A 57671-nucleotide genomic window follows, 5' to 3' on the forward strand; every position below is an offset into this window, starting at 1 on the left:
GAGAGCAATAAAACCAAAGGCAAAGAAATACCCCAATAAAAAGAAAGCCAGTCAGCTTAACTGACTGGCATTAGCCTCTGGGCGGCTTTTTTTATGTCATAATGTCGGCAGATAAACACGATTGAAACAGTACCTATTGCATGAAAACCATACACGACTACTTTTCTCAGCTTCTCGTTATTGCCACTCAGCGTAATCACCGTTTTGGTGTCGTTGTTCGTGGAAGCGATGAGTGGCAACAGCAATGTCTTGTCGAGGTTGCTAGCCAAGTTGATCCATCGGCTATCTATCAATTGGGTGGCGATGCTTCAGTAGAAGTCAGTCGGTTCGCTAAGTTCAATAAGGGTCAGCAGTTGTTGGGGCAAGAGTGCCAACTGCTGATCTGTGATTTTCGTGCTGGCTTTGATGCCAACAGTTTTACCGCCGCAACAGGCTGTGTTCGAGGCGGCGGTCTGATTGTTATCGTCACCGCCAAAGAAGACAGAGAGCGTCTTGACCAAATGTGGTTGGCGAACGCATTGGATGGACTGATTCAGCTCCATCAAGATCAATCGTTGCCCCAACTCCCTAGCGCTAAGGTCAGTGATTTCGAGCCTTATCGAGACCAACAACAAGCGATAGAGAAAATTATCAAAGTGGTGGAAGGTCACCGAAAGAGACCATTAGTGATGACCGCTGATCGTGGGCGCGGAAAAAGTAGTGCCCTAGGCATAGCAGCGGCTCAACTGATGCAATCTCGCACTCTACGCATCGTTGTTACCGCGCCAAGTATCGCAACCGTTCAACCTGTTTTTGAGCATGCCAGTCGTTTATTGAATGGCGTCAAGATGGACAACAACCAGCTGTGCTTTCAGCAGTCGATTCTTGATTTTGTTGCGCCGGATGAGTTATTACGCAACCAAACTGAGCTTGATTTTCTATTGGTTGATGAAGCCTCGGCGATTCCAATTCCTATGCTGCAAAGTATGGTAGAACGATACCATCGAGCCGTCTTTTCAACGACGATTCATGGCTATGAAGGTTGTGGTCGTGGCTTTAGCTTAAAGTTTCAAACTTGGCTTAAACAGCAACGCCCAGGAACGTCCTTTTATCATCTGCAACAGCCTATAAGATGGGCGACTGATGACCCGTTAGAAAAGTGGTTGTTCGATAGTTTTCTTCTCAATAGTGAGTTGATGGATCTTTCCAGCCAAGCTCAAGACCCTATCTTGCAGCGGGTAGACAAGCGTCAACTGATTTCTTCTCCTGAGATTCTTAACAACTGTTTCGCTTTGTTGGTCAACGCTCACTACCAAACTTCACCGAATGACCTGATGTTGTTACTCGCTGACGATGCGATTCACCTTTATACCGCATTCGATGGTGATATCTGCCTTGGATGTATTCTAGCGATTGAAGAGGGTAAGTTGCCGAGTGATCTGCTTGAGCAGATTTGTATGGGTAAGCGTCGACCAAAAGGGCATTTGGTTGCGACAACTTTGGCAAACCAGCTTGGCATCACTGAAGCGGCGCAACAATCGAGCTTACGTATCATGCGGATTGCTGTTCATCCTCAAGGTCAAAGAAAAAGGATTGGACAGCAATTGATTCGTCAATTGATACACAATAGCGACTATGACTTTTACTCCACCAGCTTTGGGGCGACGAGTGAATTGGTTCAATTTTGGCATCGCTGCGGTTTTGCGTCAGTTCGGCTGGGCAGCCAACGTGATCAAGCGAGTGGAACGCACTCTCTTGTGATGGTGAAAGGGAACGTCGATTGGCTTAATAGTGCGAGGGCGCAGTTTTTTCATGGCTTCGATTATTCATTGAGTACTCTGTTTGCCCAACTTGAGATTGAACTCGTCCGTAGTTTAATCGCAAATAAAGATGCTTCCGTTGATAAACCTAGCTTCAACCCACTGATCGAGCGGTATTGCTTAGGCGGGGCAAGTTACGAAAGCGTCGCTCCCCATCTCTATTCTTGGTGGCAAGATACCCCTTCATTGGCAGGCAAAGTCAGCGACTTTTTCATACGCCTCGTGGTACAACGAAACACTTGGTCATCTTGTATAGCTGAATTTGGTTTTGCTGGCAGGAAGCAGGCAGAGCAAGTTTTTCGTCAGCAGTTAAGTGAGTTACTCACTTAACTCTCTCTACTCGCACTAAATCTACAAAATTTACACTGTAAAAGCGGTTCTGTGTGGAGCCATTTACAGTGTAAACCGCGTTGGTGTTTACACTGTAAATCGAAAACGTTTCAGAGTTTTGCATGTCGTTTTTCGAACGGCATTGGATAAAATTGTGAAAATTTATCCAACTGTGCAAACTTATGTAATTGATTAATTCTTAAAGATAAAAGTTCTTATATCGTCTCTCTGCATCAAACTCTCACCCAAACTATCTAGTTTTACTTGCTTGCGCATTAATTATTCCTTCCTACACTCATCTTAAGCAACATGGTTAATATCGGCTAGGAATAATAATAAAGTGAAGGTTGAAAACATGGACTGTTTATTACCTGCGTCATTGGACATCTCGACAGTGCTCGATAGCGCCAATGACTATAAGGCTTGGCTTGCTCAAGATACCAATCAACTTCATATCGATGCTTCACAGGTCAATCGCGTTGATGCCGCGGGGTTACAGGCATTGACCGCGTTATTCTTATCCGCTAAATCCCATAAGATCGATATTCGACTAGTAAAACCTACTCCATTACTAATCGAGGGTATTAATACATTAGGACTGCACGATCAGTTTGATATCAATAGTGAAGTTGGAGAACCGCAACATGACTAAAATACTAGCTGTGGATGATTCTGTGTCTATTCGCCAAATGGTCAGTCACACATTACGTGACGCTGGCTATGACGTAGAGACTGCAAACGATGGGCGAGACGCTCTAAGCAAAGTGACTTCAGCGAAATTCGATGTGGTCATTTCGGATGTCAATATGCCAAATATGGGTGGATTTGAGCTGGTTAAAGCGTTACGCGAAAAACCGCAATACAAGTTTATTCCAATTTTAATGCTGACCACGGAAACCAGTGCCGACAAGAAACAAGAAGGTAAGTCGGCTGGAGCGACAGGTTGGTTAGTAAAACCGTTTAATCCAGACACACTCCTAAAAACATTAAAACGTGTGATTTAAACGACGCTTCTCTCACATAGCAACGTCAATTGGTGAGGTTATTATGGCTTTAGACATGGAACAGTTACGCAAGATGTTTTACGAGGAATGTCGTGAAAATCTTGAAGTGCTTGAAGATGTGTTGCTCAATTTGGATCCTACCCATGTAGAAGATGAGTCAATCAATACGATTTTTCGTGCTGCTCACTCAATCAAAGGGGGAGCAGGAACGTTTAATCTGCTCGACATCAGCGAGTTCACTCATAGCGTTGAAGCTTACCTCGATCTCGTCCGCAATCATCAACGTAGTCTCAGTGCCGAAACGATCGACCTGTTACTGAAAAGCGGTGATTGTATCCACAGCATGCTTGAAGGTCATGAACAGGGGAGTGAAGTGAATGACGCTCTCAAGCAAGAAATAAGTCTCAAGTTAGTTGCCTTATTGGATGAGAACTCAATAGAGCCTCAGTCAGCAAATGCTGGGCTAGCCGAAACGCAAAGCTCACCTTCCAACCAAAGCAACCAGCCTTGGCGAATCGTGTTCACCCCACATCAGGAGATGTTCTTTAGTGGTAACGATCCACTAAGGATTCTTCGTGAGCTGACTGAACTGGATGCGTCTTGTGTGATAGAAGTCGACACATCAAAACTTCCTGAGATTGAAGCCTTGGAGTCTGAACTTTGCTATCTCTCTTGGCATGCCACTATCAGCGGATTGGTTGAAGAGGATTTAATCCGAGAGATTTTCGAGTGGGTTGAAGATGAGTGTGACTTAACCGTTGAACGCATTGGTAGCAATGAATCGAATGATGCTAGTGAAGCGTTGTCTGACCTTGTCCAAACAGCACCTCAAGTTGAGGCCGTCGAAAAGAAAACAGAAACTGAAGCGAAATCGACAAAGGCGGCAAAATCAGATTCCAGCGTGAGTTCTATCCGTGTCGACATAGACAAAGTCGACAGCCTGATTAACTTAGTTGGCGAGTTGGTGATTACCCAGTCCATGCTCACCGAAATTGGCAATGACTTTACGATTGAGAAATTAGAGAAGCTCAAAACAGGCCTAGATCAACTGCTGCAAAACAGCAAAGACTTGCAAGAAAATGTACTCAATATTCGTATGTTACCGATGAGTTTTGCATTCAGCCGTTTCCCGCGTTTGGTGCGGGATCTATCGAGTCGTCTTGAGAAACTGGTGGATCTACAAATAAAAGGTGAGCAAACCGAACTCGATAAAACCGTCCTCGAGCGCATTGTCGATCCATTAGTCCACCTTGTTCGAAATGGTATTGATCATGGAATCGAACAACCATCGACGCGACTTGCAAGCGGAAAGCCGGAGGTCGGTGTCATTGAGTTGAATGCTTACCATCAGGGTGGCTCAATAGTGATTGAGATTAAAGATGATGGTGCAGGGCTGAACTGTGACAAGTTATGGGATAAAGCATTAGAAAAAGGTGTATTGGCTGTGGATTCTCGCCGCGACGAATATTCCGATAAACAGCTGATGAATCTGATTTTTGCGCCGGGTTTTTCAACCGCAGAACAAGTGTCCGATATTTCTGGACGAGGAGTCGGAATGGATGTTGTTCGCCGCAACATTGAGGAGCTCGGCGGACATATCGAGGTTGAATCTAAGCTGGGTGAAGGAAGTTGTTTCACGATTAGTTTACCTCTCACATTAGCCATTCTTGATGGCCAGTTAGTCAAAGTGGCGGGAGAGGTGTATGTGATACCTTTGCTGACGATTGTCGAATCAATTCAAATTGATCCTGCCTGTATCAAGATTGCTTCTGGTGGCATTGAACTCTATCGATTACGCGAAGAAAACATTCCTATTTTACGTCTCCAAGATGAGCTGGAGATGGGGGAGAGTGGAGCACTAGAACAACGCATTCTCTGCTTTGTAGAAGCCGCTGGAAATCGAGTGGGTTTGTTGCTTGATGAATTGCATGACCAACAGCAAGTGGTGATCAAGAGCCTTGAATCAAACTACAGCAAGGTAGCTGGTATCTCAGGTGCAACGATTTTAGGTGATGGCTCGGTCTCTTTGATTCTCGATATCCAAGGGTTAATCACGAACTTCCTCAATCGTTCTTCCGAAGTCACTCACAACGGTATTGCGGCGTAAGGAGACGATATGGATGCAGTAATCACAGACATGGACCGTTCCGTTGGAATGAATGATGTCGCGAAAAAAAATATTGCTGAACAAGCGGAAGCGCTACTCGACAGCATGGGTGATGAAGTAAGTGAAAGCGCGGATTTTTTGAGTTTCGAACTGGCGCATGAACTGTATGGCGTTGAAATCAAAGATGTTGAAGAGATCCGTGTTTGGGAAAGACCAACGCCTATCCCCAGGGCTCCCAAGTTTGTTCTTGGTGTGATCAACCTACGTGGAATGATTGTCCCTGTTATCGATTTACGCTCTCGCTTCTCGGTTGGCAAATGTGAATATCTACCAACCACAGTCGTGATTGTACTTCGTTACAGTGACAGTGAAAGAGATCGTTTGATGGGGTTGGTTGTTGATGCCGTGAGCGATGTCGTCAGTCGCGGACACAATGAACTCTATCCGGCAGTCGGTGAGTCAATGGTCACGCCCTACCTACAAGGTTTAATCAATGTTGGCGATCAGGTGATGTCACTGCTCAACACGGAAGAGTTACTCAATATTGAACGCATTCTGAGGGCCGAATCATGATCGCGACGCAAGAGTTTCTTAGTTTTGTACTTGAAGGTGAAGAGTACGGCGTACCGATTTTGGATGTGCGAGAAGTTCGCGGTTGGAACCCCGTCAGAGAGGTGCCAAATTCCCCGGCCTACATGAAAGGTGTGCTTGAGATCCGAGGAGAGTATGTACCGATTGTTGATTTACGAATGCGCTTTGGTTTAACGCCCGCAACAATAGGTGTCACAACGGTTGTGATTGTGCTGAATGATACCCAAAAACACCCACTTGGCATTATTGTCGACGGTGTTTCAGAAGTGTACCCGTTGACTGAAGAACAGATAAAACCATCACCACACGTATCCTCGGATGTTGATCATAGCTATGTCCGTGGCATCGCCTCGGTGAGCAATGGTCATTTAGTACTTATTAATTTAGACGCTTTGTTCGATCCGGCAGAGCTAGCAGTACCCAACCAAGCGGAAGAGAGTTGGGCTTAATGCCAATCTGAATGCGGTTTATTCGTTTTGGTAATACACGTCAGAAGAAGCAACCAGTGAGAGGTAACTCATGGCATTTTGGAATAAACAACCAGGGCCTGCTGCTCAATTCGTAGCACCAACGCAGGACACGCTAACCGACGAGTTCCTGCCTGAAGAAGAGCAAGGAATATCGAAGGAGCAACTACTCTCGGCACTCAATACAGCTCAAACCGCTCTGATGATGATTGATCGTGATTTCAATATCACATATCTCAATCAGAAGTCCATTGATCTGCTCAAGATGCATGAGGCTCTGTTTCAATCGATTTGGCCTAATTTTAAAGCAACCGAAGAGTTCTTATTGGGCTATTGCATAGACTTGTTTCACACCAATCCGAGTCATCAACGACAGATGCTATCCAATCCATCTAACTTACCTTACACCACGACCATCACGGTCAAAGACGTTAAGATCGAACTGAACGTAGGGGCGATCATAGATGCAAGCGGTACGTATGTAGGTAACACATTAGAATGGTCTGACGTAACGGAAGCGCTTAAGCAGAAGAATGATATTGCCCGCTTACAAGCCGCGGTGAATCAGGCGCAAACCGCGATGGTCATGATCGACAGAGACCTGTTAATCACTTACGCCAATCAAGAAACCCTTAATCTGTTTAGCAAGCATGAAGCAACCATGCGTTCAGTATGGGCAGGGTTTACGGCCAGTGAAGAGTGGTTAATGGGGCGTTGTATTGACGAGTTCCACCGCAATCCGGCTCACCAAAGACAACTACTGTCTGATCCGAATAACTTGCCGTACAGCACTGACATTAGCATCAAAGATTTAAAGATTGAGTTAAATGTTGCTGCGATTAATGACGCTCAGGGCAACTATATTGGCAATACACTTGAGTGGCGTGATGTGACTGAAGAGCGAGCAAAAGAAGAAGAGGTTGGTCGATTGGCCTCTGCGGTTGCTGGCATGACAACCAATATTATGATGGCCAATAAAGAGGGCATCATTACGTATCTCAATCCTGCATTACACAATTTACTGCGCAGCCGAGAAAGTGATCTTCAGAAAGTTCTACCGGGATTTGATGCCAGTAGTCTGGTTGGAAAGAGCATCGACATCTTCCATAAGAATCCAGGCCACCAGCGCAACATCATTACCAATCCTGATCGCCTCCCTTTCTCCTCCAATATTGCGGTCGGCGGATTGGAATTTAACCTCACCTGTATTGCGATGCGAGATGGGCAGGGCAACTACATAGGGCCAGCTTTGCAATGGGTTGACATCACTGAACAGCAAGATGGTCAGCGTCAGGTCGAATCCTTGATTCAAAAAGCCATTGCCGGTGACTTGAGTGAACGTATTGATACCAGCGTTTATAACGGCTTTATGAAAGAGTTGGGCGATGGCATCAACAACTTACTCGATACCATGGTTGTTCCGTTAGGCCAGTGTATTGATGTCATGAGTCAGGTGGCCGAAGGTAATCTCAACACCACTATGCCCGAAGATAACACGGGTGAGTTTGCTCGTCTGTCCAATGCCGTGAACACCTCCATTCTTAACCTACGCAATATGGTTGACAAAATTACTCAGTCATCGGCTCGCGTTGCGACTGCCTCTACGGAGATTGCAGAAGGCAACAATGACTTGAGTCAGCGCGTCGAAGCTCAAGCCTCTAACTTAGAAGAGACTGCGGCGAGTATGGAGCAAATGACCGCAACAGTGCGCCAAAATGCGGATAACGCCAAAGGAGCCAACGAGCTATCGGATGATGCGGCTAAAAAAGCCAGTAAAGGGGGTGAAGTGGTTGGTCAGGCGGTGTCTGCAATGGCCGAGATTAATACCGCGAGTAAGAAAATTGCCGACATCATTGGCGTGATAGATGAGATTGCTTTCCAAACGAACTTATTGGCACTCAATGCCGCCGTGGAAGCCGCTCGTGCTGGTGAACAGGGTCGTGGTTTTGCTGTTGTTGCTGGTGAAGTCCGTAATCTCGCACAGCGCAGTGCGGCGGCGGCGAAAGAGATTAAAGGCCTAATCAAAGACAGTGTTGAAAAAGTCGACGAAGGTTCACGTCTGGTTGATGAATCGGGAGAAACGCTCAATGAGATTGTAGAGGCCGTAGAGAAGGTGACAGAGCTGATTGCACAGATTGCCTCTTCAAGTCAGGAGCAGTCTACGGGCATTGATGAAATCAATCGAGCGATAGCAACAATGGATGAGATGACACAGCAGAATGCGTCATTGGTTGAAGAAACCTCCGCGGCGAGTCAATCACTCAAAGACGAAGGCAAGCAGCTGCTGCATCTGATGAACTTCTTTGCGACGGACAACAATGTGACCACCTTTGAATCTAAGTCGTTGGACAAAGTGAGAGACAACAATGTTCGCGAAATTAGAACACCAAAGGTTGCCAATTCTAGCTTCAAGCTTGAAGAGGATGGGGACGAATGGGAAGAGTTCTAGCTCAGGCTGAAAACTCGGTGGCTGATAAGAGTGAGTTTGAACTGACGGATAAAGACTTCAAGTTTATTCAATGGTTCATGCATAAAAACGTCGGCATCTTCTTTTCAGATCGAAAGAGAACCATGGTTTATGGCCGGATTAGTCGCCAGCTACGGCGACTAGGCCTACGTCGTTTTCGCGATTACCGACCCATGATTGAGCAGGACCCGTCGGAGCAAGCTAACTTCATTAATTGCCTGACAACCAATAAAACGCAGTTCTTTCGCGAGTATCACCACTTTGAGTTTCTTGAAAAGGTACTTGTTAAAGAGTGGCGAGAACAAGGACTGAGCAAACTCAGAATTTGGTCCGCAGGTTGTTCAACCGGAGAGGAGCCGTACAGCTTTGTGGCTTCTCTCCATTGGGTACAGGCGTTCGACCAGTTTGAAGATATCAGACTGACTGCGACGGATTTGGATACCAAAGTATTGCAACATGCGCAGCGTGGAATCTATAGCGATGATGCGATTAAAACGATACCGAGTAAGTATCTTAAACCGAGTTTTGTCCGTGGTACTGGGGCACAGCAGGGCAACATTAAGTGTCGTATTGGATTGCAAAAATACATTCAGTTTCGTCAGTTGAACTTACTGGAGAATTGGGATTTTTCAGAGCCCTTTGATCTGATCTCATGTCGGAATGTGATGATCTATTTCGACAGACAGACCCAAGCAAAATTGATCAAACGTTTTTATCAACAACTCAAACCAAATGGCGTGCTCTTTATTGGTCATTCAGAGAGTGTCCCTGCGAACCTTGATCTGTTTCACCATGTTGGGCACACCATTTACGTAAAAAAATAGGCAATAACAATGATCAGTTCGAGGCTAGTAACACCAAAATATGAAAACAGTCACTTCAATCGCTTTTACCATCCAACCCAAGAAAAGCACATAGTGAAGTTGTTACCAGGAGGGATATATAGCACAAAAGCGCAAGACGAGTTGATCGCGACAGGGCTAGGGTCGTGTGTCGCTGCTTGTATGTGGGATGCCAATGAAGGGATTGGTGGAATGAATCACTTTTTGCTGCCATTTGACAGCAAGTCTCAGCTCAAATCATGGAATCCAGAGGAGGTCGTCTCTACTGCTTCTCGTTATGGGAGCTATGCGATGGAAATGTTGCTTAATGCCATGCTCGCTAGAGGCGCTAAGCGATCTTCCTTGCAGGTGAAGGTCTTCGGAGGGGCGCAAATGTTAGGGCGCAACTCGATGATAGGGGAAAAGAACGTCGCATTTATTCTTAATTACATTCAACAAGAAGGAATGAATGTGACAGCACAAGATCTAGGAGGTCTTGAACCTCGGAAAGTCATTTTTGACCCGATAAGTGGTAGGGCGTGGTTAAAGAGAATTCCGTTTACAGAAGTGCACCTCCTACAGCACCAAGAAGAAAAATATGCCAGTCAGTTGGATAGGGAAAGTCATCGCCCACATGACGATGACGTGGAGCTGTTTTAATGAGAAAAATTAAAGTACTTATTGTTGATGATTCGCCAGTCTTCAGAGCTTTGCTACAACAACTGATCAACTCAGATCCTGATTTAGAAGTGGTTGCCATGGCAGAAGACCCCTTTCAAGCACGAGAGTTGATCAAGCAACATAATCCCGATGTGCTGACACTCGACATCGAAATGCCAAAAATGAATGGTGTCCAGTTCTTAAAAAACTTGATGCGTCTAAGACCGATGCCTGTGGTGATGATTTCCACTCTTACTCAACATGGGGCAGGGCCGACACTGGCGGCATTAGAGCTTGGCGCGGTAGATTATTTCCCTAAACCAGCGGTAGAAAGTACGGCTGATATGGTGAACTATAAAGCGTTGGTTAACGAAAAAATCAAGATGGCGGCGGGAGCGAATGTTGCAACGTCGTCAGCACACAATTCGGCCGTTAAGCTCGCGGCCCCTAAGCATAATCACAAAGTAGAAGTGATTGCTATCGGCGCATCAACCGGTGGAACTGAAGCGGTAAAACAAGTGCTATCTACTTTGCCGTCTGGGTTACCCCCGATCATCATTACCCAACATATCAGTGCTATGTTCTCCTCTTCTTTTGCTGAACGTCTCAATGAACATAGTGATATCGAGGTTAAGGAGCTCACCGCTAATCGAGCCCCATTGACCAATGGCTGCGCCTATCTTGCTCCGGGTGACAAACATATCGTTGTTGTTCGACGTGGTACTCACCTCTACTGTCAGCTCGATGATCGTCCCGCCGTCAACCGACACAAGCCTTCCGTTGATGTCATGTTTGATGCAGTGGCAGAAACGGTAGGCAAAAAAGCCATAGGTGTGATCTTAACGGGGATGGGACAAGATGGAGCCAGAGGCATGCTTAGGATGAAAGAGCAGGGGGCGAAAACCATCGCTCAGGACCAAGCCTCTTCCGTCGTTTGGGGAATGCCTCGTGTCGCGGTAGAAATGGATGCAGCAATGTCAGTGGTTGACCTCAACAGCGTTGCTGAGCAGATATGCCACTACTTATCTAGCGATTCATAGTTTGGGCTTACAACATCAAGGAAGAACGATGAAAACAAAAATAAGCAAAATTAAAACCCGCTACTTCATCGCTGTTGGCTTACAAGTATTGCTCTTGTCGATTGCTGTGAGTATGTCCTCCTCTATCGCCCATGTTGCTTTGATGGTGTTGGCTGCGGCAATCCCATGGCTGGTCATGCCAAAGCAAATGAATAACAGTGAATCGAGTGCTCAAGCGGTGGCAACGCCAAGCCAAGTGAATACCACACCTAAGGAAGTCTATCCGTTACTTACGGTGCTTTCCCAGCAACTAAAAGAACCTTTAGATCATCAGAGAAGTGTGGTGGATGAGTCAGTGGAGACTCTCAACGAAAGCTACTTTGAACTACAAAAACTTGCGGAGGGGCAAAATCAGATCACCGCTGAATTGGTCGACAATCTGCTTGGCAGCCGTGATAGCGATAGCGACATTAGTCAGGTACTGCCTAAAACTGAGGCAATCATTCGTCAGTTTGTCGATACTCTTGTGGATGTCTCAGAGAAAAGTATCTCGGCGGTACATAGTATTCATGATATGTCGGATAAATTGGATGCCGTATTCCGCTTGCTGGAGCAAGTGAGAGGCCTGTCTGAGCAGACAAATTTGTTGGCGTTAAACGCAGCAATAGAAGCAGCTCGGGCTGGTGACGCTGGACGCGGATTCGCTGTTGTGGCTCAGGAGGTACGCAACTTATCGGTGAAAGCAGAAGAATTAAATACCCAGATTGAAGCTGAGATCAGTGTGGCTCAAAAAACGGTTAAAGAGGCGAACAAAACCGTTGGTGAAATGGCCTCTATTGATATGACCGAGGCCATTGAGTCGAAGGAAAAAGTCGATGACATGCTGCGAGGCGTACAGCAGGTAAATATATCTGTAGAGCAAGAGGTGCAGAAAATCCGTTCCAGTGGCGAGTTGTTGCACGCCCAAGTTGATAACGGAATTCGTGCTTTACAGTTTGCCGATATCATTGTCCAGCAAGGTGATTACGCCAAGCAAACCGTGGGCTATCTACAGCAGTTTGCTGAGCTCTGCCAACAGTGGACAACCAATGGTATCGATTTCAATGAATTCACATTGGCGTTAGTCGAATTACAGGAGCAAGTTGACAATCGTGGTGCTCCAGCGGCTTCTCAAGAAAGCATTGATGAAGGGGAGGTTGAACTGTTCTGAACTCTTGAGTTGTCTAACTATTTCACAAGGAGATAAGCATGTCAGTTGAAGCACAGGTAGACGCTGCGGCGAAACATATAACAATACTGATTGAGGGCGCTTTTGGGTTCAATTTGGTGCAGGACTTTAGGCGCTGTTATAACGACCGACAAGAGTTTCGTTTTACGATAGATCTAAGAAAAGTTGATTACATCGATAGTGCTGGATTAGGCATGTTGCTCAATATGCATAATTATTTAGGCCAAGACGATGGCATGATTAAAATAACCAACACGCTGCCACAAGTTAGAAAGATTTTGACCATTTCTCGATTCGACAAGAAGTTTGTCATCGAATGAAAAGCTGAGGAGGTCGTATGCATGTAATGATTGTTGATGATCATGCTACGAACAGAGAGCTATGCCGCTTTATGCTTAGCGATCTCTCTGACGTTGTAAGCACATTTGAAAATGGCGAAGGCGTGGTTCAGGCGATGTTGGAAATGGATGACTTGCCTGATGTCATCTTGCTTGACGTGATGATGCCTGTCAAAGATGGCATCACGACTGCAAGCGAGATTCGGCAGGCTTTTCCTGATGTCCATATACCGATCATTTTCCTCACAGTATTAGACGATCATGCATCTTTTGAACGTTGCCTGAAATATGGCGATGATTTTATTCTCAAGCCCGTCGAACGGAGTGTTTTGCTGGCAAAAGTTCAAGCGCACTATCGCATTGTTAAGATGCATAATGAAGTAATGGAACAGCGCGATGAACTCAGCCAGTTCCATGAACAGGTGCGATATGATTACGCGATCGCTGAGTCCATTTTCTCTAATCTGATGATAGAGATGAGTTCTCAGGTAAAAAGTATCTTTGGCATTAATTACCTCTCAACCCCATCTACCGTATTTAACGGTGACTTAATCGTTGTGGCAAATCGTCCTCATGGGGGTGTTTATGTCATGATCGCTGATGCGACTGGCCATGGCTTACCTGCCGCAATCTCTGCCATACCGGCTACACGTGCATTCTTTTCCATGGCATCAAAGGGGCTTTCTTTAGGAGAGATCGCTCGGGAGATTAATGAAGTTTTAGTCCGTTTCTTACCTATGGGCATGATGTTGGCGGCAAGTATCTTTGAGGTACGTGCCAATGGGTTTGAAGTCTCTTGGTGGGGGGGAGGGCTTCCTGATGGTTACTTGATTGAGCGAGATGGCTCAATCGTCCGTCGACTGACTTCCACTCACATGCCATTGGGGGTTCTAGAACCTCATGAGTTTGAATCGGACTTGGTGCATTTCAAATTGGAACCAGACCAACAGATCATCTGCTATACCGACGGTGTTATCGAAGCGATGAATGAGGAAGGTGAACAGTTTGGTCAGCAGCGTTTAGAGAAGGCTTTTTTGTCAAATCGAGCCATTATCCCAACCTTGTATGATTCCGTTCGTCAGTTTGCGAACAAGCCTGTTGGGGATGACTTATCCATTCTTGCCATGCGGTTTCCTATCTCCAACGGCAATGTTCAAGAACCACCGCCAAATAGCACGACGATCAATCAGATTCCCAGCCAATCTAAGCTGCGCTTAGATGGAGAAGTATTGCGCAATGTTTCCGTGATGATTGAAGTCCGTAAGTTCGTGGCAGGCATACTGCATGGTGGAGTGCATTTGGACTTGGTATGTTCTGTGCTCTCAGAGCTGTTTGCCAACGCGATTGAGCACGGGTTGTTAAGACTTGATTCTGCGATAAAAGAAGAGCCTGATGGTTTTTTCTTGTTCTATCAACTGCGGGAGGAAAAGCTAAAAGAGTTGGAAGACAGTGCTTGGACAGAACTCAGCATCAATTTTTTACCTAAAGAAGAAAAGTTGATCATGGAACTTGAGCATAATGGAGAAGGGTTTGATTATCAGAAAAATTATGGTTCAAGTCAGGAAAAACAGCCGCTCACCCACGGACGCGGTATTGTTCTTGCTTCGGAATTGTGTGATTCACTAGAGTATTCAAAGCAGGGGCGCAGTGTCACCGCAGTATATTCGTTAAAAGCGGCTCATCACTTTCCGAGCTCTAGCTAACGTTATTTACAGTGTAAAAACATCATCTAGTGATATATGCCTGAAATTGTCACTATTTTGATACAGTGATGAGGATTAATTTTATACACTCGGCCTAGAAGGAACTTAAAGGCAGAATGGCATGTGGGATAAGTTTGTTGCTTTTTCTGATGATAACAAACAAGTTATCGCGAAGTTGTTACCCGATATCACGGTTGATAAGAATTTTGACAGTCGCGGTTTGAGTGAAGCGTTGTCAGCAATTGGCGCTGGAGACTTATTTGTGCTTGAAGACGAAGTCACTCGTTTTATTCATTGCGCAAAAGAGATGAAAAGCGAAGCCTATGTTGGCATCACGGTTGCTGAGGTACGCAATGCTTGTGTCGAAGTCGTTCTTTCTGATCATGACATGCTTGCTAGTATGGTTGTCACTGGTGCCTATCGTGGGCAACCACTCAGAGGCCCACAAATCGTTCACGCTTTGGCTCAAATGCATGTGACTAAAGGGATCAATAAGCTCGCCTTGAAAAAAGTACTGGTCATGAGCCATCAGTTGAAACCTGGAGAGACGTTCACTCAAGCCGTCGCACAAGGCAAGCAACCTAAACAGGGTGTAGACACCAAATTTGTTCCTTTGGTCAAAGATCCCACCAAACAAGTTCTCGCGCCTAAAGAATCTTCCGTTGATGGTAAAGTCGATATGCTTAATTTGGGCGAGACGATCAATGTTTCACAAAATGACCCTTTAATGAAACGGGTTCCTGCTACTAAGGGGTTGCCTGGGATGACGGTGCTTGGCAAAGTCATTCCACCTAAGCCGGGTAAAGATGCGGTGTTTAAGGTCGGCAAGGGCACGATGATCTCCCCTGATAATCCCAATCTGTTAATTGCCTCCGTTTCGGGCATGCCGATTCTCAAAGAGCGTGGTGTTGAGGTTGAAGATGCACTATGCCTCCCTACCATTGGTGTGGCGACGGGGCATGTTAAATTCAAGGGCAATGTTGTCGTCCTCGGCAATGTCGAGTCAGATATGGTCGTGAGGGCGACGGGGAATCTCACGGTTGGTGGCTTTATTGAATCAGCCGATATCCAAGTTCAAGGTGATATCGAAGTGGCTAAAGGGATCATTGGCCATAACGTTTCTGAAGGTGAGAAGAAAAGCTGTATCGTAAAATCGGGTGGTTCTATTACCGCCAACTATGCGCAGTTCGCCGAACTACAGGCTGCAAATGACATTCACCTTAGTGTCCACTGTATGGGTAATGAAGTTCGTTGTGGACACAATCTCGTGGTTTGTGACGCCAACGAAAAGCAGGGCACTTTAAGTGGTGGCTCTGCTAAAGTGGGTGGCAAGGTGACGTGCGTAAATCTCGGTGTAGAAGGCGATACCGCTACCTACGTGCATGTTTTTGCTCGCTTTCAAATGTATAAAGAGCGTCAAGCTAAGCTCAAAGAACAATATACTCAAGCTCAAGAAGGGACTATGGGTATTATCCGCAAAGAGCTGGAATTCAAAAAAACGCCCAAGTCAGAGCGTACTCCCGAACAAGAACAGAAGTTAGAGGCAGACAAGCAGGAAGCCAATGCTCATCTCGAGAAGGTGAAACATGCTCGAGACACTAATGATCAAGAGTTAGAAGTCGCGTTGGCTGAGTGTACCTTAGAGGCTAAGAACAAAGTGTTTACTCACGTAACGGTTCAGTTTGGTGATGAAAAGGTGATCACCAAACGCGTCCGAGGCGCGAGTATTTTTAGTTTCAATCAATATGAAATCAAACGTTCATCGATGTTTGAGGAAGAAGACCTAGAGCAAGACGATTGATTCTTTAGACTTAGACGCTATTAATCATAATCAATGATGCTATCGCCCATATGGTTTGCCGATATACTTTAGTTGGACTTAAATGGGATGACACATGTCTAATTCAATCAATCTGATTGTGGCTTTGATCGCTTTTGCTGCGAACTCGTTTTTTTGTCGTTTTGCTCTGGCTGAAGAGGCGATAGATCCGGGGTCTTTTACCTTCATCCGATTGCTATCTGGTGCGATTACTTTAGCGGTGATTTTGATGATACGCCGCGAACTCAAGAGCCGGTTTTTGACCAGTAAGGTCAGTTGGGCGGGGGGGATTGCACTGTTCGGCTATGCGGTAAGTTTTTCATTTGCGTATTCGCAGCTTAGTACCGGAACTGGGGCATTGATTCTGTTTGGTATGGTTCAGCTCGCGTTAGTGGTGTTTCATGTGCTTTCCGGATATCGCTTGAACCGAATCGAAATCTTAGGCATTGCCGTGGCGATTGGGGGCTTTGTTACTTTGATGCTACCCTCTGCCCAAACACCTAGTTTGTCGGCCGCGATCTTGATGATGTTGTCCGGTATTTGTTGGGCTGCTTTTACGTTATTGGGACGCACGGCGGCGGCACCTTCACTCTCAATTACGCATGGTTTTGTACTGGCGAGCGTCATTGCTTTAGTGCTGAGTCCATGGCTTGTTCATACCGCAACCCTCACGCTGAGCGGGGTGGGATGGGCCTTGTTGTCGGGAATTTTCGCATCTGGATTTGGTTATATTCTTTGGTATCGAGTAGTGAAACAGATATCGATGTTGCAGGCCTCTGTCGCTCAACTTAGTGTGCCCGTTATTGCGTTTGCAGCGGGTAGTATTGGCCTTGGCGAGACGATTACAACGAGTTCCGTAATCGCAGCGTTACTTGTGTTAAGTGGTATTGCGGTGATTTTTGTTGCAAAAGAAAACGCTGACCCAGAGTGAGATGATCTGGGTCAGCAGCTTTTGATTAAACGCGATAATGTTCGATTTCATGGTGAAGCAGTTCGGTGAGCTCGGCTAACTCTTGTGTCGCCGCACTGCTTTGCTCCGCTCCCACCGCTGTTTGATTGGAAATTTCGCTGATACTCGATATGTTAGTGTTTATCTCTTCAGTCACTAGACTTTGTTGTTCTGCGGCAGTCGCAATTTGGACATTCATCGCCGTGATTTGATCGACACTCGACTTAATCAAATTGAGTGCATCGCCTGCTTCACGAGCTTTTTCAACCGTAGACAACGCATTTTGCGCGCCGATTTCTAAACGTTGAGTCGATTCACGGCTGCCATTTTGCAAACGCTGAATGGTCTCGAGTATCTCTTGCGTTGACTGTTGAGTTCGACTGGCGAGTGTTCGTACTTCGTCAGCCACCACCGCAAAACCTCGTCCTTGTTCTCCTGCCCGCGCCGCTTCGATAGCGGCGTTGAGTGCCAGCAAGTTAGTCTGTTCTGAAATCCCCTGAATCACATCGACCACACTGCCGATCTCTTCTGAGTGCTTCGCCAACTGGTGCATCGCGTTGACAGAGTCTTGCATTTCTCTCGATAGTCTTTCAATCAAGTCGATACTTTCCGTCACCACTTTCTGACCGCTTTCAGCGGCCTGATCCGCCTGTTCAGAAGCTTGTGCCGCTAATGAGGCGCTTTGTGCGACTTCATGAACCGTAGCGGTAAACTCATTGATGGCCGTTGCGATTTGCTCGGTTTGCGCTTGCTGCGTCAGGATATTTTGTTTGGTCTGTACTGCGACGGCTGAGCTCTCTTCGGCAGAGCGTGCTAATTGACTGATGGAATCACGGTTGGTCTGCACAACATGCTGAAAACTGCTCACAATATTGTTGACTGAGTCAGCAATACGAGCAAACTCATCGTTTCCACTCAGAGATAAACGCTGGGTCAGATCCCCTTGGGCAATTTGCCCTGAAGAGGTCTCTAGTTGGGTCACGGCAGCGTTAATGCGTTTTACTACTACGGTGGAAAGGCCAATGATCACGACCAGAGAAATCAGTGTGATACCGCTTACCGCAACGATAAAGTGACGGGTGTTTTCATTGGCCTGATTGAAACTGTTTTTACCTTCGTTTACCTGCATTGTGAAAAAGGTTTCTGCGAATTTGTAAGCCTCGTTAAACAACGGATTTATCTTACTCAGAAGGATGAGGTTGGAGCCGTTAAAGTCACCAGAATTCAATTTGGCGATGGCGGGTTCAAAACCTTGGTTGGTAATATCGTCAATGACTTTTGCTAGATTAGTGACAACGGTTTTTTCTTCTGCGCCAAGCTCGGACTTTAATAGTTCGTTATCAATAATATGATGCAAGGTTTTCAGAGAGGTCTGAATCTGATCAATATGGAACTGCAAAGGGTGGTCATGCATTGCTGCCGTGTCCGATGAAGGATCATGTTGAAATGAGAGTAGCAATGCGCTTCGGGCATTACTCAGTTCATCAATGACTCGACTGGTTCTTATAGTATGTTGCATCCCTTGGCTATACAGTTCTTCAATAAAACTGGCAGATGTCTGCATACCGGATATGCCTTTATAGCCTAAGACCAAGAAGGCAATGAAGGTCAGTAAGATCGCCAATTTTAGTTTGGTACTTACTTTAGCGAACAGCGAGGAGAAACCTTTGCGGGTGAGTTGTGTGTTTTCCGGACTCTGCTCTCGCGAAACTGATGTCATGACGTATCCTCAATTAGTATATTTGTTTTTCCTAATATTAGATAAATTGGATAAACTAATCCTCTCTTCAAATTGACTCAGATCATCAAAATAATTTTCTTGTTATGAGCTAGCCCTAAAATGTTAGGTCGCGCATGTTTTTAGAGTCCAAGATGAAATAGTCATTAGCGTGATGAATGGAAGCAAAAAGGCTTCCTTAAAGGAAGCCTTGTGATTTTGTGTGGCTCACTGAATGTGAGTCATGCGGTTTAGCGGTGATATTGGCAACGATCGTGCGTTTCACCATAGTATCCGCTCCGATGCTTTAAAGTGTTGTGATAACGTCTTCAATAGGCAAACGAGCTTTTGGCAGACCGTGGTTATAGTCTTCACCTTCTTTGTGGTAGCCCATTGCAAGTGCAAAATCACATACGTATCCGTCTAGCTCTTCTTTGAATACGTCACCGATTAGCTCTGCATCAACCCCTTCCATTGGTGTCGAAGCAATCCCCAAGCGTGCCAGTGTGTGTAAGGTATTACCTAGGGCAATGTAAGTTTGAGCTTTCGTCCAATTTCCGTTGTAGCCTGCCTCATCGGTATTCAGTTCAGCAAAACCGAATGCGCCATTTAGCATGTCGTTGTATCGCTCTGCTGGTAAATGACCTGATGTCACTTCAGCATCGACAACTTTTTTGTACTGCTCTTTGGTATAACGTGGGTTATGGGCAAACAAAATCGTATGTGATGCTTCTTTTGCGTGTGGTTGATTAAACGCAAACTTATTGGCAAACGTGTCGTGAAATCTTTGTTTTGCTTCATCACTCTCTAGCACGATAAATTTCCATGGTTGCGAGTTAATTGATGAAGCAGATAGGTGGATCGCTTGCTTGATGGTTTCGATATCCTGCGCTGAAATGCGTTTGGTCGCGTCATATTTTTTAGCGGTGTAGCGAGTTTCTAAATCTTTGATAATTGGATGAGTCATATGGGCTCCTAACTTTCTCTATATTGGCGCCAATTGCCGTCAGCGTCTCTTGATGAGGGTAATTTACGTCATGATAACTAACGGAAAAATAGCGATATTTGCCAATCACTATGGAACTTTTTGTCCATAATGCAGCGTGGCAAGGAGTCGGTTAGAAACGCATAAAAATTAAAAACGGGCCTCGCTATGAGACCCGTTGTCAACGTTGAGCGGAGCAACAAAGGGCTAGATAGGTACCACAAGGATATCAACGGGAGATGCATCGACTAAATGTTTGGAGTAAGAGACAATTTTGCTCCAAAAATCGTGGTGGTGACCACAAAGCAAGAGATCGACGTTATTATTTTCGATCGTATTCGCTAATTTATCGGCTAGGTCTCCCGAGCCAAGCAGGATGTGCTTAATAGGGAATGCGCTGTACGATTCAAATGCGCGGATTTGTTCAATGGTGTGCTCACCAAACGGCGGATGATTCGTCTCGGTTTGAAGGTCGACAACTTCTGGGTAAATCTCCCCGTGAGAGCCATCAATATGGATAAATGAAACCTCGGCATTCGTCAGTTTTGCCAAGTAGACCGCTTTATCGACTAACACTTTACTTTCGTCAGTAAGCTCAAGCGCAACAAGAATATGTTTGTAGTTCATAAACATGACCTTCTAGTGAATATCCTAATCTAAGCATAAACCTTGAGGTTGGATAAAGGTGCCGTCAAGATCTCGAAAATGCCAAAAGCTTACATAAAAAGGCCAACAAAATAGGAAATATAAATTAATTATCCCGACCTCATTTGTTTGGCTAGGCTAGGTCTACAATGGTGGGCAGATAAACGACGGACTAGGAACTGAACATGACCACATTCCCGACCAATTTTCTTTGGGGTGGCGCGATCGCTGCCAATCAGGTAGAAGGCGCTTTTAACTCTGATAACAAGGGGTTATCAACTTCTGATATGTTGCCAAATGGCATTTTAAGCCCGCATCAAAGTCGTGAACAACGTGGTGAAGGAATCAAGGATGTTGCGATCGATTTTTACCATCGTTATCCGCAGGATATTGAACTATTCGATGAGATGGGATTCAACTGCTTACGGCTTTCTATTGCGTGGACGCGTATCTATCCAAATGGCGATGAACTAGAGCCAAATGAGCAGGGGCTGGCATACTACGACAAGATTTTCGATCAACTGGCTAAGCATAATATTCAGCCGTTTGTGACCTTATCTCATTATGAGATGCCCTATGCGTTAGTCGAAAACTATGGCGGTTGGGCTAGCCGCGAATTGATCACCTTTTTTGAGCGTTATGCGCACACGGTATTTGAACGTTACAAAGACAAAGTCAAACTTTGGTTGACGTTCAACGAGATTAACATGTCGCTTCACGCGCCATTTACTGGCGTTGGCTTGGCTGAAGAGGCTAATCAACAGCAGATTTACCAAGCTATACACCACCAACTACTGGCTAACGCGAAAGCCGTTAATCTGTGTCACAAGGTGATTCCAGATGGCAAGATAGGCAATATGCTGCTTGGTGCGATTAACTACCCATTCACCTGTCATCCTGATGATGTGATTGCAGCGATGCATGAGAACAACAAGTGGTTATTCTTTGGTGATGTCCAAACGCGAGGTAAGTACCCAGGTTATATGTTGAGATATTTCCGTGAACAAGGCATCGAGATTGAGATGCAACCTGGAGATCTTGAGTTGTTAGCCAGTGCGAGTGTCGATTTTATCTCATTTAGTTATTACGCCAGCGGCTGCGCGAGTGCGGATCCTAAGCACAAAGAGGTGGGAAATATCGTTGACAGCGTTCCGAATCCTTACCTTGAAAAAAGTCAGTGGGGGTGGCTCATCGACCCGAAAGGGCTACGTATACTGCTTAACTTTTTGTACGACCGCTACCAAAAGCCATTATTTGTGGTGGAGAATGGTCTTGGAGCTCGCGATGAAATCGATGACAACGGCCAAATCAATGACGATTATCGAATCGCTTATCTCAATGATCATTTGGTTCAGGCTCACGAAGCGATGTTAGATGGCGTTGAGCTGATGGGATTCACCAGTTGGGGGCCCATTGATTTGGTGGCCAACTCAACCGCCGAGATGAGCAAGCGATACGGATTTATCTACGTTGATAGGCATGATGATGGACACGGTAGTTTAGAACGAAAACGCAAAAAGAGTTTTTTCTGGTACCAACAGGTGATTGCCACTCATGGTGCTAGCCTTACGCAGAAATAGCCAAACATTATTCCATACAAGTAAAAGGAGCCGTTATGAGGCTCCTTTTTATTCACACCGATGTTCGACAAATGCACTGAGAAAATGATCGCCTTTAGTTTTTTGTATTCTCACATAGTAAGAAATGTAGCATTATTTTGTTTATAAATTCCTACCAAGTAAGAATACAATTTGATCACTATCAATCGAAAACGCTACAACAATAGCGTGAACTCTATGAAACAGAATAGCGGACAGGTTAACGAAAAAGTTCTTCAACTATTAATGCAGGTGGCGGTCAATGATGAGCCGATCACAGCCAAACAGTTGAGTGAACAATTAGGCACACCGATCAGTAGTCTTTACCGTCATTTGAAGTTGCTAAAAGAGTGGAATCTGATCGAGGAAAGTCCAAATGACAAAACCTTGATCATCGGTCCAGCAGCACTGCTATTGATGCGCAGTTATGAAACGAGTCAACACGACTTAGATGTCGTTGACGCAGTGTTGAACCGATTACAGAAACAGACGGGTGAGATGGCGGCTTATATGGTGCCTGTTGGTTACAGAGCATTGTGTGTGAGTCGCAAAGAGAGCATGCAGGCGCTTCGTTGCAGCTACGTCCAGGGTCAAAGTCAACCCCTGTTACGAGGCGCCTCATCCAAAGTTATGTTGGCTTATATGCCAGCAACGCGATGTGAAAAAATCTTGCGCTATTTTGGGGAACAAGAACGCCACGAACAGTGGAAGCTGGAACTGGAGCAAATCCGCAATCAGGGATATGCCGTTAGTACCTCAGAAATTGACTCTGGTGTGTCTGGTATCAGCGCACCAGTAATGAAAGGCTCCAAACTGATCGGTGCAATTTCAGTAATGGCTCCTGCTCATCGAGTTCAATTAAATCAACAGAGGATCATTCTTCACGTACTTCAAGCAGCGAGGGCATTGCCCCCAGAAAGGTAATTCATATGTTTGGCCTATTTCGACGTAATAAAGATCAAAATCTCACAGGGATGTTGTCTCATCGTTTAGCTCTTCTCACGGTTAGTGAAAAGCTCAAGCCGATGAAGCTGGTGGATTTCGAAATGGCCGATCAAAGCTTGGAAGAGATTTATCAGTGGATTGAAGAGCTGGATGGTTTTAGCTGGTTAAATGGTGGGCACTACAACCTTACTGCTCAGCCAGTGACCAAATACCAGCATCAGTTGAGCCGTTACCTTGGCACTGAGACATTGCCAGTTGTGTTTACTAATAACAGTGAAACCTTGCTCCACTCGTTGCCTCTGTTGCACTCCTCTAGACAAGAGCTTGGCATTGTTCATATTGGTCGAGACTTTGAACTCAAGGCGTCACTAGAACCCGTTCAAGGCAGCGCATACCATTTTGCTCTTGCTCGCTACAATGAGTGTCGTCTGTTCTGCCTAGGGGTTGATATTAACCAGCATACAGAGCGTTTGTTAGAATACGCTGAAGACTTAGGTTGTGATTGGATGACGGGTGAAGAATGCAGCTTCAGTCATCGTTTTCAAGTCAAGAATCAGTTGGCGAGCTTTTTAGCGCACTGTAATGATGTGGTAGTTAACATCGACTTATCTTGCCTCTACCCAGTCTCGAGATTGGAGCAAGGAACGGCATTGGATGTGCAGATGGTCAATCGTATGATTCGTCAGTTACTGATTTCCGGAAAGGTGCGTCAGGTACAATTGGTGGGTTATAAAGATAAACATCTTTACTCAAAACAGACGCAAAGCATCATGCATGAGTTAACTCAGCTGTTTCCTTTCAGCCATAGAGCAGCCTAATTTTCATTGCGATAAAAACACAAAAGCTGGCGGTTAAGCCAGCTTAGTACGGTGGGTTAGCACATTAAGATGATTTGCTCGCGTCTTTGTTCGACTCTTTCCAGTATTGAATGCGTACGCGATGCAATTGTGCTTTTCTCATTTTCTTCATGATAATCCCTCACTTAAAAAACAAACATGCTCCTCAATGAGCTTATGTGAATGTAGTTCCTCATGAACAATCAACAATGTAGCTACCAAATCTGAAAAGATCTAGGTTTTTGATCACATTTTTTTGTACGTATTACACTATTTATCAGTCAAAAGTGAACCATAGCGCACTTTAATGAAGTTGAAATGTAAATTCACTCTTTGTGTCTATTTTTATTAATCAATATGAAACAATGGCTTAACTTGTTTGTCATGCTGACTATCTACGATCTGCGCCAAAGAGATAAAAACTACTCAAGCAAGGAGTCAGCAATGTGGGATCGTGACAGTCAGGATTCTCAATTCAGCCAAATGATCGACGCGTGTTTATCACGTCGTCGTTTTTTAGCTGGTACCGCAGCCGTTAGTGCAAGTGCATTTCTTTCACTAAACCCAATTACTAAAGCTTTTGCCGCTAACAACGACAGTTCACTGCTCAACTTTGAAGCGGTTCCTGCTTCGACGGCCGATGCGTTTATTGTACCTAAAGGGTACAAAGCAACGCCGCTGCTGTCGTGGGGAGACCCTATTTTCCCAGATGCCCCTGAGTTTGACCCGAGTGGTAAGCAAGGTTCTAAGGCTCAATTGCGTCAGTTTGGTGATAACACGGATGGGATGAGCCTATTTCCTATTAGCGAAGACCGAGCGGTTATCGCGGTAAATAATGAATACACCAATTACGATCTACTGTTTGATCATGGTGGTAAAGCCATGACTGCCGACGATGTGTTAAAAGCTCAGGCTGCACACGGTGTTACGGTATTTGAAATCATTCGAAAAGGCGGTGAGTGGAAGCTGGATAAAAATGGCATGCGAAACCGCAGAATTACAGCCAACACTGAAATGAAACTCACCGGGCCTGCGGCTGGTCATGATTTAATGAAAACTGAGCTGGATCCTTCGGGAATGAAGCCGCTGGGCACGTTTAATAACTGCGCGAATGGTCAAACGCCTTGGGGAACATACCTAACTTGTGAAGAGAACTTCAATGGCTACTTTGGTACTAGAGCGAGTGCTGATCTTAGCGCTGACCATAAACGCTACGGAGTAAAAGCCGCACCAAGTAAGTATCAATGGCACGATAGTGATGAGCGTTTTGATGTTGCCAAGCACCCGAATGAACCTCACCGTTTTGGTTGGGTAGTAGAAATTGATCCGAATGACCCTACATCAACCCCACTGAAGCGCACGGCTTTAGGCCGATTTAAACATGAAAATGCTGCATTATTGGTGGATGACAGCGGTCATGTTGTGGTGTACCTAGGCGATGATGAGCGTGGTGAGCACCTGTACAAATTTGTTTCTAAGAACACATACCAGCCGGGTAATGACCAAGCGAATCGCAATCTACTTGAAGAAGGCACATTGTATGTGGCGAAATTCGAGATGGATGATAAACAACTGCGCGGTAAAGGTCAGTGGATCGAGCTTACACATGGTAAAAATGGGCTAACAAAGCAGAATGGTTTTATGGATCAGGCTGAAGTGATGATCTTTGCTCGTCGTGCGGCAACGCAAGTGGGGGCAACAACCATGGATCGTCCTGAGTGGGTCGCGGTTCACCCAGATAACAAGCATGTATTCTGCACCTTAACCAACAACAAAAACCGTGGTGTTAAAGAGGGACAGCCTGTAGGTGGTCCTAACCCGCGTAAAGAAAACCACTATGGTCAGATTGTGCGTTGGATGCCGAAGAACGGATCTCACATCAGTGACAATTTTGAATGGGATCTCTACTTGATTGCCGGTAACCCACAAGTGCATCAGGGTAGCCTGTATGCAGGCAGTGACAACATTAATGCAGATAACATGTTCAACAGCCCTGATGGTATTGGTTTTGATAGCGCGGGTCGCTTGTGGATTCAAACCGACGGCAATTACTCGAACAAAGGAAATTTTGCGGGTCAAGGTAACAACCAAATGTTGTGTGGTGATCCTATGACGGGCGAAGTGCGTCGTTTCCTTACTGGCCCAGTTGCTTGTGAGATTACCGGTCTTACCTTTTCATCAGACTATAAAACCATGTTTGTTGGTGTTCAGCACCCAGGTGAAGATGGGGCACCTTCGAACTTCCCTGGCGGGGGTAGCACTAAACCGCGTTCAACTATTATGGCGATTACCCGAGAAGATGGTGGCGTGATTGGCGCATAAACACTCATAAACTGGGTTTTAAAACGGGGCTTTGTGCCCCGTTTTTGTGTTGCTACAGGCGAGTTTGCGATAATTATGCATGTGTAGGCATAAAATTTGTGATCATCTATTCATTCACCACTAAATATAGTTGCTTCACGTGTACGGTATCACTATATTGAAAAGGTATCTCAGTAACTTAAAGGTGTAGAGAATCGAGTAAACTCCCAAAGTAAATACGAATAAACTGAACCCAAATCGACACACAGGGCTTAACGAACCCATCGTTAAGAGTGAATCGACAAACGTAATAGAACTAAGTATTTCCGTAGGCCTTTTGCTTTATCTTTCTCAAAAAGTCACATCTTCAAGTTATCGATACTTTGTTGATAACCACGGAGGAGGTTTGGTTATGCTATCACTTGGTCTTGTCGCTTTAGGCGTATTCGTATTCTTTTGCAGTTGGATAGTTCAACATGGTGTCCCCGTGTTGGGAATGAAACTCGATGAAGACGATTTGTTGCTGATCTCCGAGATGTCTGGTGAAGATGTTCTCGAGGCGTAAATGATGAAAAGTACAAAACACGTGAAAAAGGAGCCAGTGGCTCCTTTTTGCGTTTTATCCCTCTCAACTAATTCAACTGATTTTTCATGACTTGCCTAATGGTGTCAAAGCGAGCCGGAATTTGTCGGTGTCGTTTAGTCAGCAGATAGAGAGTTTCAATCACTTCACTTTTGGGCTGGTAGACTGCGATTTGCTCTTTGAGTGGAAAAGCCTCTAGAGCGCTTTTAGGCAAGATAGTAAACCCATGTCCTTGCGCGACAGGCAATAAAATCTGACTCAGTTGATTGATGTATCCCGTCGTCGGGATTTGATTGATATTGATCGCGGCAAGTTGGCTTTCCCCGCAGCGTGAAAAATAGAGCGACAAGTAGTGTTCGGCATCAGGGTGTCTGATCAGTCCGAGCTCTTTAAGCGCTTTTTCATCGAGTTTTTTGGTCATCTTTTCTTTAGGTAGCATCAGGCATAACGGCTCAGAACCAAACTTATGTGAATCAATACGTGGATCAGTAGGCTCGTTTGCCACAATCCCCAAGTCGACCTCGCCCTTGATGACGTCGGCAAGGATTTTGTGGTGAGGAGCCGCTTCCAGCAGGGGAATCAGCTCTGGGTGTTTACATTGTAAATTGAGCAGATGAGGGTAGAGCAGTAACGCCAGTGAACCCGAACAAGAGACAGACACCAGACCACTGTACGGATCGTCTTGGCTAAGTGAACTCAACATCTTTTTTTGTTCAGATTCTAGTTGGTTGGCGTAGTCATAGACTGTCCTTCCCGCTTCTGTGACGACAAATGTTTTGTTGTGTCTTTCGATTAACGCATGTCCGCAGATGTGTTCTAGTTTTTTGATATGCTGACTGACACCGGGTTGCGTCATAAACAGTTTTTCTGCGGTTTTGGTGAAGTGGCCGGTATCAACCAAAGTGACAAATGTTTTTAGCCAAGAAGGGTTTAGCATCAATACGGTCCATAACAAAAAATTATCTAACCTAGTTTAGGTGATAACACATTGTTTTGGTAGGGGAAGCGAGCCTAGGCTCGCCGTACGATTTACGCTGCGTTGAGCTCTATCGCTAACGCTTTTCCATTGCCGCGAAATTGATCTATGGTCGAGGCAAATGACGTGGAGATATTGAGCAAGCGTGAGTCGGGATGCTCGGCAAGATATCGGCTCTTGCCCTCATCACTTTCTAACTTGTCCCAATCGCGATGAATCGAACGGGCAAAGTGTAAGGTGGTGGCCATTTTAGGTGAAATCTCTGCATCGCGTGGTTGGTCAAAATTGGCGATGGCGTCGATCATGACATCTGGGAAGTGCCAGCTCTTGGCTAACTTCGCTCCTAATGTTGGCGCAGTGATATCAAGAATTTCTTCCTGAACTGCGATGGCATTTTCTCCTGCTTCTACCCGAGCGGTGATGATTTTGGCCTGTTCTGGAACCAGCGCATGGATCATCAGTTCACCGATATTGTGCAAGATACCTGTGGTAAAAGCTTCGTCTCCATCCATATCGGTCACATTGGCGATCTTACTGGCAATAATGGAAACTTCAAACGTCTCTTCCCAGTATTTACTGATATCTAAGGTTGGTAGCTTAGGAAATACCCCTGACAGCACTGAAACCACAACTAACGTCCTCACCGGTGCAGTACCAACGCGAACCAGTGCCTCGTTGACTGAGGATATCGTTTTGTTACCGCCAAAATGCGCAGAGTTGGCTAATCTGAGTAAGCGTGCGCTCAAGACCTGATCGGTGGCAATTTTATTGGCAAGAAGTCTGAAGTCGACGTCGTCTTTGGTCACCATGTCTAGCAGTTCTTGAAGAATTTTTTGAATCCTTGGTAGCTCGTTCAAACGAGATAGTAGTGCCTCCTGGCTCATAATTCTCTCCTTATTCACGTGAGCTAAACTACTATAGTTCACAATGGACGCCCCCTCCATCTGACGGATAAATAATTGATGTAATCGGTGAAAGTTTATTGTTATGATTTGTGACCAATAGTCGGGGAGCCTGCCCAATAGGATTAAGGCTGAGATCGCAAAGCGAGACCCGTTGAACCTGATTCAGTTAGCACTGGCGTAGGGAACTATATGTATATCGACCGTTCGGTCGTCATACTGGCATTCGATGGAGAAATCGGCTCATTGAGCTCTCTCTGCTCATCGCCATAGGTTCTTGTACGTCTTGTTGTAGGAGCCAAAATGCCACACTCTCAAGACACACCACCTATTGTACTCACTATTGCCGGCTCAGATAGCGGTGGTGGTGCTGGTATCCAAGCCGACATTAAGGCGATATCCGCGACGGGCAGTTATGCCTGTTCAGTCATTACGGCGGTTACCTCGCAAAATACACTCGGTGTTAGTGCCATTCATCCTATCCCTGTCGAACATATTGAGAGCCAACTCGATGCTGTTTTCTCCGATCTTAATGTGGTTGCTGTCAAAGTTGGAATGCTCGCGGACGCTGATATCATCGCGATGGTCGCGAGAAAAATTCGTTACTATCAACCCAAGTATTTAGTGGTGGATCCGGTCATGGTTGCAACCAGTGGTGACCCATTATTAGCCCAATCGGCGGTCGAAACATTGAAACAGCAGCTCCTTCCTTTAGCGGACTTGATTACCCCGAACTTGCCTGAATGTGCCGCTTTGACTGGGAGGGATATTCCTCACAATGAAAGCCAGATGACGGAGACGATCGATGCACTCAAAGCGCTAGGCGCTAAAGCGGTATTACTCAAAGGTGGCCACTTGAAGAAAACTGATAAGAGTAGCGATCTGTTGATTGAGCAAAACAGCAGCGAAGTGTTGAGCGCCAAACGAATTGAAACCAAAAATACCCATGGCACGGGGTGTACTCTCTCATCAGCGATTGCCTCTTATTTAGCTCAGGGTCATCGCCTACATAAGGCGGTGTATCTCGGCAAACAGTATATCTCTCAAGCCATCTCTCACGCAGATCAGCTTAAAGTGGGGCAAGGACATGGCCCTGTAAACCATTTCTTCTGTGGTCATGTCAATGTTCGCTAGCCGCATGAGTGATAAAGTCCCAAAGCGTGATCGGATTGGTGGAGGTGAGTTAACTTTCACCAATTTGACATTGAACTGATAATTTCTGCCAGTGAAGTAAACTACTATTCCTTCTCCTCTTGTGCTGCTGTGAATCTATATCGTGAAAAATCTGTTGAAAAATAAGCGTGATGGTCTGGTGCTGCTTGTGGCATTTTTGCTGGTTATCGCGCCGATGTCGTTAATTGTGAGTCATATTGATCTACTCAGTGAAGTGAATGACTTTACTGGGATAGTTTTCACCGTACTGACTGACTCTGCGGGTTCTTCAGGTTTTTTGTTTTCACTATCGCTTTTGGTGTTTATCACTTGGCGAATAATAGGCAACCATCCAGAATTCATTAATAAAATGGTGCAACTAGCGATTATTCTGGTGATCGGTTTTGCTGCTAAAACGGGCTTAAAGCATTTGACCGAAAGCCCACGCCCATACACCGAGTTGCTCGCGCATCAGTTACTCATCCCCAAACCAGAACACTTCTACAAACTAGACTCCTTGCAAAAATCTCAAGTGATAGATGAGATTTCGCAACAAGTCACCGAGTGGAGAACCCGTCACTGGCAGGGCGAAAAAGACTACTCATTTCCATCAGGACACACGATTTTTGCGGCGATTTGTTTAGCGTTTTTTGGTGGTATCTTTGTTAGCAATAAACGCTACACACTTGCGGCTTTACTCGGTTGTTGGGCTGTCGCTGTTGCCTATAGTCGATTGTGGTTAGGTATGCATAGGCCTATCGATTTAGTCGGCTCTGTTGTATTCGTTGCGGCGGTTTATGCTGCTGTTCCCCGATTTGATTGGGCAGTCAATAAGCTGCTTTCTAGGCGGATGAGTACGACCCACTAGCCAAGTAGTGGAGAATTTATTATAAATTTTTGTTATTATTTTTATAATTAATGATAATTTCAAGTAATTCTCTGCGCGCCATATACTCTGCTCATCGAAACAAACAAATGAAATGTATTTGGAGCAGATTATGAAAATGAATCACGTGGGCATCATGGTTGGCGATATGGATCAAGCGGTTGAGTTCTACACTCAAGCTCTAGGTCTTAGCATTGTGATGAACAATACTAAAGTTGTTGAAGAACGCGAGACGGCGATTGGTCGCATGTGTATCGCAGTATTCGGTGAAGGATTTAAAGGTTTCAACATCGCCCACTTAGTGACAACTGATGGCATCGGCGTGGAACTATTTGAAATGAAAGAGCGTCAGGAACGTCATGAGGTTGATTTCTCGCGCTTGGGTATCTTCCACTTTTGTCTACAAACAGATGACTTCGAAGGTGTGATGGAAAAAGTTGAGAAATTTGGTGGTAAGGTACGTATGGATGTGATGCGCTACCATCCAGAAGACGACAGCAAGCCAGCAAAAATGGTCTACCTAGAAGACCCGTTTGGTAACTTGTTCGAACTTTACTCACATACTTATGAAGAGACATACGCTTCAGATTACGAGTAATCGTCGACGAATTTAGAGAGGATTGGTGCTGCACCAATCCTTTTTTCTTGCCATAAGCTCTTGACCTTTACCTAGGGGTAAGGATTAACATCCAAAGTTCATAGATAAAGGTACGCCATGACTCATCCACTTAAATCATTAATGATTGTGATTTTCAGCATTATTGCAATGTTGATGTCGAGTTATGCCGCCAGTTCTCCGTCGATGGTTTCGATGATGTCTGCTATGGACTCCAGTACGCAGATGTCGCATCAGCAACATGCCACTGACCAGCCTGAATCTTTACAGACAAACAATACGGATTGTCACTCTTTGGTTGAGGAACTTCGAAGTTCACACTCAATCGATAAGCAACCATCAACAAATACGATAAGTTGTTCTAGCTCAGATGATGGCCCGCATCGCTGTTGTGTTTCTGCTTGTTCGACGACCTTCTATCCTATCCAGCATACTCAGTCTCTGAGTGATATTACCTATTCGCTAGCTTTGCATTATCCGCTTACCATTGGTGACAAGATCATGCGTCCACAAAGCTTCCTGCGTCCACCTTCCGCTTAGTTCTTAAATTACAACTCTTTTCTCTTGGTACTGACTGTATTTTCAGCCTGTTCAGGAGTTTCAATTGTGTCTTCAAACAATGAGTAATTATTGTGAATTTAGAACCAAGATTCGTCGCGCTGGTAGTCAGTGCGAGTTTGGCGACTTTGCCTGCGTTTGCTTTCGCTCATCAAAATGGAAATGAAGCGGGTCAAAGAGAGGTCGCAACTAAACAACTGACGTCTCTGATAGAGGCGGCGTTATCCCAAGATGGAAACCGCACCGAGTTTTCCGCCAAGGCACAAGCAATGCGTGCAAATGGCATGGCCAGTGCCACTTTGATGGATCCCAAGTTGAAAGTCGGCGTGGGTGGCTTACCCGTAGACAGCTTTCAGTTCGATAAAGATCCTATGACCAACATCTCTGTTGGTTTGATGCAGCAGTTTGAGCGCGGGTCAACGCTAGAGCTCAAGCAAAAGCAAGCAAACCAGCAAGCGGATGGTCTGACGGCGCAAATAGAAGTCAGAGAACGTGAAGTCGCCAATCAGATGACTCAGCTATGGCTAGAATTGGGCTATTTGCAACACGCACAGCGACTACTGGATGAAAATCGTCGCCTGATGGTCGAGATGGAGCAATATCTTCAGACCAATTATTCAATTGGCAAAAGTGAAGCTCAAGACTTGCTCAATGCGCAACTTCAAGTCAATAAGCTCGATGAGAAACTACAGGCCAACCGCCAGCAACAGAGTCGAATTGTGGCTCAGCTTTCGGAGTGGCTCGGGTCTCAGTGGCTCGATAGTGCCTCTTCCCTCAAGGCAAGTAATCAACTCGACTGGGCGATGTTAGATAGCAAACTCGATCAGGCTGGTCAGTCAAACCATCTGTATCCGCTGCTCAATCAGCATCCGATGATCAAGATGGCCGAACTGAATGTGTCAGTTAATCAGACTCAGGTAGAGATGGCAGAGCAGGCTTATACGCCACAGTTTGGCGTTGAAGTGATGTACGCCTATCGACAGGCCAACGGTATGAACGGACAGCCAGCTTCGGATCTTGTTAGTGCTTACCTGACGATGGATATTCCTCTGTTTACTGGCAACCGTCAGGACAACAACCTCGCCGCGGCTCAGTATCAGGTTGGGGCGGCGTTATCTCAGAAAGATACCCTGTTAGCGCAAATGAATGCACAAGCGAATGCCTTGCTCAATGACCGTTCTAACTTAAACGAACGGATCGAACGATACCAATCTAGCTTAATTCCTCAAGCTTCTTCTCGTACTGAGGCGGTGGAACGTGGCTATCAAAACAATACCGCACAGTTCAGTGATGTTATCTCTGCAACGACCGATGAGTTGGCATTGCAGCTTGAACTAGAACGGCTAATGACAGATTGGAATAGGGTGAGCAGCCAGTTAGCCGCCTTATTGGGAGGGTTTGAATATCAGATTACGCCTCCGGCTCAGCGCATTCAAAATTAAAGGAACAGAAGATGACGACATTTAAAGTAGCCAGCGTGGCTTTAGTAGTGGGTGGCGTATTGGGCTTTGCGGCCAGCATGTATTTGCCGAGTGCAAACCATGATATGAGTGTGGCGCAAGCTTCAGAATCTGTCTCTAACAGTGAGCCTCTGTACTGGGTTGCGCCGATGGATCCAAACTACAAGCGTGATAAACCGGGTAAGTCACCGATGGGGATGGATCTTATCCCTGTTTATGCAGAAGACCAAAATGGCGGAGCAAGCCAGCCTGGTACCGTTACTATCGATCCCTCGGTGGAGAACAATCTAGGCGTGAAAACCGCACAAGTAGAACTTGCAGAACTTGCGCCTCGTATTGAAACGGTTGGTTATATCGCCTTTGATGAAAGTAACCTATGGCAGACCAACGTACGCGTGTCTGGCTGGGTTGAAAAACTCTATATCAACGCGGTCGGTGAAAAAGTTGAAAAAGGCAGTGTGCTGTTTTCTCTTTACTCTCCTGAACTGATCAAAGCACAAGAAGAGTTACTCAGTGCCCATCAGACTCAACGCAAGGGCATGATTAAAGGGGCGACCGAGCGATTAGTCACCCTTGGGGTCGATAGGGCGCAAATCAGTGACATCGTGCGTCGTGGTCAGGCTCAGCAGACCATCGAAATTAAAGCGCCAGCGGATGGTGTCATTGCTAGCCTGAATATTCGTGAAGGTGGCTACCTATCTCCGGCTCAAGCAGTCATTAGTGCTGGACCGCTGAAAGAGGTTTGGGTCGATGCTGAAGTGTTTGAGAGACAGGCTCACTGGATAAAGCAGGGCAGCAGTGCGTCGATGACGCTTGATGCCATCCCTGGTGGTGAGTGGCAGGGTGAGGTCGACTATGTCTATCCGATCCTTGACCCTAATACGCGAACGCTGCGCGTGCGTCTGAAGTTCCCAAATCCTCACGGGGAATTGAAACCGAATATGTTTGCCAATGTTGCTCTTAAACCCGTAAGTAGCGAAAAAGTGCTGACCATTCCTCGCTCATCGGTAATCCGTTCTGGAGGCATGGCTCGTGTGGTGCTGGCTGAGGGTGAAGGAAAATATCGCTCTGCACGTATCGAAGTCGGTCGTGAAGCAGGCGATAAAGTCGAAGTGCTTAAAGGGCTTGAACAAGGGCAAGCGATCGTCACCTCGGCTCACTTCCTGCTTGATTCTGAATCAAGTCAAAGTGCGGATCTGTCAAGAATCAACGGTGTAGAAGCACCCGCTGAAACGGTTTGGGCGCAAGGTGAAATAACGGATGTTATGGCACAGCACCGAATGTTAACGATCAGCCATCAGCCTGTTCCTGAATGGAATTGGCCGGGCATGGTGATGAACTTTGATCTCGCGGAAGGCGTTGACATGGATGCGCTGGCGCAAGGGCAGGCGTTGGAGTTTGCAATGCAAAAGACGCCCGAGGGCAAATATCAGATCGTCGACTACAAGATTGGCGATGGCCTTGTTGCGGCTGAAGTTTGGATGAGTGGTGATATATCGATGCTGATGGCCGATTTTAATATGATCACTCTAAAGCATCTTCCTGTCGCCGAGTGGAGCTGGCAAGCGGGTGAAATGAACTTTTCTGTTGGAGATGAAGTGGACCTTTCTGGTTTTGAGGAAGGTGAGAAAGTTCGATTTCTAGTGGCTAAAGAAGGCACCGATTATCAATTGAAGCAACTGGTTCGCGCTAAGGAGGCATTATGATTGGTGCCATTATCCGTTGGTCGATCAGTAATCGTTTACTGGTATTGCTGGCGACTGCCGCACTGATCTTTGCGGGTCTTTACAGTGTAAAAAATACGCCAGTGGATGCGATTCCAGATCTCTCTGATGTGCAGGTGATCATTAAGACCAGCTATCCGGGACAGGCTCCACAAGTGGTTGAAGATCAAGTTACCTATCCCTTAACAACAGCCATGCTGGCTGTGCCGGGCGCGGAAACGGTACGCGGTTACTCATTTTTCGGTGACTCGTATGTTTACATTATTTTTAACGATGATACCGACATGTATTGGGCACGTTCGCGAGTTTTAGAGTACTTGAGTCAAGTCGCTCCTAACTTGCCTGCCAGTGCCAAGCCGACGTTAGGTCCAGATGCGACAGGGGTTGGCTGGGTCTACAGCTACGTTTTACAGGATAAAACAGGTCAGCACGATTTAGCACAACTTCGTAGTTTGCAGGACTGGTTCCTCAAATATGAGCTGCAAACCGTAGCGGGTGTATCTGAAGTCGCTACCGTTGGCGGTATGGTCAAGCAGTATCAGGTGCAAATTGACCCTGCCAAGCTGCGTGCCTATGACCTTACCCTGCAACAAGTCAATATGGCGATTCAAAATGGTAACCAAGAGACGGGCGCATCAGTGGTTGAAGTGGCCGAAGCTGAGCATATGGTTCGCACCACTGGTTATCTATCGAGCATAGAAGATATTCAGGCACTGCCACTAAAAGTGACCAAAAAAGGTACCCCGTTGCTGCTTGGTGATATTGCCGACATCAACATCGGGCCGCAAATGCGTCGTGGTATATCTGAACTGAACGGTGAAGGTGAAGCTGTTGGTGGCGTGATCGTGATGCGTTTTGGTGAGAACGCCAGTCAGGTGATTGCGAACGTCAAAGACAAGCTCAATGAGCTACAGCGAAGCTTACCGGAAGGGGTTGAGATTGTTGCGACTTATGACCGTTCAACACTGATCGATTCGGCGGTCGAAAACTTGTGGAAGAAACTGGCGGAAGAGTTCATCGTCGTGGCGATAGTTTGCGCTCTGTTTTTATTCCATATTCGTTCTTCGCTCGTCATCGCCTTGAGCTTACCGGTTGGTATCTTATCTGCATTTATCATCATGCATTGGCAAGGCATCAACGCCAACATCATGTCACTGGGGGGGATTGCGATTGCCATCGGCGCCATGGTTGATGGGGCGATCGTCATGATCGAAAACGTGCACAAACATATAGAACGCACACCGCTAACGGACAAGAATCGTTGGCAGGTGATTGGTGATGCTGCTCAGGAAGTGGGTGCGCCATTGTTCTTCTCATTGTTGATTATCACATTGAGCTTTGTGCCTGTGTTTGCACTGGAAGGTCAGGAAGGCAAGATGTTTTCGCCACTCGCCTTCACCAAAACTTACGCCATGGCTGCGGCAGCAGGTCTGGCAATCACCTTAGTGCCAGTGCTGATGGGCTATTTTATTCGAGGCAAAGTGCTGCCTGAAGATAAAAACCCAATCAATAGGGGACTCATCGCGCTCTACAAACCTATGCTTAACTTCAGCCTAAAATACCCTAAAAGTGTTTTGCTGCTGGCAATGGCATTGATGGCATCGGCTTACTATCCGACAACTAAGCTAGGCAGTGAGTTTATCCCTCCTTTGGATGAGGGAGATTTGATGTACATGCCGACCACTTACCCAGGGATCTCGATAGGTAAAGCACGTGAGCTACTGCAACAAACCAACAAGCTGATCATGACCGTTCCTGAAGTGGAAACTGCATGGGGCAAGATTGGTCGAGCGGACACTGCGACTGACCCAGCACCTCTCACCATGATTGAAACCGTGATTCAGTTGAAACCGCGCGATCAATGGCGTGAAGGGGTCACAACGGAATCGCTACGTCGGGAGTTTGATCAACTGGTTCAATTCCCTGGTTTGACTAACGCATGGGTTATGCCGATCAAAACACGTATCGACATGCTGGCGACCGGGATTAAGACTCCGATTGGTATCAAGATCTCAGGTCCACAATTGAGTGAAATTGAGAAAATTGGTGCTCAGTTAGAGCCTATCTTAAATCAGGTGACGGGGACGGCCTCTGTCTATGCTGAGCGTGTTGCTGGTGGTCGCTATGTCACCATTGATATCAAGCGCAGAGCAGCTGCCCGTTATGGCCTAAGTATCAAAGATGTACAGCAGGTGGTTTCCACAGCAGTCGGTGGCATGAATGTCGGAGAAACCATTGAAGGGTTAGAGCGCTATCCAATCAACGTTCGTTATCCTCAAGACTACCGTGATTCAGTGGTCAAATTGCAGAACCTGCCTCTGGTGACGCCGAACGGCGCTCGTATCGCACTGGCGGATGTTGCTGATATTCGTTACGAAGACGGCCCTCCGATGATCAAGACCGAAAACGCACGTCCAAATGGTTGGGTATTTGTTGATATTGATGGTCGAGATCTGGGTTCTTATGTTGCCGATGCACAACAGGCGGTGGCTGAGCAGCTTGCGCTCCCTGCGGGTTACTCGCTGGTTTGGTCGGGACAGTACGAATACATGGAACGCGCTAAAGAACGTTTGGGCGTTGTGGTTCCAATCACCATCGCCATCATCATGCTGCTGCTCTACTTCAGCTTCCGTCGTATTGGCGAAGTGCTGATCATCATGATGACTTTGCCACTTGCGATGGTCGGTGGCTTATGGCTGATGCACTACCTTGGCTACAACTTCTCGATAGCAGTAGGGGTTGGATTTATTGCCTTGGCCGGTGTCGCGGTCGAGATTGGGGTCATCATGTTGGTTTACCTCAATCAGGCATGGCATTACACCAAACTAGCCGCCTCGGATAAGCAACAGCCACTGCAAATGGAAGATCTCACTAACGCCATTCGCCAAGGTGCGGGACTCCGCGTCCGTCCTGTAATGATGACCGTACTGACCGTCATTATTGGCTTGATACCGATTATGTACGGCCAAGGAACGGGGTCAGAAGTGATGCAACGTATTGCCGCACCGATGATTGGTGGTATGGCGTCAGCACTACTGCTTACTCTGTTGGTGTTACCAGCGATTTTTAAATTGTGGAAGCAGCGAGAAGTGGCTGCTCAACCCAATAAACAATAACCCTACGACGTGATCAGCCTCTGGATGTTCTGAGGCTGAACTAAACTAGAAATTAAGGAAAGAACAATGAAAAAGACACTACTATCAATCATGTTAAGCGTTACTGCGATGGGCGCACAGGCAAATGTTGATCACGCTAATATGAATCATGGTGAGATGGGTGCTTCGAAAATGGACCACTCTATGATGATGAATATGGAAGGAATGTCGGATGTCGGCATGCCAGCAAAAGGCGCAAAACCTGACAAAGTGGTTCACGTGCTTTTAAGTGATGATATGAAAATTCGCTTTAAACAAGACGTGAAAATTGAGCCAAACGACGTGGTACAGTTTGTTGTGCTAAACACCGGCAAAATGAATCATGAGTTCACTATTGGCTCGGAACAGGAGCAACTGAAGCACCGTGAAATGATGAAAACCATGAGTGCAGGTCATATGCACGACTCAGGAAACTCAGTGACCGTTGAGCCGGGTAAAGCCAAGCAACTGCTATGGCATTTCCATGGCGATAGCAATGTAGAGCTAGCCTGTAATATCGCCGGTCACGCTGAAGCGGGCATGGTTAAAAAGATGGCGCTTTAGTTTCCATCGTTATCCTCAAAAAGGCAGCCAAGGCTGCCTTTTTTGCAAGTGATAGCTAGCCAAAGATGAAGCTATACAAGAAGCCTGCGCCAATTGCCATACCCAGAATCACAGTCAGGAAAGCGGCAATCATTTGATTTTTGAAGATAGATTTTAGCAAGATAACTTCTGTCAAACTCGCCCCAGCACTACCGATAATTAACGCCATTACTGAACCTAACGCCATCCCCTTTTGAACCAACGCTGCACTTAGAGGGATCACAGCCTCTGCACGAATATAGAGTGGAATGCCAATGATGGCAGCAACAGGGATCGCATACCATTGACCTGCGCCAGCGTAGTGCGCGATCAGCTCAGTAGGGATGAATCCATAGATCAATGAACCAATCGCGACACCTAGCATCAGGTAAGGCAGGACCTGTTTAAAATCTTTCCAAGTCGACAACCAGATTTTCATCCAACGATTTGGTTGCTTCGTTGGCATCATTGTTGCCGTTAGAGTGCCATTGCTAGCGCAGCAAGTGACTTCAACGTTGGGCAGTGAGTCTTTCCCACAAGCTGTGCTCTCTTTCACCATGACTGGTGCAGTCGCGTTGCAGCCAGAAGGGGCACATGAAGATGTTTTATTAGTGACAGGTTTGCTGTCTTCGCAGCGCGTGCCGCAGCTTGATGCCTCTTGAGATTGGTAAGCCTCAGGTTTTACATAACGCTCAAAGCCCAATTTTTCTAAGGTGTATCCGGCGACAATAGAGACCACCATTGCGACTGAAAAGTAGAACAAGGCAACTTGCCAGCCAAAGGTCACCACGAACAGGCCGATTATCACAGGATTCAGCAGTGGGCTACCAAACAGGAACACCATCATTGGACCGAACCCTGCTCGAGCTCTTAGCAAACCTTTAAGGAAGGGAATCGTTGAACATGAGCAAAATGGTGTAATTGCCCCTAAAAATGCAGCAATAAAGTAGCCTTTTCCATTACGTGAACTCAAGATTGCTTGGATCTTTTGTGGGGTTAGAAACGCCTGCAAAACACCCACAAAGTAGCTGATCACCAAAAATAAGATCACCAGTTCAGTGGCAAGAAAAGCAAACATGTTAAGTGCTTCTCTTACCATAATCATAAATTCGTTACTCATAGTACTGTCACTCTAAATATATTTCGATTTTTTTCGAATTATAGAATCGGAGAACTAAAGATCAATAAATATTTCGATAAAATTCGAAATATAATCTATCAAGATAGCTAAGTCTTTGATTAGTAGGTACAAGCAATGACACTCGGATTGTCTCTAAAGCGCGACCTTGGTTATACAAATGAGGGGCAATGAACGATCAATGATTGCTATTTATCAATAGTTCGATTATTTTGGAAATGTCTGTTTTTTTATTGGAGTCTTCCATGGATCTTGAAATGGCTGCGAAGGCGCTTAAAGAACTCGGTCATCCGGTGCGTCTATCCATCTATAAAAGTGTTGTAAAAGCTGGTTACCAAGGCATTGCCGTGGGTGCATTGCAAGAGAAATTGGCGATACCAGGGTCGACTCTGTCTCACCATATTTCAAGTTTGGCGTCAGTAGGATTAATTAGTCAACGCCGTGAAGGACGAACACTTTACTGTGTGACAGACTACAAATGTCTCGAAGATGTCATTGGATTCCTCCAAGATGAATGCTGTGCAGACGAGCAATGCGCAACTCAATTTCAAGCTCAAGGAGAGAACTTATGATTACAGCGTTGTACGCAGCGATTCTCGCATCATTGATGATTTGGCTATCGATTCAGGTCATCAAGCAACGGCGCAAAGCACAGGTAAAGTACTCTGATGGTGGTGTTGATGCGCTCACTATTGCGCGCAGTGCCCATAGCAATGCCGTCGATTATATTCCCATTACGCTGATCATGATGGCGACGCTAGAATACAATGGTGCAAGGGTATGGCTGATTCACTTATGTGGCGTGGTATTTGTAGTAGGTCGAGTGATGCATGCCAAAGGTATCTTAGCGGATAGGCTAAAAGGACGTATTGGCGGAATGAAATTGACGTTTCTGGCTATGGCAGCACTGATTGTGCTCAATATCATTCACTTACCTTTCGACAAAATGTGGTAGTGCTTTAGCCACCGGTGCAGCAAACGAAAAGCGATGGTCATCACCATCGCTTTTTTGTTGGGGAGTTATCTGAATAAAAAACGGTAGAGAGGTGTTCTCTCCAACCCTTTTACCAATAAGAATGTCAGGACTGTTGCGCCAAATAGCAACAGCATATCTTTTGCAAACCCTGTTAATGACAGCATACCCGCGATATTCATCATCACGATGATCATCGGCAGGTGCGCAACATAGAGTGGTAACACGGAGTTTGACTGAGCAGTTAGCCAGCGTCCCGCCCCAAAGTTTGGCTTCGCTAATAGCCACATAAAGCAGCCTGTTCCCCAAACGAAGGTGCCGAACAGGTAGTCATTTGCGTTAAAGGGCTGGTCAAAACGAGTGAGCTGCCAAGCCTCAAAAAAATGTAACGCCATACCGATAAATGCAAGCAGCAAAGCCTGCTTGGCTGTCATCGACAGGCCGCGCTGACGTATCTCAAAGCCGATCGCAAACAACAAGGTGCTAAAAAACGGCCCATTGCGAGTGAAAAAGGGAGTCGGTAGTTCAGTCACCGTTTGGTAACTGCCCGCCAGCACGCCGTAAAGGTATAAAGCGGCACCGATAGGGATAAACAGTGCCAGCTTGTTGAACTTAGCCAGTAATGCCGCAATGGCCGCAGCACAGATTAATGCTGGAATAAACCACAGGTGAACGAGGCCGCCTTCAAGCAGGGAGTTAAGAGGTGATTGTGCCAGATAGCCCCAATACCCTTGACGCTCGGCCAGATACCCAGATTCTGCCACTGTACCTAGATTAAAAGGCATCACTAAAGTGATAACACTCCAGACAATGAATACACGCAAAAGCGGGGAGGCATAACGTTGTAATGTTTCTAGCGGTGTTGCCACTAGCTTGGGTTGGATCAAGTAACCAGATATAAGGAAAAACAGTGGCACAGCGAAACGAGTAGACTGATTAAACACATATCCTACCCAAGGGGTTTCATCGAACTGCCAATAGGTTAAAAACATCTGACAATGCATGGCGGCAATCGCCAAAATAGCGATCACCCGACCGAGTTCAATACTTTGAATTTTCTTACTTACCATAACGACAAAAAATTAGCTGAAAGTAGCGAACGTATACCAGCAAACCAATGTTAATGACGCAACCTAAATCAAGTTGTTGTACTGTAACGGCGATATTCAGCGATGATTTGCGAGGTGGCTCAATAAGTGAAGCACGGGTTCTCAATGAAAGTGAGACTTCGAGACCACCGTAAAGTAATGAGGTGGGCTAATCTTACGGTTTGATATCCTCAGCGTTTTTAGCAAAGGAGTTCTTTCATGAGCAATGGTCCAGTGATCGTATCCCCCGAAAGCAGCGTTCAGAGGCTTCAAAGAGTCGAGTTGCAGGCAACGGGTATTTATGATGAGAAGTGGTTACAGCAACTTATTTTTGCTAACGCTGACCTATTACCCTTTTATGAGATTGATGCTGACTATACCGGTGCGGTACCAGTTTGCATGGAGCTTGCCACTAAATCGGGTCGAGTCGACTGTATCTATGTAACGCCATCAGGCCGATTGGTCATCGCGGAAACCAAACTCTACCGAAATCCTCAATCTCGTAGAGAAGTGATTGGGCAGATACTCGATTACGCTAAAGACTTGATGAGTTGGAGCTACGACGAACTTGATACTAAGGTTTGTGCAGTTAATGGTGGTCTGTCGCTTTTTGAATTAGTGAAGGCGGGTGACAATGAAGTACTAGAAGCCTCATTCATTGATACGGTTCAGAGAAACCTCTCAAAAGGCCGTTTCTTGCTATTGGTAGTGGGTGATGGTATTCGAGAGGGGGCTTTTGAGATAAAGGACTTTCTTAATACCTATGCATCAATGGAGTTTTCCTTTGCAATGGTTGAGGTGCAGATCTTCCACATGCCGGGTGAACAACTACTCGTGAATCCTCAAGTGATGCACAAAACTGAAATTACTGAGCGCCGAGTGATTTCGATTAATCAAGTCAGTAGTGAAATTACTGAGAAACTGGAATTGACCAACGAACAAAATGAGTCAGCCATCAATAGGGGCTCGGGTCAATCCTATGAGTATTGGTGTGCATTGCTTGATTATCTTGAGCTTGAAGATACGAGTGTTAGGTTACCAACTCCCTCGACTCAGGGGCACTTATGGTTCGAGTTACCACCAAGGGTACACAATAGTTGGATAACAGCTTACCGCTCTAAACCCAATGAGGTGGGTGTCTTTGTGAGATTCAGAAATGACGCACTTGGGCAATACTTGTTTGAGTACCTGTTGGATAGGCGGGAATCACTAATGCCACTCTTGCCTGAGGGCGCTGAATTTGTTCCAGATAAGTTAAAAATCTCACTACCTACAATCACTCTTAATTGGCAGAACGAAGAGTCTTGGAAAGAAGCGTTTGATTTCTACCAGTTGCGTTTAAATCAAATCTACCCAGTCGTTAAACCTTTGCTATTGCAAGCGCTCAATGCGTATGAAAATTGACGACGTTTACAACCTTAGAAGGCTTACTTCCGTATGCAGTGGGACAAAAGTCACTCACTACGTTTATACATGCCAGTATTGAGCCTTAGTTTGCGTGCTTAACGCTAGCACGTTTATGCCCCAATAAGTGTTAATGAGACCTAAAGCTTGGCCTTGAATATCAACATTTTCGATACTTAAACTAATCGAGGCAAAAGGAAAGACCTGACCCTCGTCATTTATAGAAGATTCTAACCAAGACATTTACTTCTACGACCTAAACGCTAAGCAATGGCAAGAACCACAAGAACAAAGCCACCACGCAATTGATTCAATAAAGGAATACCTTCGAGTTTCTACAACCCTTCCAGAACGAACAGTTACAACCCTTATTCAAGCTCTCGTCTAGTGGAACAAACAATCAAGTGAATCTGGTTATTGGTGACACCCAAAAGTCACATTAGAGACATTGAATAGCCCTAAATGTAATCTGTTTGGTACAATACACCTATCACGAAATTTACTTTATGTATCAATCTAATGGACTAAGCTAGGTGCAATGTGAAACAAGCCTTTGATTCCCTATCATCAACTCTAATCGCTAGAGCTAAGAACCCATTCATTGGAAGCCTTTTTCTCTGCTTTGTCGGTATCAACTACAAAGGGCTAACAATGTTCTGGCTTAGTGATACTGTGCAACGAATGCAAATTATCCAAGCTTACAGTTCTTCTAAGTTACTAGAAGATTTGGGACAAGCATTTGCAATGGCTATCCTCTACATTGCGTTCACTAAATGGGTTATTCCAATTATCCATTTGGTTATCGATTTCTGTAAATTCGCAATGATTGACCCTTTCCTCTCATGGTTTCAAACCGAAACGTAGAGCCGAGAGCACAGAGCGGCGGAGAAAACCAATCGCCTTCAAATACGCTCTGAACTTGAATACCTGCGAAAAGAAGAAGATTTCAAGCTTCACCAATGGAAAAGCCATAAGGATACTCTATTAGACTTAGTGCGTGATTTACGTAAGGAGGTTTCAGATGGTAAGAAACTTGTTAGTGAAGCCAGAGAACGAGCAACACAACGTAAAGTCGAAATTGATTCTTTGAAGGCACAACTCCAAGCCAACATTGATTACAAAGACAACTATGAACACTACAAAGCCATTGTTGGTACAATTAATTTTGGCTTCTATGCAGGACAGGTTGCCAACTTAGCTAATTACACTAAGCTAGCCCTTCAAGACCCAGTATTGGATGAACTGTTCGCTAAGATAGCACCTAACATGCTCCCAGCAGTCAACGCAGGTGACCTTGACGCACTACGTAAAAACCCAGAGGCAGCTACTAATCTCCTGATTTATGCCATGAGAACTGAACAAAGGGCGCAAGAGCGTCTTGAAGCGTACAATGATTTGGTTCAGAAACTGCCCGAAATGATAGAGTGGACGCATTACATGCATCGTTCAAATGTAGACCCAGAGGGGACAGCTAGTAAAGCTATGGAACTAATGAACAAGCGTACTACTAGCAATGATTCAAAAGCAATCACTCTCAGCAGAGGTAGAGTAAGCGGAACAAGCGGTGATGTAGTAAAAATCTAAACTCTCACCTATTTAATTATGCTCAACAAATAACAAGGATTTTAATCCATGAAAGGGTCAAAACGATAGGGTCAAGTCTTGCGTTTTGCCTACCCAATTTTTCCATACTTGATCTAATCCGCTTTTCGCTAATTTAGGATAATCACTGACAAACTTCTGTCCAGAACCTTCACAGTTGGCACTTCGTAACACAGAAGTGCCCCGTTCAGACTTACCCCTAGATTTTTGACTAGCTAGATAGGCGGTTATTGACCTGCGTATTCTAATAGCCAATTATGTGTTTGATAGCTGCGTTACAGTCTTATATATTTTTGGAGGTCAAATGGATGTTCTCATAGAGCAAGAGATTGAGTTACACCAATATCAAACTCGCCAAAATAAAACGGATATTGAACGTTTAATCCACCCGAGTTTTTCTGAAATAGGTAAGTCTGGGAATTCTTATGACTTTGCTTCTGTCATCAAAATGATGGCAACAGAAACGTCTTCAAACACCCGAGTTCATTCACAGAAATATGAATGTATCCAACTTGAGACGTCTGTTCAGCTACTAAAGTATGAATCAGCTTTGGTAAATGAGTGCGGAGAAATCAGTAACTATGCGAAACGTTGTTCCATTTGGGCTTTCACCGGTACTTGCTGGCAATTGAAGTACCATCAAGGTACGCCTTGCTCTCCCTTCGAACTAGAACCGATACAAACCTTGTCCGCTAGTAGCAACTAACATGAGTTTGCCCATTCTCATTTAGAACAAAAGCTCACTCACAAGCCGTAAAGATTAATTTCTATACATTTTCTATTGTCGTTTTCTGTCCAGTACAGCGAAGAGACAATGTTCAAGGGTGGAAAGCGCGGAATTACTGAGCGATGCCATCTAACTAAAAGGCGTCTATCAAGTCTGTGGCTACTCACATAGCTACCTGATTTCGTAACATAACCGATATCTGTCCCACATAACGGCGAAATCATTATGTTTGTCAATACATTTTTATTGTGTTTTTACACGAAGAAAAACGATTGTAGAGGTGCAATTATTTTATTCCAAATTTTTAATAAAGGAAGTAATAAATAACACTGAACCTGTAGGTTGTAATGAAAAAAATCTGTTCCTCTACATAATAGTCAAGTTTCCGAGTTGCCTTATGGGCCTTTATCGAAGGTAGAAGTAACCCATGAACTAGGACAATTTTTAGAGGTAAAGGACAAATATATGTGCAAATTTAAAACAAAATACAGAAAATCATCATTAGAGTTAGGAGAAAAAGGCTTGAAAATTCAACCTTTTATAATAATATTGAACTCTCTTGGCATGAGGTTTAGACCTCTTTATTATAATGAATTCTATACGAATATTATTGTTGTTTATGTTTTATGGCTCTTTATTTCAGTGACTTTAAGTCTATTTTCAATTGAATTTGACTTTGTTTTTATCTTCGTGTTTCCAGCATTTGTTTCATTGGTGTTCTCTATTTACTATCGTTACAAATTCAGAACTTTAAACCTTACTCCATGGAGATGCTTATGATAGTATTATAGCGAATCAAAATATAAGAATATTTATATTAGCTTGGCTTTGGTAAATACGTGTAATTATAACTGTGGTTATTGCCATCCAGATTTAAATCGGGGAACTATTGAGGCTCCTAGTTATAACGTTGTGCTAGGTTTTGTTCAGTATATTTTTGATAGCACGGTAGACTCTAACGAAAGACCATATTTTTAGTTCGGACGGGACGAGATAACACTTCTTAGATACTTTAGCGATTTATTACAGTAAATTTCGAACAGAAACGGGCATGCAACCATTGTGTCTAACGGCTCGAAAAAGTTTCGTGGTGGCAAGACAATGCCAACTACTTGTCTGGAGTGAGTCTGAGTTATCACATTAATGACATCAAAAGCGATTCTCATCTTATTGATGTATCTAAAGTCCTCGAGGCTTCTAAATCCACTCGTTTTCATTTCAACATCATGATGGTTCCTGAACGGTTTGATGATTGTTTGGTGTTTGCCAACAAGTTAAAAGAGGAAGTTCGCTGCTCTATTGCTTTACAACCACTTTTTGAAGGTTTCGGCCACGGTGGCATTGCTCAGAAGTATTCTTACACCCCTGAACAAGAACAGATAATGAAGCAGTAGCAGTAGTTACCCAGCAAGTCCAGGCTCTAACGGCCAAATGTCTCAGACTCAAGGAGCTGCAACCGTAGGTGCCGGAGATACTAAGTAACTAATAAGATACAGCCCTTTAATAAAGGGCTGTATAAATAGGAGGAAATGATGGATGTCAAAGACCTTTTTCCTAATGAAAAATGTAGAGTTCGAAATGGCGAAACTATCGTATTTAGCAATTCAATATTTGGAGGAGTTAGAGTTAAAAAGAATGGAGTAGAATACATTGTTTGCTCTTCATCTGACATTAAGTCTGTTTCTCTAATTCTGATGGTGCTATCTTTTTTAATAATGTTCTTTATTGTTAAACTTGATAGTCCATTATTTTATGTGGCTATTATTTTTGGTGCTATTGTTCAGTTTTTATCTATCTTGATTCCCGAAGCTAGAATTCTCTATGTTAAGGCAAGAATATTCTCATATAATGGAACCCTAATTGTTAATTAATAGAGCTTGCCAACCCCCTCGACTCGGGGGTACTTATGGTTCGAGTTACCACCAAGGGTACACAATAGTTGAATAACAGCTTACCGCTCTAAACCCAATGAGGTGGGTGTCTTTGTGAGATTCAGAAATGACGCACTTGGGCAATACTTGTTTGAGTACCTGTTGGATAGGCGGGAATCACTAATGCCACTCTTGCCTGAGGGCGCTGAATTTGTTCCAGATAAGTTAAAAATCTCACTACCTACAATCACTCTTAATTGGCAGAACGAAGAGTCTTGGAAAGAAGCGTTTGATTTCTACCAGTTGCGTTTAAATCAAATCTACCCAGTCGTTAAACCTTTGCTATTGCAAGCGCTCAATGCGTATGAAAATTGACGACGTTTACAACCTTAGAAGGCTTACTTCCTTCCGTATTCAAAGCGCGATTTGAAGAGAGCTAGTAGTACGTGTACTCAAACCTTAAAAAAGCGAAGAGTGTCTCTTCGATCTTTAATAACCACAAAGAAAGTAGTGACATTTCATTAAACAAAATAAAACAATTCATTTACGTGATTAAGCTTAAAATTTATACAATCAATTAATCATCAATCAATTATTAATGATTTAAATCAATTTCTCATAAAGCTCATCAATTAACCTAATACGCATTATTTGTTCTGCTTCGCATGGAGCCTGAAATGGAACACTTTGCCAAATTAGTTAGTGTGAGCTACGCAATATCTCTCTTTAGAGCTTTCCAGCTTTGCTGCTACTGCTTGCTATTTATATCTTTCTCAGCTCATGCTTTGTTTGTTAGCCCACCTAAAGATCCTCTGCCACTCATTGAGGAGGTGTTCCCAAACCATACTTCTATTTCAGATAAGCAAGGCGAACCATTACTACGAACTATAAGCGGTGACGACGGCATACTCGGCTATGCATTTGAAACCGATGATATCGCTCGAATACCTGCTTATTCCGGTGAACCAGTAAATATGCTGGTCGTCATCAACCCTGAAGGGGAATATCTCGCATCAAGAGTTCTGGAGCACCACGAACCCATCATCTTAGCGGGTATCCCTGAAAGCAAACTCTGGGACTTTAGCGACCAATATGTTGGCCTTTCAGTTAAAGACCGAATCAAAGTCGGCGGGAAACCCGGTCAAGGTTATGTACCAATTGATGGTCTATCGGGCGCAACTGTAACCGTTATGGTGATGAATGTAGCGATAACCAAAGCCGCGACAAAAGCCGCTGAGTCGCTTGGTATCATCGCGCCTTCAAACGATATAATTCAACCTATCTCGACCATTAAAACCGACTTTTTTGAGAAGAAAAACTGGCTAGAACTGACTGGCGACGGTTCCATTCGTAAACTCTATCTTACCAACCAAGCGGTACAAGAAGCGTTTACTGACACGGCAGCTGAGAACATCGATACCGTTGCCGCATCAGAAAGCAAAGAAATGTTCTCGGAGATCTACTATGCCTTAGCGGATATCCCAACGATTGGCATCAACTTGTTTGGTGAATCAGAATATCAATGGTTACTGAAACAACTCAAACCGGGCGAGCATCTTATTGCCGTATTTGGCAATGGTTATTCCTACAAGGGCTCAGGTTATGTTCGCGGTGGAATATTCGACCGCTTACAAGTTCACCAAGATGACAACGAGGTTTCATTCAGGGATTTAGATCATACCCGTATTGGCGACTTATACGCTGAGGGCTCACCAAAATTCCACGAAATGTCAGTGTTTAAAGTCCAAGCGCACTATGAATTTGATCCTGGCTCTAGTTGGCAAATTGAGCTGTTAGTTCGTCGTCAGACAGGTCCTATCGATAGTGTGTTCACCAGCTTTAAAGGTGGCTATGATGTGCTTGAACACTATGTTGATACTCCACCAGCGATTTTTCCACCAAAAGAGCTCAGCCTCACAGAACAAGTTTGGCAAGAGAGCAAAGTTCAAGTCGTCTTGCTGCTCATCCTAATTGGTGTGCTGATACTGATTCTTTTCTTCCAAGATATTTTGGTTAAGCATCCTACCTTTATGCACCGATTACGTCATGGCTTCTTAGTCATTACCGTAGTCTTTATTGGTTGGTCGTGGGGCGGACAACTCTCTGTCGTTAATGTGTTTACCTTCTTACAATCGCTGTTCAAAGGCTTCTCGTGGGATCTGTTCTTGCTCGATCCTGTCATCTTTATTCTGTGGTGTGCGGCGGCGGTCACGATACTACTGTGGGGACGGGCGGTCTATTGTGGTTGGCTATGTCCATTCGGCGCGCTTCAAGAGCTGATCAACCAAGTCGCACGCTACGCGAAAATTCCTCAGTTTGAACTGCCCTGGGCCATTCACGAAAGGCTTTGGGCGATCAAATATTTAATTCTACTTGGTTTATTCGCAATTTCTCTCGACTCTCTTGCCGTAGCGGAGCAGTTCGCTGAAATCGAACCGTTTAAAACCACCTTCTTACTTAAATTTGATCGTGAGTGGCCATTCGTTCTCTGGGCACTATTCCTACTTGGCCTGAACTTATTCAATCGTAAGCCTTTCTGCCGCTATCTATGTCCATTGGGCGCAGCACTATCAGTATCCAATAGCATTCGTCTGTTTGATTGGCTTAAGCGTCGTCCAGAATGTGGCTCCCCTTGCAAAATCTGTGCGAAAGAGTGTGAGATTCAAGCGATTCAACCCGACGGCGTCATCAATATGCGTGAATGCCATTACTGCCTTGATTGTCAAATTACCTACTCCAATGATGACAAGTGCCCACCATTGAAAAAAATGGCACGTAAAAAACGCAAACTAACAGAAGCTGAGATCCCAGTGACCCAGCTTTAGAAACAATAACAGTGATTGGTGAGTAGCTGAGCATCGTTACCCACTGTCAATTTACCAATAACGTAAAACGGAGATTTACCCATGAGCGATGATAAGAGTAAATATGATAACGACAACTTGCCAATCAACACTGAGCGACGAAAGTTTTTCGGTCAGAGCGCTGCCCTAGGCCTCGGCGTGGCAGCTGCGCCAATGACGGCGGCAATGTTTGCGTCAATGGCTAAAGCTCAAGCCGAAGAAATCAAGAATAGCCCGTTTGTTCACCCTGGCGAACAAGATGAATACTATGGATTTTGGAGTGGCGGCCATTCAGGTGAAGTCAGAATTTTAGGCATCCCATCAATGCGCGAATTAATGCGTATCCCAGTCTTTAATACTTGTAGTGCCACTGGTTGGGGCATCACCAACGAAAGTAAGCGCATCAAAGGCGACAGTGCCCATATCTTGTCTGGTGACTCACACCACCCGCACATGAGTATGACTGATGGTCGTTATAACGGTAAGTACGTTTTTATCAATGATAAAGCTAACTCTCGTGTTGCACGTATCCGCTGTGACGTAATGAAAGTCGACAAGATGATTACCATCCCTAACGTTCAAGCAATTCACGGTTTACGCGTGCAAAAAGTGCCTGAAACCAAATACGTCATTTGTAACAGTGAATTTGAAGTGCCTATGACAAACGATGGCAAAGCGAACCTTGAAGACGTCAGCACCTATCGCTCACTGTTTAACGTTATCGATGCGGAAAAGATGGAAGTTGCTTTCCAAGTCATGGTCGATGGTAACTTAGATAATACCGACGCAGACTATGACGGTAAGTACTTCGCATCGACCTGTTATAACTCGGAAATGGGCATGAACTTGGGTGAGATGATCACGGCAGAACGTGACCATGTCGTGGTGTTCAACTTAGCTCGCTGTGAAGCCGCCTTAAAAGCGGGAAAATTCAAAATCTACAATGGTAACAATGTTCCTGTTCTGGATGGTCGTAAAGGTTCAGACCTTACTCGCTATATCCCTGTGCCAAAATCGCCACACGGTATGAATACGTCTCCTGACGGAAAGTACTTCATGGCCAACGGCAAGCTTTCCCCAACTGTTTCTATCATTTCTATTGCTAAGCTTGACGAACTCTTTGCAGATAAAATTAAACCTCGTGACACCATCGTCGGTGAGCCAGAATTAGGATTAGGTCCACTGCATACCGCTTTCGACCAAAATGGCTTTGCTTACACCACCTTGTTCCTCGATAGCCAAATAGTGAAGTGGAACATTGAAGAAGCGATTCGTGCTTACAACGGTGAAAAAGTGAATTACATTCGCCAGAAAATTGATGTGCACTATCAACCTGGCCACAACAGTACCTCTAGCGGTGAAACCCGAGATGCCGATGGCAAATGGTTGGTATCTCTGTGTAAGTTCTCCAAAGACCGCTTCCTACCTGTCGGCCCATTGAAAGCTGAAAATGATCAGCTCATCGATATCTCAGGTGATGAAATGAAACTTGTCCATGATGGCCCTACGTTTGCCGAACCTCATGACGGCACCATCATTCACCGCAGCAAAGTCAAACCTAACAAGATTTGGGACCGTAATGATCCGATTTTTGCCGAAACAGTAGAAATGGCTAAGAAGGATGGTGTCGACGTAATGACGGAAAATAAAGTAATTCGCGATGGCAACAAGGTTCGCGTTTACATGACCTCCGTTGCTCCGACTTTTGGTATGAATGAGTTCAAGGTCAAACTGGGTGATGAGGTGACCATTGTCGTCACAAACTTGGACCTGATTGAGGATGTTACCCACGGTTTCTGTATGACTAACCATGGAGTACAGATGGAAATCAGCCCTCAACAGACCGCGTCAGTGACTTTCATCGCTGATAAGCCGGGGGTTCAGTGGTACTACTGTAACTGGTTCTGTCATGCACTCCATATGGAAATGCGTGGCCGAATGCTGGTAGAAGCGTAACCCTACTCCTTGCCTCCACCTTTGTGGAGGCAAGGATCACAAGGGAAATGTTAATAGGGGGTCTATTTGAAAGTAATCTATTGGTTTTTTCTGATCACTACTTCCCTGTTTGCTCTGCCAGCCTTTAGTGCAGACATTAGAGTAACGATTGAGGACGATCTGCAGAGTGTGCTCGATACCCGCCAAAAGGGGGATGTTGTCACGCTGTCAGATGGGCACTATGTTGGTAACTTCGTTGTAGAACGCGGCATCACCTTACGTGGTTCACCTGAGACAATCATTGATGCGCAAGGGAGCGGCAATGCATTAACCCTGTTAGCTTCCAATATCACTATTGATGGCCTCAACATCATCAACTGGGGTGACGACTTAACCGAGCAAAATGCTGGGATCTACAGTGATACATCAATTACACATTTAGTCATCCGTAACAGTAAGTTACGTGGCGATGGGTTCGGTATTTGGACTCAGCGTGCGCAGCATATCCTCATCGAGAATAATACCATTCAAGGTAATACAAAGCTGCGCTCGGCGGATCGCGGCAACGGTATTCAATTGTCAGGTGTCAAGCATGCTCAGGTAATCGGTAATCGAGTAAGCCAAACTCGTGATGGCTTATACATTATCTCCAGTACCGAGAGTGAGCTAAGAGGAAATACTATGCACGATCTGCGTTATGGCGTTCACTATATGTACTCTCATAACAACCGAGTCATAGATAACCTTGCTTACAACACTCGTGCAGGTTATGCCTTAATGAGCTCCAAGCAGCTAACCATAAAAGGCAACCGAAGCTTAGATAGTGAAGATTACGGGATTTTGATGAATTTTATTACCTATTCCGAGATCACTCGCAACACATTGAAAAATGTTTGGACTAAACCAGAAAACAAGGTTGTCGGTCGTGAAGGCAAAGGCATCTTCGTCTACAACTCAAGTTATAACACCCTCAGCTACAACACTATCAATACCGCTGAGATCGGCATTCATCTCACTGCGGGATCTGAAAACGGTAAGATTTTTGGCAACAACTTTATTAATAACCCTACCCAGGTCAAATACGTATCAACCCGAGAGCAAGAGTGGAGCCAACATGGCGTCGGAAATTATTGGAGTAATTATCTTGGTTGGGATCTCGACAATGACAACGTTGGTGATACGCCATTTGAGCCCAATGACGGTATCGACAAGCTGGTGTGGCAATACCCAGAGTCAAAAGTCTTACTCGATAGCCCAGCAGTTCTGATGCTGCGCTGGATTCAAAAACAATTTCCCGTGCTAAAACCTGCCGGAGTAAAAGACTCCTATCCATTGATGTCTCCGTATAAAGAAACTCAAGAGCAATTAAATAGCAGCAATCAAACAATTTGTCATCGTCACTCATCACCTAACTCGACACAGTCGTCCTGCCCATACCGCGAGGAAAGTTAATCATGAGCCAAGCCATTGTTCAACTCGACAACGTATCCAAGCAATATAAGCAGCTACGGGCATTAAATCAGGTGAACCTAACCTTAAACTCGGGCGAGGCACTTGGCCTATTTGGTCACAACGGTGCAGGAAAAACCACTATGATGAAAGTCATTCTTGGCATCATCGATATCACCAGTGGCAGCGCCCGCGTTTTCAACACTGATCCTTGTTCAAAACAAGCATGGCATAGTCGTAAGTCGATTGGTTACTTACCTGAAAACGTTTCATTTTACGACCAACTTACCGGCTTGGAAGTGCTCACTTACTTTTCACGTCTCAAATCCGCGCCCAAAGGACAAATTCAATCTTTACTCAGTGATGTAGGGTTAGATGATGCTAAGAATCGTCAAGTTAAGCACTATTCAAAAGGTATGCGTCAACGACTAGGCTTAGCGCAAGCGTTTCTTGGTGAACCCAAACTATTGCTTCTCGATGAACCCACCGTTGGACTTGACCCCATTGCTACTCAAGATTTTTATGCAAGTGTCGATCAGCTTAAAAATCGAGGAGCGGGTGTCCTACTATGCTCGCACGTTTTACCAGGAGTAGAAAAACACATCGACAGAGCAATGATTCTTTCAAAAGGGTGCACCATTGCTTCCGGTACTCTTGAAGCACTCAGGCACCAAGCAGAACTTCCTGTTGTAATAAAAACCCATGGTTTAAACGGTGCTCTTGCGGCTAATACAAAACTCCAAGGGTTTATGGCGTCTCCTAACAGTTTACATGTCCCTGAATCACAAAAACTGGATGTGGTTAAAGCGTTGGTCGGTTACGACACCTTAAAAGACCTGCAGGTCACCCCCGCAACACTTGAGCAAATCTATCAACACTTTCTCACTCAACCACCAATCACTTGCGAGGAGGAACAACAATGAACCTAATCATTGCAGTCGGTATCAAAGAGTTCCAAGACGGTTTGCGCAATCGCTGGTTGATCTCGATTACCCTGATTTTCTCGGTGATGGCGATTGGATTAAGCTATTACGGAAGTGCCGCCTCAGGGCAGTTAAACGCACCATCTCTATCAACGACGATAGCCAGTTTATCGAGTTTGTCAGTGTTTATTATTCCGCTGATTGCTTTGCTGCTCTGCTATGACAGCTTTGTGGGCGAGCAAGAGTCTGGCACCTTACTGCTACTCATGACCTATCCGATCAGTCACTCTCAGTTGCTACTCGGTAAGTTTATCGGCCAAGGTGGCATTATTTCGCTAGCAACTATTATTGGCTTTGGCAGTGCAGGCTTGCTCCTTAGCGCCACCAGCTCTACAAGCGCCATCTTTAGCGCTTTTGCGCTTTTCATCACCACTTCTATCCTACTTGGTCTCGCATTTATCAGCTTGGCATATGTAATTAGCTTACTCGCAAGCGAAAAGTCAAAAGCGGCCGGGGCTGCTCTACTCATATGGCTGTTCTTTGTTTTGGTGTTTGACCTGACATTACTGGTACTGTTAGTAGGTATGGATGACGGTCTATCGCAACACAGCTTGGTGCAGGTGATGATGTTTAACCCTGCCGACCTATTCCGACTGATTAACCTTTCAGCTTTAAACACCAGTGATGTCAGTGGCGTTCTTGCAGTGGCGATTAACAGCAGCTATTCAACGACGACTTTGATGATCACCATGTTAGCTTGGATCATTGCTCCTTTAGTCGCCGCTATGATCATCTTTAGACACAAAAAACTATAAACGAGGCATTCCATGGCGTTAAAACTACTAACCAAAGTCAGCTTAGTAATGCTGCTCCCTTTCATGTTGATAGGGTGTAGTGAAGATCCTCAAGAAACCATGCTACGTGAGGCCGTTGCGATTGAGAAATCAGACGAGTGTCATCTATGTGGCATGATCATCAGTAACTTCCCAGGCCCTAAAGGTGAGTCATTTCAGCAAGGCAAAGATAGTGTTAATAAGTTTTGTTCAACAAAAGATCTATTCGCTTTTTTGTTGCAACCGGAGAATACACGTTTAGCACGTGAGGTGTACGTGCATGATATGAGTAAAAGCCCGTGGGAGCATGCTGATGACCAATACTTTATTGACGCGAAATCAGCTTGGTATGTCGTTGGTTCAAGTCAGAAAGGTGCAATGGGAAGCTCGCTTGCAAGTTTTAGTCAGCAGGAAGATGCCAATGCATTTAGTGCGAAATATGGTGGCGATGTTTATCCATACGACCAAATTACCATTGAGCTAATTATGCAGTAGTGGCTCCAATTTATTAAGGAAGCTCCATTAAAAAACCGATAGACGGGCTATCGGTTTATTTAAAGGAGGAACTTGTCCTGATCTACATCATTATTGAACCGTCGGTTCAGAAATTAATTTTCACTCAATCCTTTTCGATCCTTGCAAAAAAGTACGAGTGTGCTAAAAATAGGGCTAACAGCAATGAGAGAGCGGTATGAGTAAAGGCAGAATTACCCGAGAGAATATCTTAAGTAAGGCATTTGAACTGGCGAGTGAGAATGGTCTTGAGAGTCTCACCATCGGGGAGCTAGCAAAGCAATGCGGGATGTCGAAAAGTGGCTTGTTTGCCCACTTTAACTCCAAAGATAATCTGCAAATAGCGGTGTTGGAGCATGCCAATTTGATTTTTACTCAGCGTGTTATTGCACCTGCTCGGGAGAGGACGTCGATCAGCATCGAGGATAAACTAACTCAGTTACTCGATAACTGGCTAGGTTGGAATCACTCTTTTCAGGGTAGCTGTATGTTTCTTGATGCATGGAAAGAAACGGGTAGCGAAGCGTCACCCACTCAACAGGTGCTAAAAAAGACCATTGCAACATGGATTGAATACTTAACGATTCAGGTAGCAAAAGGGGTAGAAAATGGTGAGTTTCGCCACGATTTAGACCCAAAGCAAGCAATCTATGAGCTGTATGGTTTGTATTTAAGTGCGCACCTTTTTTACTCCATACGCGGTGAGCAGGCAAGTCAACAACACTTCTGGCTGGGCGTTCAGCGTCTGATGGCGGACTGGAAGTAAAACTAAGCTAAGTGGATGACGACTTAGCTTATTATTTAACTTAAAATAGCACGGTCGTTCGCTTTTGGGGTGTAAGAGACTGGCATAACAAGGACTACAAGATGAGTGAGAAGATTTACTTTAATACCGCTAATAAGTTTAGTGTTAAGAAAAGCTTAGTGAACTTAACCACACGCCTTCATCATACTCTGGCACCTACACACGCAAAGAGAACTGCGCGTAACCTTTTACTCACCCCTGCTCGAGCTAAGCCTAAAAATGAGTTACCAAGTGGATTGGTTACTGGTGAAGTGGCATCGAAGGAAGGGTTACTGAAAACTTACCAACTGGGTAGTGGCCCAGTTTGGGTGATGACGCACGGTTGGTCTGGTAGTGCTAATCAGTTTTTCCCGCTGATGGAGCACATCGCAAGTCAGGGTTACACCGCTTTGGCTTATGACCATCCAGGGCATGGCCGCAGTGAAGGTGCTTATGGTCATATCCCGGCCTTTGTTCTTGGTTTAGAGTCCATTCTGGATAGCGTTGATGATGTCGCAGGGCTAGTGGCGCATAGTATGGGGACGGTTTCTGCGCTTGAATGCCATCATCAAAAATTAGTGGATAAACCACTGCTGCTTATCGCTCCTTTGCTCGATTATCTGGATAACTTGTTTGGCAGTATTGCGCGTTCTGGCTACTCAATGCGCCTATTTGATGCGGTGGTT

The 57671-nt window shown here is 45.1% G+C and carries 53 protein-coding genes and 1 riboswitch (1 of these 54 running past the window's edge); of the genes, 46 read left to right on the forward strand and 7 right to left on the reverse strand.

Translation table 11 applies throughout. The features are described from left to right. The first annotated feature begins 140 nt into the window (after positions 1 to 140). The 15 genes from ACQEXT_RS15110 to ACQEXT_RS15180 all read left to right on the forward strand — a co-directional run bounded on the left by ACQEXT_RS15110 (position 141) and on the right by ACQEXT_RS15180 (position 17284). Entirely contained in the window at positions 141 to 2129 is a 1989-nt protein-coding gene (locus ACQEXT_RS15110; RefSeq protein WP_426952825.1) for a tRNA(Met) cytidine acetyltransferase TmcA, read from the forward strand. A gap of 355 nt (positions 2130 to 2484) precedes the next feature. After that, positions 2485 to 2781, forward strand: a complete 297-nt coding sequence (locus tag ACQEXT_RS15115; protein WP_331427687.1) for an STAS domain-containing protein — start codon at positions 2485 to 2487, stop codon at positions 2779 to 2781. Beyond that, complete coding sequence (locus ACQEXT_RS15120; protein WP_138973058.1) at positions 2774 to 3133, forward strand: response regulator; 360 nt, start codon at positions 2774 to 2776, stop codon at positions 3131 to 3133. The genes ACQEXT_RS15115 and ACQEXT_RS15120 overlap by 8 nt, the downstream gene beginning before the upstream one ends. Before the next feature lie 43 nt (positions 3134 to 3176). Continuing rightward, positions 3177 to 5240, forward strand: a complete 2064-nt coding sequence (locus ACQEXT_RS15125) for a chemotaxis protein CheA (RefSeq protein WP_426952827.1) — start codon at positions 3177 to 3179, stop codon at positions 5238 to 5240. A gap of 105 nt (positions 5241 to 5345) precedes the next feature. Continuing rightward, positions 5346 to 5813, forward strand: a complete 468-nt coding sequence (locus ACQEXT_RS15130; protein ID WP_426952902.1) for a chemotaxis protein CheW — start codon at positions 5346 to 5348, stop codon at positions 5811 to 5813. After that, positions 5810 to 6280, forward strand: coding sequence for a chemotaxis protein CheW (locus ACQEXT_RS15135; protein ID WP_138973055.1), 471 nt, complete (start codon positions 5810 to 5812; stop codon positions 6278 to 6280). Before ACQEXT_RS15130 ends, ACQEXT_RS15135 begins: the two co-directional genes overlap by 4 nt. Positions 6281 to 6350: 70 nt before the next feature. Then, positions 6351 to 8747, forward strand: a complete 2397-nt coding sequence (gene aer2 / locus ACQEXT_RS15140; RefSeq protein ID WP_426952830.1) for an aerotaxis transducer Aer2 — start codon at positions 6351 to 6353, stop codon at positions 8745 to 8747. Continuing rightward, entirely contained in the window at positions 8732 to 9589 is an 858-nt protein-coding gene (locus ACQEXT_RS15145) for a CheR family methyltransferase (protein ID WP_426952831.1), read from the forward strand. The genes aer2 and ACQEXT_RS15145 overlap by 16 nt, the downstream gene beginning before the upstream one ends. A gap of 9 nt (positions 9590 to 9598) precedes the next feature. Further along, a complete protein-coding gene (locus tag ACQEXT_RS15150) occupies positions 9599 to 10246 on the forward strand; it encodes a chemotaxis protein CheD (RefSeq protein ID WP_331427683.1) in 648 nt (215 codons plus the stop codon). Next, positions 10246 to 11286, forward strand: coding sequence for a chemotaxis response regulator protein-glutamate methylesterase (locus tag ACQEXT_RS15155; protein WP_331418062.1), 1041 nt, complete (start codon positions 10246 to 10248; stop codon positions 11284 to 11286). Before ACQEXT_RS15150 ends, ACQEXT_RS15155 begins: the two co-directional genes overlap by 1 nt. A gap of 28 nt (positions 11287 to 11314) precedes the next feature. Further along, the gene (locus ACQEXT_RS15160; RefSeq protein WP_426952834.1) at positions 11315 to 12475 is read left to right on the forward strand and encodes a methyl-accepting chemotaxis protein; all 1161 of its coding nucleotides are present in this window, start codon (positions 11315 to 11317) and stop codon (positions 12473 to 12475) included. A gap of 38 nt (positions 12476 to 12513) precedes the next feature. Continuing rightward, positions 12514 to 12813, forward strand: coding sequence for an STAS domain-containing protein (locus tag ACQEXT_RS15165; protein ID WP_138973049.1), 300 nt, complete (start codon positions 12514 to 12516; stop codon positions 12811 to 12813). 17 nt (positions 12814 to 12830) lie between these two features. Then, the gene (locus tag ACQEXT_RS15170) at positions 12831 to 14534 is read left to right on the forward strand and encodes an ATP-binding SpoIIE family protein phosphatase (RefSeq protein ID WP_426952836.1); all 1704 of its coding nucleotides are present in this window, start codon (positions 12831 to 12833) and stop codon (positions 14532 to 14534) included. A 121-nt stretch (positions 14535 to 14655) separates the two neighbouring features. Further along, positions 14656 to 16335 carry a DUF342 domain-containing protein gene (locus ACQEXT_RS15175; RefSeq protein WP_426952838.1) on the forward strand — a complete coding sequence of 560 codons (1680 nt, stop codon included), beginning with the start codon at positions 14656 to 14658 and terminating at the stop codon, positions 16333 to 16335. 94 nt (positions 16336 to 16429) lie between these two features. Next, the gene (locus ACQEXT_RS15180; protein WP_426952840.1) at positions 16430 to 17284 is read left to right on the forward strand and encodes a DMT family transporter; all 855 of its coding nucleotides are present in this window, start codon (positions 16430 to 16432) and stop codon (positions 17282 to 17284) included. 25 nt (positions 17285 to 17309) lie between these two features. Here ACQEXT_RS15180 and ACQEXT_RS15185 read toward each other — a convergent pair whose 3' ends face one another. From ACQEXT_RS15185 to ACQEXT_RS15195, 3 genes are all read right to left on the reverse strand, one after another. Then, positions 17310 to 19022 carry a methyl-accepting chemotaxis protein gene (locus ACQEXT_RS15185; protein ID WP_426952842.1) on the reverse strand — a complete coding sequence of 571 codons (1713 nt, stop codon included), beginning with the start codon at positions 19020 to 19022 and terminating at the stop codon, positions 17310 to 17312. A 304-nt stretch (positions 19023 to 19326) separates the two neighbouring features. Next, positions 19327 to 19986, reverse strand: coding sequence for a nitroreductase family protein (locus ACQEXT_RS15190; protein ID WP_269375283.1), 660 nt, complete (start codon positions 19984 to 19986; stop codon positions 19327 to 19329). A 225-nt stretch (positions 19987 to 20211) separates the two neighbouring features. Next, positions 20212 to 20631 (reverse strand): universal stress protein, encoded by a 420-nt coding sequence (locus ACQEXT_RS15195; protein ID WP_426952845.1) that lies wholly within the window; start codon positions 20629 to 20631, stop codon positions 20212 to 20214. Between the two features lie 203 nt (positions 20632 to 20834). Here ACQEXT_RS15195 and ACQEXT_RS15200 point away from each other — a divergent pair, with 203 nt between their 5' ends. The 5 genes from ACQEXT_RS15200 to ACQEXT_RS15220 all read left to right on the forward strand — a co-directional run bounded on the left by ACQEXT_RS15200 (position 20835) and on the right by ACQEXT_RS15220 (position 26894). Then, the gene (locus ACQEXT_RS15200; protein ID WP_426952847.1) at positions 20835 to 22229 is read left to right on the forward strand and encodes a glycoside hydrolase family 1 protein; all 1395 of its coding nucleotides are present in this window, start codon (positions 20835 to 20837) and stop codon (positions 22227 to 22229) included. Between the two features lie 216 nt (positions 22230 to 22445). Beyond that, complete coding sequence (locus tag ACQEXT_RS15205) at positions 22446 to 23171, forward strand: IclR family transcriptional regulator (protein WP_419723629.1); 726 nt, start codon at positions 22446 to 22448, stop codon at positions 23169 to 23171. A 5-nt stretch (positions 23172 to 23176) separates the two neighbouring features. Continuing rightward, positions 23177 to 24010: an arginase gene (locus ACQEXT_RS15210; protein ID WP_138973042.1), complete on the forward strand. Its 834-nt coding sequence runs from the start codon at positions 23177 to 23179 to the stop codon at positions 24008 to 24010. 462 nt (positions 24011 to 24472) lie between these two features. Then, positions 24473 to 26350, forward strand: coding sequence for a PhoX family protein (locus ACQEXT_RS15215; RefSeq protein ID WP_426952903.1), 1878 nt, complete (start codon positions 24473 to 24475; stop codon positions 26348 to 26350). Between the two features lie 391 nt (positions 26351 to 26741). Next, positions 26742 to 26894 (forward strand): hypothetical protein, encoded by a 153-nt coding sequence (locus ACQEXT_RS15220; RefSeq protein ID WP_171052237.1) that lies wholly within the window; start codon positions 26742 to 26744, stop codon positions 26892 to 26894. Between the two features lie 67 nt (positions 26895 to 26961). On the opposite strand, the gene ACQEXT_RS15225 is transcribed toward ACQEXT_RS15220, so the two are convergent. Then, positions 26962 to 27849 (reverse strand): LysR family transcriptional regulator, encoded by an 888-nt coding sequence (locus tag ACQEXT_RS15225; protein WP_138973041.1) that lies wholly within the window; start codon positions 27847 to 27849, stop codon positions 26962 to 26964. A 92-nt stretch (positions 27850 to 27941) separates the two neighbouring features. Continuing rightward, positions 27942 to 28772 carry an HDOD domain-containing protein gene (locus ACQEXT_RS15230; protein ID WP_331418069.1) on the reverse strand — a complete coding sequence of 277 codons (831 nt, stop codon included), beginning with the start codon at positions 28770 to 28772 and terminating at the stop codon, positions 27942 to 27944. Between the two features lie 112 nt (positions 28773 to 28884). Further along, positions 28885 to 28994: riboswitch (TPP riboswitch) on the forward strand. Between the two features lie 99 nt (positions 28995 to 29093). Here ACQEXT_RS15230 and thiD point away from each other — a divergent pair. From thiD to copI, 8 genes are all read left to right on the forward strand, one after another. Continuing rightward, entirely contained in the window at positions 29094 to 29924 is an 831-nt protein-coding gene (gene thiD / locus ACQEXT_RS15235) for a bifunctional hydroxymethylpyrimidine kinase/phosphomethylpyrimidine kinase (protein ID WP_426952850.1), read from the forward strand. A gap of 142 nt (positions 29925 to 30066) precedes the next feature. Continuing rightward, a complete protein-coding gene (locus ACQEXT_RS15240) occupies positions 30067 to 30810 on the forward strand; it encodes a phosphatase PAP2 family protein (protein WP_426952852.1) in 744 nt (247 codons plus the stop codon). A 130-nt stretch (positions 30811 to 30940) separates the two neighbouring features. Further along, complete coding sequence (locus tag ACQEXT_RS15245; protein ID WP_426952854.1) at positions 30941 to 31426, forward strand: VOC family protein; 486 nt, start codon at positions 30941 to 30943, stop codon at positions 31424 to 31426. A 117-nt stretch (positions 31427 to 31543) separates the two neighbouring features. Beyond that, positions 31544 to 31984 carry a hypothetical protein gene (locus ACQEXT_RS15250; RefSeq protein ID WP_426952856.1) on the forward strand — a complete coding sequence of 147 codons (441 nt, stop codon included), beginning with the start codon at positions 31544 to 31546 and terminating at the stop codon, positions 31982 to 31984. Positions 31985 to 32076: 92 nt separating this feature from the next. Beyond that, positions 32077 to 33444: a TolC family protein gene (locus ACQEXT_RS15255; protein ID WP_426952858.1), complete on the forward strand. Its 1368-nt coding sequence runs from the start codon at positions 32077 to 32079 to the stop codon at positions 33442 to 33444. A gap of 11 nt (positions 33445 to 33455) precedes the next feature. After that, the gene (locus ACQEXT_RS15260; protein WP_269375272.1) at positions 33456 to 35168 is read left to right on the forward strand and encodes an efflux RND transporter periplasmic adaptor subunit; all 1713 of its coding nucleotides are present in this window, start codon (positions 33456 to 33458) and stop codon (positions 35166 to 35168) included. Further along, positions 35165 to 38302: an efflux RND transporter permease subunit gene (locus tag ACQEXT_RS15265; protein WP_426952860.1), complete on the forward strand. Its 3138-nt coding sequence runs from the start codon at positions 35165 to 35167 to the stop codon at positions 38300 to 38302. The genes ACQEXT_RS15260 and ACQEXT_RS15265 overlap by 4 nt, the downstream gene beginning before the upstream one ends. Positions 38303 to 38368: 66 nt before the next feature. Further along, the gene (gene copI, locus ACQEXT_RS15270; RefSeq protein ID WP_138973072.1) at positions 38369 to 38884 is read left to right on the forward strand and encodes a copper-resistant cuproprotein CopI; all 516 of its coding nucleotides are present in this window, start codon (positions 38369 to 38371) and stop codon (positions 38882 to 38884) included. 55 nt (positions 38885 to 38939) lie between these two features. Here the strand turns inward: copI and ACQEXT_RS15275 are convergent, their stop codons facing one another. Continuing rightward, positions 38940 to 40022, reverse strand: a complete 1083-nt coding sequence (locus ACQEXT_RS15275; protein ID WP_426952863.1) for a permease — start codon at positions 40020 to 40022, stop codon at positions 38940 to 38942. Between the two features lie 263 nt (positions 40023 to 40285). On the opposite strand from ACQEXT_RS15275, the gene ACQEXT_RS15280 reads away from it, so the two are divergent. Both ACQEXT_RS15280 and ACQEXT_RS15285 read left to right on the forward strand, forming a co-directional pair. After that, complete coding sequence (locus tag ACQEXT_RS15280) at positions 40286 to 40612, forward strand: ArsR/SmtB family transcription factor (protein WP_269375269.1); 327 nt, start codon at positions 40286 to 40288, stop codon at positions 40610 to 40612. Further along, positions 40609 to 40995, forward strand: a complete 387-nt coding sequence (locus ACQEXT_RS15285; RefSeq protein WP_426952865.1) for an MAPEG family protein — start codon at positions 40609 to 40611, stop codon at positions 40993 to 40995. The genes ACQEXT_RS15280 and ACQEXT_RS15285 overlap by 4 nt, the downstream gene beginning before the upstream one ends. Positions 40996 to 41060: 65 nt before the next feature. On the opposite strand, the gene ACQEXT_RS15290 is transcribed toward ACQEXT_RS15285, so the two are convergent. Further along, positions 41061 to 42083, reverse strand: a complete 1023-nt coding sequence (locus tag ACQEXT_RS15290) for an acyltransferase (protein ID WP_426952866.1) — start codon at positions 42081 to 42083, stop codon at positions 41061 to 41063. 237 nt (positions 42084 to 42320) lie between these two features. Between ACQEXT_RS15290 and ACQEXT_RS15295 the strand changes: the two genes are divergently transcribed. The 16 genes from ACQEXT_RS15295 to ACQEXT_RS15370 form a co-directional block, all read left to right on the forward strand. Beyond that, entirely contained in the window at positions 42321 to 43505 is a 1185-nt protein-coding gene (locus tag ACQEXT_RS15295; RefSeq protein WP_426952868.1) for a hypothetical protein, read from the forward strand. A gap of 540 nt (positions 43506 to 44045) precedes the next feature. Beyond that, positions 44046 to 44369 carry a hypothetical protein gene (locus ACQEXT_RS15300; protein WP_426952869.1) on the forward strand — a complete coding sequence of 108 codons (324 nt, stop codon included), beginning with the start codon at positions 44046 to 44048 and terminating at the stop codon, positions 44367 to 44369. Positions 44370 to 44498: 129 nt separating this feature from the next. Next, entirely contained in the window at positions 44499 to 45089 is a 591-nt protein-coding gene (locus tag ACQEXT_RS15305) for a hypothetical protein (RefSeq protein WP_426952871.1), read from the forward strand. A 322-nt stretch (positions 45090 to 45411) separates the two neighbouring features. Continuing rightward, on the forward strand, positions 45412 to 45813 hold the full coding sequence (locus tag ACQEXT_RS15310) for a DUF4440 domain-containing protein (protein ID WP_269375264.1): 402 nt from the start codon (positions 45412 to 45414) through the stop codon (positions 45811 to 45813). A 486-nt stretch (positions 45814 to 46299) separates the two neighbouring features. Next, complete coding sequence (locus ACQEXT_RS15315; RefSeq protein ID WP_426952873.1) at positions 46300 to 46614, forward strand: DUF6404 family protein; 315 nt, start codon at positions 46300 to 46302, stop codon at positions 46612 to 46614. 341 nt (positions 46615 to 46955) lie between these two features. After that, on the forward strand, positions 46956 to 47228 hold the full coding sequence (locus ACQEXT_RS15320; protein ID WP_426952875.1) for a hypothetical protein: 273 nt from the start codon (positions 46956 to 46958) through the stop codon (positions 47226 to 47228). A gap of 135 nt (positions 47229 to 47363) precedes the next feature. After that, a complete protein-coding gene (locus ACQEXT_RS15325; RefSeq protein WP_426952877.1) occupies positions 47364 to 47705 on the forward strand; it encodes a hypothetical protein in 342 nt (113 codons plus the stop codon). A 114-nt stretch (positions 47706 to 47819) separates the two neighbouring features. Continuing rightward, positions 47820 to 48080, forward strand: a complete 261-nt coding sequence (locus ACQEXT_RS15330; protein ID WP_426952879.1) for a hypothetical protein — start codon at positions 47820 to 47822, stop codon at positions 48078 to 48080. Positions 48081 to 48382: 302 nt separating this feature from the next. Then, positions 48383 to 50530, forward strand: coding sequence for a transcriptional regulator NosR (gene nosR / locus ACQEXT_RS15335; protein WP_426952881.1), 2148 nt, complete (start codon positions 48383 to 48385; stop codon positions 50528 to 50530). 81 nt (positions 50531 to 50611) lie between these two features. Continuing rightward, a complete protein-coding gene (nosZ, locus tag ACQEXT_RS15340) occupies positions 50612 to 52504 on the forward strand; it encodes a TAT-dependent nitrous-oxide reductase (RefSeq protein ID WP_426952883.1) in 1893 nt (630 codons plus the stop codon). Between the two features lie 66 nt (positions 52505 to 52570). Next, entirely contained in the window at positions 52571 to 53935 is a 1365-nt protein-coding gene (locus tag ACQEXT_RS15345; RefSeq protein WP_426952885.1) for a nitrous oxide reductase family maturation protein NosD, read from the forward strand. Positions 53936 to 53937: 2 nt separating this feature from the next. Further along, positions 53938 to 54855 (forward strand): ABC transporter ATP-binding protein, encoded by a 918-nt coding sequence (locus tag ACQEXT_RS15350; RefSeq protein WP_426952887.1) that lies wholly within the window; start codon positions 53938 to 53940, stop codon positions 54853 to 54855. Continuing rightward, complete coding sequence (locus ACQEXT_RS15355; RefSeq protein WP_426952889.1) at positions 54852 to 55670, forward strand: ABC transporter permease; 819 nt, start codon at positions 54852 to 54854, stop codon at positions 55668 to 55670. Before ACQEXT_RS15350 ends, ACQEXT_RS15355 begins: the two co-directional genes overlap by 4 nt. Positions 55671 to 55682: 12 nt before the next feature. Beyond that, complete coding sequence (locus ACQEXT_RS15360; protein WP_426952891.1) at positions 55683 to 56183, forward strand: nitrous oxide reductase accessory protein NosL; 501 nt, start codon at positions 55683 to 55685, stop codon at positions 56181 to 56183. 196 nt (positions 56184 to 56379) lie between these two features. Beyond that, entirely contained in the window at positions 56380 to 56967 is a 588-nt protein-coding gene (locus ACQEXT_RS15365) for a TetR/AcrR family transcriptional regulator (RefSeq protein WP_138971131.1), read from the forward strand. A gap of 101 nt (positions 56968 to 57068) precedes the next feature. Beyond that, a protein-coding gene (locus ACQEXT_RS15370) for an alpha/beta hydrolase (RefSeq protein ID WP_426952893.1) crosses the window boundary here: on the forward strand, positions 57069 to 57671 show its 5' portion. The gene runs 249 nt beyond the window's last position; 603 of the gene's 852 nt are visible here — the first part of the coding sequence; the start codon lies at positions 57069 to 57071; the stop codon falls past the right edge of the window.

The sequence above is a fragment of the Vibrio sp. TRT 29B02 genome, from assembly GCF_050113655.1.
Lineage (GTDB): Bacteria > Pseudomonadota > Gammaproteobacteria > Enterobacterales > Vibrionaceae > Vibrio.

Excerpts from the sequence above, each read along its gene's own strand:
- ACQEXT_RS15135 (WP_138973055.1), top strand. The coding sequence starts at position 5,810 with ATGATCGCGACGCAAGAGTTTCTTAGTTTTGTACTTGAAGGTGAAGAG.
- ACQEXT_RS15290 (WP_426952866.1), bottom strand. The coding sequence starts at position 42,083 with ATGGTAAGTAAGAAAATTCAAAGTATTGAACTCGGTCGGGTGATCGCT.
- ACQEXT_RS15190 (WP_269375283.1), bottom strand. The coding sequence starts at position 19,986 with ATGACTCATCCAATTATCAAAGATTTAGAAACTCGCTACACCGCTAAA.
- ACQEXT_RS15170 (WP_426952836.1), top strand. The coding sequence starts at position 12,831 with ATGCATGTAATGATTGTTGATGATCATGCTACGAACAGAGAGCTATGC.
- ACQEXT_RS15110 (WP_426952825.1), top strand. The coding sequence starts at position 141 with ATGAAAACCATACACGACTACTTTTCTCAGCTTCTCGTTATTGCCACT.
- ACQEXT_RS15225 (WP_138973041.1), bottom strand. The coding sequence starts at position 27,849 with ATGCTAAACCCTTCTTGGCTAAAAACATTTGTCACTTTGGTTGATACC.
- ACQEXT_RS15365 (WP_138971131.1), top strand. The coding sequence starts at position 56,380 with ATGAGTAAAGGCAGAATTACCCGAGAGAATATCTTAAGTAAGGCATTT.
- ACQEXT_RS15130 (WP_426952902.1), top strand. The coding sequence starts at position 5,346 with ATGGGTGATGAAGTAAGTGAAAGCGCGGATTTTTTGAGTTTCGAACTG.
- nosR (WP_426952881.1), top strand. The coding sequence starts at position 48,383 with ATGGAACACTTTGCCAAATTAGTTAGTGTGAGCTACGCAATATCTCTC.
- ACQEXT_RS15115 (WP_331427687.1), top strand. The coding sequence starts at position 2,485 with ATGGACTGTTTATTACCTGCGTCATTGGACATCTCGACAGTGCTCGAT.
- ACQEXT_RS15245 (WP_426952854.1), top strand. The coding sequence starts at position 30,941 with ATGAAAATGAATCACGTGGGCATCATGGTTGGCGATATGGATCAAGCG.
- ACQEXT_RS15310 (WP_269375264.1), top strand. The coding sequence starts at position 45,412 with ATGGATGTTCTCATAGAGCAAGAGATTGAGTTACACCAATATCAAACT.
- nosZ (WP_426952883.1), top strand. The coding sequence starts at position 50,612 with ATGAGCGATGATAAGAGTAAATATGATAACGACAACTTGCCAATCAAC.
- ACQEXT_RS15315 (WP_426952873.1), top strand. The coding sequence starts at position 46,300 with ATGTGCAAATTTAAAACAAAATACAGAAAATCATCATTAGAGTTAGGA.
- ACQEXT_RS15325 (WP_426952877.1), top strand. The coding sequence starts at position 47,364 with ATGATGGATGTCAAAGACCTTTTTCCTAATGAAAAATGTAGAGTTCGA.
- ACQEXT_RS15220 (WP_171052237.1), top strand. The coding sequence starts at position 26,742 with ATGCTATCACTTGGTCTTGTCGCTTTAGGCGTATTCGTATTCTTTTGC.
- ACQEXT_RS15150 (WP_331427683.1), top strand. The coding sequence starts at position 9,599 with ATGATCAGTTCGAGGCTAGTAACACCAAAATATGAAAACAGTCACTTC.
- ACQEXT_RS15360 (WP_426952891.1), top strand. The coding sequence starts at position 55,683 with ATGGCGTTAAAACTACTAACCAAAGTCAGCTTAGTAATGCTGCTCCCT.
- thiD (WP_426952850.1), top strand. The coding sequence starts at position 29,094 with ATGCCACACTCTCAAGACACACCACCTATTGTACTCACTATTGCCGGC.
- ACQEXT_RS15175 (WP_426952838.1), top strand. The coding sequence starts at position 14,656 with ATGTGGGATAAGTTTGTTGCTTTTTCTGATGATAACAAACAAGTTATC.
- ACQEXT_RS15295 (WP_426952868.1), top strand. The coding sequence starts at position 42,321 with ATGAGCAATGGTCCAGTGATCGTATCCCCCGAAAGCAGCGTTCAGAGG.
- ACQEXT_RS15250 (WP_426952856.1), top strand. The coding sequence starts at position 31,544 with ATGACTCATCCACTTAAATCATTAATGATTGTGATTTTCAGCATTATT.
- ACQEXT_RS15165 (WP_138973049.1), top strand. The coding sequence starts at position 12,514 with ATGTCAGTTGAAGCACAGGTAGACGCTGCGGCGAAACATATAACAATA.
- ACQEXT_RS15200 (WP_426952847.1), top strand. The coding sequence starts at position 20,835 with ATGACCACATTCCCGACCAATTTTCTTTGGGGTGGCGCGATCGCTGCC.
- ACQEXT_RS15260 (WP_269375272.1), top strand. The coding sequence starts at position 33,456 with ATGACGACATTTAAAGTAGCCAGCGTGGCTTTAGTAGTGGGTGGCGTA.
- ACQEXT_RS15215 (WP_426952903.1), top strand. The coding sequence starts at position 24,473 with ATGTGGGATCGTGACAGTCAGGATTCTCAATTCAGCCAAATGATCGAC.
- ACQEXT_RS15355 (WP_426952889.1), top strand. The coding sequence starts at position 54,852 with ATGAACCTAATCATTGCAGTCGGTATCAAAGAGTTCCAAGACGGTTTG.
- ACQEXT_RS15195 (WP_426952845.1), bottom strand. The coding sequence starts at position 20,631 with ATGAACTACAAACATATTCTTGTTGCGCTTGAGCTTACTGACGAAAGT.
- ACQEXT_RS15145 (WP_426952831.1), top strand. The coding sequence starts at position 8,732 with ATGGGAAGAGTTCTAGCTCAGGCTGAAAACTCGGTGGCTGATAAGAGT.
- ACQEXT_RS15180 (WP_426952840.1), top strand. The coding sequence starts at position 16,430 with ATGTCTAATTCAATCAATCTGATTGTGGCTTTGATCGCTTTTGCTGCG.
- ACQEXT_RS15120 (WP_138973058.1), top strand. The coding sequence starts at position 2,774 with ATGACTAAAATACTAGCTGTGGATGATTCTGTGTCTATTCGCCAAATG.
- ACQEXT_RS15280 (WP_269375269.1), top strand. The coding sequence starts at position 40,286 with ATGGATCTTGAAATGGCTGCGAAGGCGCTTAAAGAACTCGGTCATCCG.
- copI (WP_138973072.1), top strand. The coding sequence starts at position 38,369 with ATGAAAAAGACACTACTATCAATCATGTTAAGCGTTACTGCGATGGGC.
- ACQEXT_RS15210 (WP_138973042.1), top strand. The coding sequence starts at position 23,177 with ATGTTTGGCCTATTTCGACGTAATAAAGATCAAAATCTCACAGGGATG.
- ACQEXT_RS15125 (WP_426952827.1), top strand. The coding sequence starts at position 3,177 with ATGGCTTTAGACATGGAACAGTTACGCAAGATGTTTTACGAGGAATGT.
- ACQEXT_RS15230 (WP_331418069.1), bottom strand. The coding sequence starts at position 28,772 with ATGAGCCAGGAGGCACTACTATCTCGTTTGAACGAGCTACCAAGGATT.
- aer2 (WP_426952830.1), top strand. The coding sequence starts at position 6,351 with ATGGCATTTTGGAATAAACAACCAGGGCCTGCTGCTCAATTCGTAGCA.
- ACQEXT_RS15275 (WP_426952863.1), bottom strand. The coding sequence starts at position 40,022 with ATGAGTAACGAATTTATGATTATGGTAAGAGAAGCACTTAACATGTTT.
- ACQEXT_RS15285 (WP_426952865.1), top strand. The coding sequence starts at position 40,609 with ATGATTACAGCGTTGTACGCAGCGATTCTCGCATCATTGATGATTTGG.
- ACQEXT_RS15185 (WP_426952842.1), bottom strand. The coding sequence starts at position 19,022 with ATGACATCAGTTTCGCGAGAGCAGAGTCCGGAAAACACACAACTCACC.
- ACQEXT_RS15350 (WP_426952887.1), top strand. The coding sequence starts at position 53,938 with ATGAGCCAAGCCATTGTTCAACTCGACAACGTATCCAAGCAATATAAG.
- ACQEXT_RS15205 (WP_419723629.1), top strand. The coding sequence starts at position 22,446 with ATGAAACAGAATAGCGGACAGGTTAACGAAAAAGTTCTTCAACTATTA.
- ACQEXT_RS15160 (WP_426952834.1), top strand. The coding sequence starts at position 11,315 with ATGAAAACAAAAATAAGCAAAATTAAAACCCGCTACTTCATCGCTGTT.
- ACQEXT_RS15265 (WP_426952860.1), top strand. The coding sequence starts at position 35,165 with ATGATTGGTGCCATTATCCGTTGGTCGATCAGTAATCGTTTACTGGTA.
- ACQEXT_RS15155 (WP_331418062.1), top strand. The coding sequence starts at position 10,246 with ATGAGAAAAATTAAAGTACTTATTGTTGATGATTCGCCAGTCTTCAGA.